Origin of the sequence: Mycolicibacterium novocastrense (assembly GCF_001570485.1) — a bacterium.
In the GTDB taxonomy this organism is placed as follows: domain Bacteria; phylum Actinomycetota; class Actinomycetes; order Mycobacteriales; family Mycobacteriaceae; genus Mycobacterium; species Mycobacterium novocastrense.
In genome coordinates this window covers 112,210-167,214 of record NZ_BCTA01000069.1, presented here as the reverse complement: position 1 = coordinate 167,214, position 55,005 = coordinate 112,210, and the positions used below count along the sequence as shown (strand labels likewise).

General features: G+C 67.4%; 58 protein-coding genes, 1 pseudogene and 1 riboswitch (1 of these 60 only partly in view). Of the genes and pseudogenes, 29 read left to right on the top strand and 30 right to left on the bottom strand.

Translation table 11 applies throughout. The features are described from left to right. Position 1 precedes the first annotated feature (1 nt). Positions 2–787: an alpha/beta fold hydrolase gene (locus tag RMCN_RS23070; RefSeq protein WP_067394313.1), complete on the top strand. Its 786-nt coding sequence runs from the start codon at positions 2–4 to the stop codon at positions 785–787. Here the strand turns inward: RMCN_RS23070 and RMCN_RS23065 are convergent. Then, positions 761–1,015 carry a hypothetical protein gene (locus tag RMCN_RS23065; RefSeq protein ID WP_067394077.1) on the bottom strand — a complete coding sequence of 85 codons (255 nt, stop codon included), beginning with the start codon at positions 1,013–1,015 and terminating at the stop codon, positions 761–763. The genes RMCN_RS23070 and RMCN_RS23065 overlap by 27 nt on opposite strands. Before the next feature lie 71 nt (positions 1,016–1,086). On the opposite strand from RMCN_RS23065, the gene RMCN_RS23060 reads away from it, so the two are divergent. Further along, a complete protein-coding gene (locus tag RMCN_RS23060) occupies positions 1,087–2,082 on the top strand; it encodes a GlxA family transcriptional regulator (protein WP_067394071.1) in 996 nt (331 codons plus the stop codon). An 11-nt stretch (positions 2,083–2,093) separates the two neighbouring features. Here RMCN_RS23060 and RMCN_RS23055 read toward each other — a convergent pair whose 3' ends face one another. Continuing rightward, on the bottom strand, positions 2,094–2,969 hold the full coding sequence (locus tag RMCN_RS23055; RefSeq protein ID WP_067394066.1) for an iron-sulfur binding domain-containing protein: 876 nt from the start codon (positions 2,967–2,969) through the stop codon (positions 2,094–2,096). Here RMCN_RS23055 and RMCN_RS23050 point away from each other — a divergent pair. Both RMCN_RS23050 and RMCN_RS23045 read left to right on the top strand, forming a co-directional pair. Continuing rightward, positions 2,968–3,588, top strand: a complete 621-nt coding sequence (locus RMCN_RS23050; protein WP_064412813.1) for a carbonic anhydrase — start codon at positions 2,968–2,970, stop codon at positions 3,586–3,588. The genes RMCN_RS23055 and RMCN_RS23050 overlap by 2 nt on opposite strands. 58 nt (positions 3,589–3,646) lie before the next feature. Beyond that, positions 3,647–4,408: a hypothetical protein gene (locus RMCN_RS23045; RefSeq protein ID WP_067394060.1), complete on the top strand. Its 762-nt coding sequence runs from the start codon at positions 3,647–3,649 to the stop codon at positions 4,406–4,408. Between the two features lie 14 nt (positions 4,409–4,422). Here RMCN_RS23045 and disA read toward each other — a convergent pair whose 3' ends face one another. The 3 genes from disA to RMCN_RS23030 form a co-directional block, all read right to left on the bottom strand. Next, on the bottom strand, positions 4,423–5,541 hold the full coding sequence (gene disA / locus RMCN_RS23040; RefSeq protein WP_064399275.1) for a DNA integrity scanning diadenylate cyclase DisA: 1,119 nt from the start codon (positions 5,539–5,541) through the stop codon (positions 4,423–4,425). A gap of 30 nt (positions 5,542–5,571) precedes the next feature. Beyond that, a complete protein-coding gene (gene radA / locus RMCN_RS23035) occupies positions 5,572–6,972 on the bottom strand; it encodes a DNA repair protein RadA (RefSeq protein WP_067394055.1) in 1,401 nt (466 codons plus the stop codon). Positions 6,973–7,047: 75 nt separating this feature from the next. After that, the gene (locus RMCN_RS23030) at positions 7,048–7,614 is read right to left on the bottom strand and encodes a copper chaperone PCu(A)C domain-containing protein (protein WP_067394053.1); all 567 of its coding nucleotides are present in this window, start codon (positions 7,612–7,614) and stop codon (positions 7,048–7,050) included. A gap of 341 nt (positions 7,615–7,955) precedes the next feature. Here RMCN_RS23030 and carD point away from each other — a divergent pair, with 341 nt between their 5' ends. The 4 genes from carD (at position 7,956) to rlmB (ending at position 11,378) form a co-directional block, all read left to right on the top strand. Continuing rightward, on the top strand, positions 7,956–8,444 hold the full coding sequence (gene carD, locus RMCN_RS23025) for an RNA polymerase-binding transcription factor CarD (RefSeq protein WP_003888533.1): 489 nt from the start codon (positions 7,956–7,958) through the stop codon (positions 8,442–8,444). Positions 8,445–8,449: 5 nt separating this feature from the next. After that, positions 8,450–8,929, top strand: coding sequence for a 2-C-methyl-D-erythritol 2,4-cyclodiphosphate synthase (ispF, locus tag RMCN_RS23020; RefSeq protein WP_067394050.1), 480 nt, complete (start codon positions 8,450–8,452; stop codon positions 8,927–8,929). Between the two features lie 103 nt (positions 8,930–9,032). Then, positions 9,033–10,433, top strand: a complete 1,401-nt coding sequence (gene cysS / locus RMCN_RS23015; RefSeq protein WP_064412843.1) for a cysteine--tRNA ligase — start codon at positions 9,033–9,035, stop codon at positions 10,431–10,433. Continuing rightward, on the top strand, positions 10,434–11,378 hold the full coding sequence (rlmB, locus tag RMCN_RS23010; protein ID WP_064412807.1) for a 23S rRNA (guanosine(2251)-2'-O)-methyltransferase RlmB: 945 nt from the start codon (positions 10,434–10,436) through the stop codon (positions 11,376–11,378). Here rlmB and RMCN_RS23005 read toward each other — a convergent pair. Together RMCN_RS23005 and RMCN_RS23000 are read right to left on the bottom strand one after the other, a co-directional pair. Next, entirely contained in the window at positions 11,375–12,613 is a 1,239-nt protein-coding gene (locus RMCN_RS23005; protein WP_067394047.1) for an SLC13 family permease, read from the bottom strand. The two genes, rlmB and RMCN_RS23005, sit on opposite strands and share 4 nt — an antisense overlap. Continuing rightward, positions 12,604–13,524, bottom strand: coding sequence for an MBL fold metallo-hydrolase (locus RMCN_RS23000; protein WP_067394043.1), 921 nt, complete (start codon positions 13,522–13,524; stop codon positions 12,604–12,606). Before RMCN_RS23000 ends, RMCN_RS23005 begins: the two co-directional genes overlap by 10 nt. Before the next feature lie 202 nt (positions 13,525–13,726). Between RMCN_RS23000 and RMCN_RS22995 the strand changes: the two are divergent. The 5 genes and pseudogenes from RMCN_RS22995 to RMCN_RS22975 all read left to right on the top strand — a co-directional run. Beyond that, positions 13,727–13,933, top strand: a pseudogene (locus tag RMCN_RS22995) (WhiB family transcriptional regulator); the annotation flags it as partial. Between the two features lie 51 nt (positions 13,934–13,984). Then, positions 13,985–14,144: riboswitch (cobalamin riboswitch) on the top strand. Positions 14,145–14,229: 85 nt separating this feature from the next. Continuing rightward, positions 14,230–15,210, top strand: a complete 981-nt coding sequence (locus RMCN_RS22990) for an ABC transporter substrate-binding protein (protein ID WP_067394040.1) — start codon at positions 14,230–14,232, stop codon at positions 15,208–15,210. Continuing rightward, entirely contained in the window at positions 15,207–16,277 is a 1,071-nt protein-coding gene (locus RMCN_RS22985) for a FecCD family ABC transporter permease (RefSeq protein ID WP_067394038.1), read from the top strand. The genes RMCN_RS22990 and RMCN_RS22985 overlap by 4 nt, the downstream gene beginning before the upstream one ends. After that, positions 16,274–17,056 (top strand): ABC transporter ATP-binding protein, encoded by a 783-nt coding sequence (locus tag RMCN_RS22980; RefSeq protein ID WP_067394033.1) that lies wholly within the window; start codon positions 16,274–16,276, stop codon positions 17,054–17,056. The genes RMCN_RS22985 and RMCN_RS22980 overlap by 4 nt, the downstream gene beginning before the upstream one ends. Then, positions 17,053–17,703, top strand: coding sequence for a (2Fe-2S)-binding protein (locus tag RMCN_RS22975; protein ID WP_067394309.1), 651 nt, complete (start codon positions 17,053–17,055; stop codon positions 17,701–17,703). Before RMCN_RS22980 ends, RMCN_RS22975 begins: the two co-directional genes overlap by 4 nt. Position 17,704: 1 nt before the next feature. Here the strand turns inward: RMCN_RS22975 and RMCN_RS22970 are convergent, their stop codons facing one another. After that, positions 17,705–18,463 carry a LamB/YcsF family protein gene (locus tag RMCN_RS22970; RefSeq protein WP_067394031.1) on the bottom strand — a complete coding sequence of 253 codons (759 nt, stop codon included), beginning with the start codon at positions 18,461–18,463 and terminating at the stop codon, positions 17,705–17,707. Next, positions 18,460–19,131: a 5,6-dimethylbenzimidazole synthase gene (gene bluB, locus RMCN_RS22965; RefSeq protein ID WP_067394028.1), complete on the bottom strand. Its 672-nt coding sequence runs from the start codon at positions 19,129–19,131 to the stop codon at positions 18,460–18,462. Before bluB ends, RMCN_RS22970 begins: the two co-directional genes overlap by 4 nt. A 91-nt stretch (positions 19,132–19,222) precedes the next feature. Between bluB and RMCN_RS22960 the strand changes: the two genes are divergently transcribed. The 4 genes from RMCN_RS22960 to RMCN_RS22945 are packed head-to-tail and all read left to right on the top strand — an operon-like array spanning position 19,223 to position 22,947. Further along, a complete protein-coding gene (locus RMCN_RS22960) occupies positions 19,223–20,158 on the top strand; it encodes a metal ABC transporter solute-binding protein, Zn/Mn family (protein WP_409366068.1) in 936 nt (311 codons plus the stop codon). Continuing rightward, a complete protein-coding gene (locus RMCN_RS22955) occupies positions 20,145–20,948 on the top strand; it encodes a metal ABC transporter ATP-binding protein (protein ID WP_067394022.1) in 804 nt (267 codons plus the stop codon). The genes RMCN_RS22960 and RMCN_RS22955 overlap by 14 nt, the downstream gene beginning before the upstream one ends. Further along, entirely contained in the window at positions 20,948–21,814 is an 867-nt protein-coding gene (locus tag RMCN_RS22950) for a metal ABC transporter permease (RefSeq protein ID WP_064412798.1), read from the top strand. The genes RMCN_RS22955 and RMCN_RS22950 overlap by 1 nt, the downstream gene beginning before the upstream one ends. 32 nt (positions 21,815–21,846) lie before the next feature. Beyond that, entirely contained in the window at positions 21,847–22,947 is a 1,101-nt protein-coding gene (locus RMCN_RS22945; RefSeq protein WP_067394019.1) for an Rv3575c family transcriptional regulator, read from the top strand. Here RMCN_RS22945 and RMCN_RS22940 read toward each other — a convergent pair. From RMCN_RS22940 to kstR, 3 genes are read right to left on the bottom strand one after another with little or no spacing between them, the layout of a single operon-like run. Then, positions 22,944–23,888 carry a phosphotransferase gene (locus RMCN_RS22940; RefSeq protein ID WP_276019200.1) on the bottom strand — a complete coding sequence of 315 codons (945 nt, stop codon included), beginning with the start codon at positions 23,886–23,888 and terminating at the stop codon, positions 22,944–22,946. The genes RMCN_RS22945 and RMCN_RS22940 overlap by 4 nt on opposite strands. Next, the gene (gene otsB / locus RMCN_RS22935) at positions 23,885–24,637 is read right to left on the bottom strand and encodes a trehalose-phosphatase (RefSeq protein ID WP_067394016.1); all 753 of its coding nucleotides are present in this window, start codon (positions 24,635–24,637) and stop codon (positions 23,885–23,887) included. The genes RMCN_RS22940 and otsB overlap by 4 nt, the downstream gene beginning before the upstream one ends. A 2-nt stretch (positions 24,638–24,639) precedes the next feature. Then, on the bottom strand, positions 24,640–25,320 hold the full coding sequence (gene kstR / locus RMCN_RS22930) for a cholesterol catabolism transcriptional regulator KstR (protein ID WP_064412794.1): 681 nt from the start codon (positions 25,318–25,320) through the stop codon (positions 24,640–24,642). A gap of 221 nt (positions 25,321–25,541) precedes the next feature. Between kstR and RMCN_RS22925 the strand changes: the two genes are divergently transcribed. Then, positions 25,542–27,677: an acyl-CoA dehydrogenase family protein gene (locus RMCN_RS22925; protein WP_067394013.1), complete on the top strand. Its 2,136-nt coding sequence runs from the start codon at positions 25,542–25,544 to the stop codon at positions 27,675–27,677. Here RMCN_RS22925 and RMCN_RS22920 read toward each other — a convergent pair. Both RMCN_RS22920 and RMCN_RS22915 read right to left on the bottom strand, forming a co-directional pair. Further along, complete coding sequence (locus RMCN_RS22920; protein ID WP_201028915.1) at positions 27,674–28,222, bottom strand: hypothetical protein; 549 nt, start codon at positions 28,220–28,222, stop codon at positions 27,674–27,676. The two genes, RMCN_RS22925 and RMCN_RS22920, sit on opposite strands and share 4 nt — an antisense overlap. A gap of 40 nt (positions 28,223–28,262) precedes the next feature. Further along, positions 28,263–29,321, bottom strand: coding sequence for a ferredoxin--NADP reductase (locus tag RMCN_RS22915; protein WP_067394298.1), 1,059 nt, complete (start codon positions 29,319–29,321; stop codon positions 28,263–28,265). Positions 29,322–29,557: 236 nt separating this feature from the next. Here RMCN_RS22915 and hsaA point away from each other — a divergent pair, with 236 nt between their 5' ends. From hsaA to hsaB, 4 genes are read left to right on the top strand one after another with little or no spacing between them, the layout of a single operon-like run. After that, positions 29,558–30,742, top strand: a complete 1,185-nt coding sequence (gene hsaA, locus RMCN_RS22910) for a 3-hydroxy-9,10-secoandrosta-1,3,5(10)-triene-9,17-dione monooxygenase oxygenase subunit (RefSeq protein ID WP_064347907.1) — start codon at positions 29,558–29,560, stop codon at positions 30,740–30,742. A 12-nt stretch (positions 30,743–30,754) separates the two neighbouring features. Further along, the gene (hsaD, locus tag RMCN_RS22905) at positions 30,755–31,666 is read left to right on the top strand and encodes a 4,5:9,10-diseco-3-hydroxy-5,9,17-trioxoandrosta-1(10),2-diene-4-oate hydrolase (RefSeq protein ID WP_067394010.1); all 912 of its coding nucleotides are present in this window, start codon (positions 30,755–30,757) and stop codon (positions 31,664–31,666) included. Next, positions 31,663–32,562 (top strand): iron-dependent extradiol dioxygenase HsaC, encoded by a 900-nt coding sequence (gene hsaC / locus RMCN_RS22900; protein ID WP_067394007.1) that lies wholly within the window; start codon positions 31,663–31,665, stop codon positions 32,560–32,562. Before hsaD ends, hsaC begins: the two co-directional genes overlap by 4 nt. A 19-nt stretch (positions 32,563–32,581) precedes the next feature. Further along, positions 32,582–33,148 (top strand): 3-hydroxy-9,10-secoandrosta-1,3,5(10)-triene-9,17-dione monooxygenase reductase subunit, encoded by a 567-nt coding sequence (hsaB, locus tag RMCN_RS22895; protein WP_067394004.1) that lies wholly within the window; start codon positions 32,582–32,584, stop codon positions 33,146–33,148. 5 nt (positions 33,149–33,153) lie between these two features. Here the strand turns inward: hsaB and RMCN_RS22890 are convergent, their stop codons facing one another. After that, the gene (locus RMCN_RS22890; protein ID WP_067394001.1) at positions 33,154–33,921 is read right to left on the bottom strand and encodes an alpha/beta fold hydrolase; all 768 of its coding nucleotides are present in this window, start codon (positions 33,919–33,921) and stop codon (positions 33,154–33,156) included. A 10-nt stretch (positions 33,922–33,931) separates the two neighbouring features. Continuing rightward, complete coding sequence (locus RMCN_RS22885) at positions 33,932–34,888, bottom strand: LysR family transcriptional regulator (RefSeq protein WP_067393988.1); 957 nt, start codon at positions 34,886–34,888, stop codon at positions 33,932–33,934. Positions 34,889–34,958: 70 nt separating this feature from the next. On the opposite strand from RMCN_RS22885, the gene RMCN_RS22880 reads away from it, so the two are divergent. Genes RMCN_RS22880 through RMCN_RS22870 form a run of 3 tightly spaced genes read left to right on the top strand, consistent with a single transcriptional unit; the run spans position 34,959 to position 38,961 of the window. Next, positions 34,959–36,323, top strand: a complete 1,365-nt coding sequence (locus tag RMCN_RS22880) for an MFS transporter (protein ID WP_067393981.1) — start codon at positions 34,959–34,961, stop codon at positions 36,321–36,323. Further along, positions 36,320–37,066 carry a 3-hydroxybutyrate dehydrogenase gene (locus RMCN_RS22875; RefSeq protein WP_067393979.1) on the top strand — a complete coding sequence of 249 codons (747 nt, stop codon included), beginning with the start codon at positions 36,320–36,322 and terminating at the stop codon, positions 37,064–37,066. Before RMCN_RS22880 ends, RMCN_RS22875 begins: the two co-directional genes overlap by 4 nt. Then, positions 37,063–38,961, top strand: coding sequence for an acetoacetate--CoA ligase (locus RMCN_RS22870; RefSeq protein ID WP_067394295.1), 1,899 nt, complete (start codon positions 37,063–37,065; stop codon positions 38,959–38,961). The genes RMCN_RS22875 and RMCN_RS22870 overlap by 4 nt, the downstream gene beginning before the upstream one ends. On the opposite strand, the gene RMCN_RS22865 is transcribed toward RMCN_RS22870, so the two are convergent. The 8 genes from RMCN_RS22865 to fadD3 are packed head-to-tail and all read right to left on the bottom strand — an operon-like array spanning position 38,942 to position 47,928. After that, positions 38,942–40,222, bottom strand: coding sequence for an HNH endonuclease (locus RMCN_RS22865; protein WP_067393977.1), 1,281 nt, complete (start codon positions 40,220–40,222; stop codon positions 38,942–38,944). The two genes, RMCN_RS22870 and RMCN_RS22865, sit on opposite strands and share 20 nt — an antisense overlap. A gap of 45 nt (positions 40,223–40,267) precedes the next feature. Beyond that, positions 40,268–41,434, bottom strand: coding sequence for an MFS transporter (locus RMCN_RS22860; RefSeq protein ID WP_067393974.1), 1,167 nt, complete (start codon positions 41,432–41,434; stop codon positions 40,268–40,270). A 13-nt stretch (positions 41,435–41,447) separates the two neighbouring features. After that, complete coding sequence (locus tag RMCN_RS22855; RefSeq protein WP_067393971.1) at positions 41,448–42,602, bottom strand: pyridoxal phosphate-dependent aminotransferase; 1,155 nt, start codon at positions 42,600–42,602, stop codon at positions 41,448–41,450. Then, positions 42,599–43,324 (bottom strand): PhnD/SsuA/transferrin family substrate-binding protein, encoded by a 726-nt coding sequence (locus RMCN_RS22850; RefSeq protein WP_067393969.1) that lies wholly within the window; start codon positions 43,322–43,324, stop codon positions 42,599–42,601. Before RMCN_RS22850 ends, RMCN_RS22855 begins: the two co-directional genes overlap by 4 nt. Before the next feature lie 36 nt (positions 43,325–43,360). After that, positions 43,361–44,302 carry an acyl-CoA dehydrogenase IpdE2 gene (gene ipdE2, locus RMCN_RS22845; RefSeq protein WP_067393965.1) on the bottom strand — a complete coding sequence of 314 codons (942 nt, stop codon included), beginning with the start codon at positions 44,300–44,302 and terminating at the stop codon, positions 43,361–43,363. Next, entirely contained in the window at positions 44,299–45,255 is a 957-nt protein-coding gene (locus RMCN_RS22840) for an acyl-CoA dehydrogenase family protein (protein WP_067393963.1), read from the bottom strand. The genes ipdE2 and RMCN_RS22840 overlap by 4 nt, the downstream gene beginning before the upstream one ends. A 4-nt stretch (positions 45,256–45,259) precedes the next feature. Then, entirely contained in the window at positions 45,260–46,384 is a 1,125-nt protein-coding gene (locus RMCN_RS22835) for an acyl-CoA dehydrogenase family protein (RefSeq protein ID WP_067393961.1), read from the bottom strand. Then, positions 46,384–47,928, bottom strand: a complete 1,545-nt coding sequence (fadD3, locus tag RMCN_RS22830; RefSeq protein ID WP_067393959.1) for a 3-((3aS,4S,7aS)-7a-methyl-1,5-dioxo-octahydro-1H-inden-4-yl)propanoate--CoA ligase FadD3 — start codon at positions 47,926–47,928, stop codon at positions 46,384–46,386. The genes RMCN_RS22835 and fadD3 overlap by 1 nt, the downstream gene beginning before the upstream one ends. Positions 47,929–47,975: 47 nt before the next feature. Here fadD3 and ipdE1 point away from each other — a divergent pair, with 47 nt between their 5' ends. Beyond that, positions 47,976–49,127: an acyl-CoA dehydrogenase IpdE1 gene (ipdE1, locus tag RMCN_RS22825; protein WP_064412776.1), complete on the top strand. Its 1,152-nt coding sequence runs from the start codon at positions 47,976–47,978 to the stop codon at positions 49,125–49,127. Continuing rightward, positions 49,124–49,912 (top strand): (5R,7aS)-5-hydroxy-7a-methyl-1-oxo-2,3,5,6,7,7a-hexahydro-1H-indene-carboxyl-CoA reductase, encoded by a 789-nt coding sequence (ipdF, locus tag RMCN_RS22820; protein WP_064347925.1) that lies wholly within the window; start codon positions 49,124–49,126, stop codon positions 49,910–49,912. Before ipdE1 ends, ipdF begins: the two co-directional genes overlap by 4 nt. Here ipdF and RMCN_RS22815 read toward each other — a convergent pair. From RMCN_RS22815 to RMCN_RS22800, 4 genes are read right to left on the bottom strand one after another with little or no spacing between them, the layout of a single operon-like run. Next, entirely contained in the window at positions 49,909–50,505 is a 597-nt protein-coding gene (locus RMCN_RS22815; RefSeq protein ID WP_067393950.1) for a hypothetical protein, read from the bottom strand. The genes ipdF and RMCN_RS22815 overlap by 4 nt on opposite strands. Beyond that, the gene (locus tag RMCN_RS22810) at positions 50,505–51,059 is read right to left on the bottom strand and encodes a hypothetical protein (protein ID WP_067393948.1); all 555 of its coding nucleotides are present in this window, start codon (positions 51,057–51,059) and stop codon (positions 50,505–50,507) included. Before RMCN_RS22810 ends, RMCN_RS22815 begins: the two co-directional genes overlap by 1 nt. 17 nt (positions 51,060–51,076) lie before the next feature. Then, the gene (locus tag RMCN_RS22805; protein WP_067393946.1) at positions 51,077–51,388 is read right to left on the bottom strand and encodes a DUF2563 family protein; all 312 of its coding nucleotides are present in this window, start codon (positions 51,386–51,388) and stop codon (positions 51,077–51,079) included. A gap of 49 nt (positions 51,389–51,437) precedes the next feature. Then, the gene (locus RMCN_RS22800) at positions 51,438–51,950 is read right to left on the bottom strand and encodes a hypothetical protein (RefSeq protein ID WP_067393944.1); all 513 of its coding nucleotides are present in this window, start codon (positions 51,948–51,950) and stop codon (positions 51,438–51,440) included. Between the two features lie 106 nt (positions 51,951–52,056). On the opposite strand from RMCN_RS22800, the gene kstR2 reads away from it, so the two are divergent. Both kstR2 and fadA6 read left to right on the top strand, forming a co-directional pair. Further along, positions 52,057–52,641: a TetR family transcriptional regulator KstR2 gene (kstR2, locus tag RMCN_RS22795; protein WP_064348195.1), complete on the top strand. Its 585-nt coding sequence runs from the start codon at positions 52,057–52,059 to the stop codon at positions 52,639–52,641. 7 nt (positions 52,642–52,648) lie between these two features. Then, the gene (gene fadA6, locus RMCN_RS22790) at positions 52,649–53,806 is read left to right on the top strand and encodes a steroid 3-ketoacyl-CoA thiolase FadA6 (RefSeq protein ID WP_067393938.1); all 1,158 of its coding nucleotides are present in this window, start codon (positions 52,649–52,651) and stop codon (positions 53,804–53,806) included. Here fadA6 and RMCN_RS22785 read toward each other — a convergent pair. Together RMCN_RS22785 and RMCN_RS22780 are read right to left on the bottom strand one after the other, a co-directional pair. Further along, positions 53,803–54,690, bottom strand: coding sequence for a hypothetical protein (locus RMCN_RS22785; RefSeq protein WP_067393937.1), 888 nt, complete (start codon positions 54,688–54,690; stop codon positions 53,803–53,805). The genes fadA6 and RMCN_RS22785 overlap by 4 nt on opposite strands. Before the next feature lie 19 nt (positions 54,691–54,709). Next, a protein-coding gene (locus RMCN_RS22780) for an NDMA-dependent alcohol dehydrogenase (RefSeq protein ID WP_067393935.1) crosses the window boundary here: on the bottom strand, positions 54,710–55,005 show its end. Its footprint extends 820 nt past the window's final position; the window shows 296 of its 1,116 coding nt (coding positions 821–1,116); its start codon lies off the right edge, out of view; its stop codon occupies positions 54,710–54,712.

The following is a 55,005-nucleotide window of genomic DNA, read 5'->3' as shown; positions in this document are numbered from 1 at the left end:
GATGCAGTCAGCAGGCGGTACGCGGTCCGCGCTCACCCACCGCGGCGGCAGGGGCCACCCGCTCGTCCTGGTGCACGGCCTGATGGGGCGGGGGAGCACGTGGTCGCGCCAGCTGCCATGGTTGACCCGGCTCGGTGAGGTCTACACCTACGACGCGCCCTGGCACCGCGGCCGCGACGTCGCCGATGTCCGGCCGATCAGCACCGAGCAGTTCGTCGCCGAACTCGGTGACGCGGTGGCGGGCATCGGTGCGCCCGCGATCATGATCGGCCATTCGATGGGCGGACTGCATTCATGGTGCCTGGCCGCTACGCGCCCCGACCTCGTGGCGGCTTTGGTGGTCGAGGACATGGCTCCGGACTTCCGCGGCCGCACCACTGGCCCCTGGGAACCGTGGCTGCACGCGCTGCCGGTCGAATTCGATTCCGCCCAACGCGTTTACGACGAGTTCGGCCCAGTGGCGGGTCAGTATTTCCTCGAGGCGTTCGACCGCATTCCGGGCGGCTGGCGATTGCACGGTCGGCCGGATGTCTGGATCGAGATCGCCGCCGAATGGGGCACCCGCGACTACTGGCGCGAATGGCAGGCCGTCGCTGTGCCTGCGCTGCTGATCGAGGCGGGTAACTCGGTCACCCCCCCGGGGCAGATGGCCCGGATGGCGGAGTCCGGCCCCCACACGACGTACCTCCGGGTGCCCGAGGCAGGTCATCTCGTCCACGACGACGCGCCGAAGGCGTATCGGAAGGCGGTCGAGTCGTTCCTAGCGACGCTCTCCGACCGCGCCTGAGGACGGCCAGACAGGGTGGCGCTCGAAACGGGTGCGGATCGCGTCGAGGTCGTGTTCGAGGCGCAGCAGGTCGCGATCGTCTTCGAATACCCGGCCTGCCATCGGCGCGGCCATGCGGAACTGGTCGCGGTGCAGCCGCAGGTGTCCGGAGCGGCTGGCGGCCCAGGCGAGAGCGGTCGCCGCCGCGACCGGGGAAACGAGAACCAGAAGTGCCAGTAACGTGCTCATGGCAGTAACTATTCGCCTGACAAAATCCCGCCAACAGTGGCAGCAATGACACTTTGGGATAAAATGCTGCCATGCCAATCAAGAGCGTATCGACGCTCGTCCTGGATGGCCTGGCCATCTTCGAATTCGGCGTCATCTGTGAGGTCTTCGGCATCGACCGCTCCGGCGACGGCGTTCCCAACTTCGACTTCAAGGTGTGCGGTCCGGTTCCTGGGAAGCCGCTTCGCACCTCGGTCGGTGCGACGCTGACCCCCGACCACGGCCTCGACGACCTGATCGGCGCCGACCTGGTCGCCATCCCGGCGATCGGTGGATCGCAGTATCTGCCCGAGGCGTTGGCCGCCGTCCGGGCCGCCGCCGAGTCGGGATCGATCATCCTGACCGTCTGCTCGGGTGCGTTCGTCGCGGGCGCCGCCGGCCTCCTCGACGGCAGGCCGTGCACGACGCACTGGATGCACGCCGACGAACTCGCGCGCAGGTATCCGACAGCCAAGGTCGACCGCAACGTACTGTTCGTCGACGACGGAAACCTGATCACCAGCGCGGGGACCGCGGCGGGCATCGACGCGTGCCTGCACCTGGTCCGGCGTGAACTAAGCAGCGAGGTGACCAACAAGATCGCGCGCCGCATGGTGGTGCCGCCCCAACGCGACGGCGGCCAGCGCCAGTACATCGACCAGCCGATCCCCGTGCGGTGTTCGGAACGATTTGCTCCGCATCTGGATTGGATACTGACCAATCTCGACAAACCGCACACGGTCGCCACGCTCGCCGCCCGCGCGCACATGTCGGCGCGTACCTTCGCGCGGCGGTTCGTGGAGGAGACGGGGCGCACCCCGATGCAGTGGGTGACCGACCAACGTGTGTTGTACGCGCGAACCCTGTTGGAGGAGACCGACCTCGACGTCGACCGGATCGCCGAGCGTAGCGGCTTCGGGACGGCAACGCTGTTGCGGCACCACTTCCGCAGGATCATCGGGGTGACACCATCGGACTATCGGCGCCGGTTCGCGTGTGGCACAGGGGAACCCGAGACAGACACCGATACCGAAATGGCATCGGCCTGACGCCCCCGCGCTCAGCCGCCCTCGCCGGCGAGTGCGAACCGGCCGTCGGCGGTCTGCTCGACGAGCCCGTCGACCAGAAGCGAGTCCAACGCGCGGTCGCGCTGCGCGGTGTCCGACAGCCACGCGACGTCCAGCTGCGCCCGGCTCATGGGAGAGTCGTTGTCCCGCAGGACATCGAGCAATCTTCCTCGGACCTGTCGGTCGGTGCCCGCGTAGCGTTGAACGCGCCGCGCCGGTGAGGCCGACGCAGGGAATCCCCGGGAGCGCCACGCGCACTCACTCAGCGGACACAACCCGCATCGGGGCGCACGCGCGGTACAGACCGTCGCACCCAACTCCATCAAGGCAATCGAAAACTTCGGCGCCAGAGCGGCTTCGGGCAGCAGAGCCTCGACATCGGCGAGGTCGCGAGCAGACGACGATGCCGCGGCGTCGGCGCGGCCGTGCACGACCCGGGTCACCACCCGCCGAACGTTGGTGTCGACCACCGGTACCCGGTCGCGGTAGGCGAAGCAGGCGATGGCCCGCGCGGTGTACGCCCCGACGCCCGGCAGCGTCAGCAGGGTCTCGACGTCGGACGGTACGACGTCGTCGTACTGCTCGGCGATCACCGTCGCGCATTCATGTAACCGCTTGGCGCGGCGCGGATAACCGAGCTTCCCCCAGGCCCGCAAGATGTCTGCGGCGCTTGCCGCCGCGGTCGCCGACGGAGTGGGCCACCGCTGTACCCACGTGAGCCACACCGGTTCGACCCGTGCGACGGGCGTCTGCTGCAGCATGAATTCGCTGACCAGGATCTGCCACGGCGTGACCCCCGGCCGGCGCCACGGCAGATCTCGCTGGTCGCGGTCATACCAATCGACCAACTGGGGCACAATGTCGGTCATGCCGAACACCAGCCCAGTGACCGCCTGGAAAGCACTCAAAGAGGGTAACGAGCGCTTCGTCGCCGGCAAGCCCCTGCATCCCAGCCAAGGAATCGAGCACCGCGCGAGCTTGGCCACCTCACAGACGCCCACGGCCGTCGTGTTCGGGTGCGGGGACAGCCGGGTGGCCGCCGAACTGATCTTCGACCAGGGGCTCGGTGACATGTTCGTGGTGCGCACCGCCGGACACGTGATCGATTCGGCGGTGCTCGGTTCCATCGAGTACGCCGTCGCGGTGCTCGACGTGCCGCTGGTCGTCGTGCTCGGCCACGACAGCTGCGGGGCGGTGAAGGCGACGCTGGGCGCGCTCGACGAGGGCGTGGTGCCGGGCGGTTACGTCCGCGACATCGTCGAGCGCGTGATGCCGTCGATCCTGTTGGGCCGACGCGACGGGCTCACCCGGGTCGACGAGTTCGAGGCCCGCCACGTCAGCGAGACCGGCGCCCAATTGTTGGCCCGCTCCACCACGGTGTCCGAACGTGTGGCGTCGGGAGATCTGGCCATCGTCGGCGTGACCTATCACCTGGCCGACGGGCGGGTGGCGTTGCGGGACCATATCGGCGACATCGGCGAAAGCTGAGGGCGACACGCCGAGGGACCTCGGCCGATAAGGCGTGACCTGGCCTTACCGTGGGGTTGTGCTGGATCTGGAACCGCATGGCCCGCTACCGACGCAGATTTACTGGCGTCGCAGGGCATTGGCGTTGGGCATAGCGGTCCTCGTGATCGGCGTGATCGCGGCCATCGTGATCGTTGTCGTGAAGAACACCGGGGGCTCCGACGCGGAGGGCGCCGAGGCGTCCACCCCCGCCGCGGCAGGCGAGCCGACGCCGCTGCCGGGGGAGAACCCCGAGGTCAAAACCCCGGTGATGCCGCCGGCGCAGGACGCGCCGCCGCCCACCCCGACACCCACCGCGGCCGTCGCGCCACCGCCGGTGCTCAACGAGGGCGACGACTGCCCCGACTCGACGCTGGCGGTCAAGGGCATCACAAACCAACCGCAGTACGTCGTCGGTGAGCAGCCGAAGTTCACGATGGTCGTCACCAACATCGGGCTCGTCGGCTGCAAGCGCGACGTCGGCGCCGCGGTGCTGGCCGCCTACGTCTACTCGCTGGACAACGCGCGGCTCTGGTCCAACCTCGACTGTGCACCGTCGAACGAGACCCTGGTCAAGGCGTTCCAGCCCGGCGAGCAGGTGACCACCGAGGTCACCTGGACGGGTATGGGATCGGCTCCGGGTTGCCCGCTGCCGCGTCAACCCATCGGCCCCGGCACCTACAACCTCGTCGTCCAGCTCGGCAATCTGCGCTCGGCCACGGTGCCGTTCATCCTCGCTGCGCCGCAGTCGCCGGAGCACGGTCAGGGCGCCGCCCCGCCACCGGGACCCGTCCCGAACTGAGGTCCGGCGGGGACTCAGGCCAGCCGGTCGGCGATCGTCGACTCGGCCAACTGCGAGAGACCCTCCCGGATGTGGCGCGCCCACATCGAGCCGATGCCCTCGACCGACTGGAGATCGCCGGCGCTGGCCGCCAGCAGGCCCTGTAGCGAGCCGAACGAACGAACCAGCAGGTCGACATGTGCGAACTGCAGACGCGGGATACCGGCCATCGCGCGGTAGCCCCGCGAGCTCATCGCCGAATCCTGCGCCTCGATTGTTGACGGGTAACCAAAGACCCGTGCCAGCGTCGTGAAGTCCAGGAGCTCACTGTCGGAGAGCCCGTCGAGCTCCTCGAGCGTGGCGCTCACCTGCGCCGCCGACGGAGGGTCCGGGTTGGCGTGATAGTCGCGCACGAGGAGCTCGCGGGCGGTGTCGTTGTCGCCGACCAGCTCGTCGAGCTGAAGTTTCAGCTGACGGCCGTCGGTGCCGAGTTCGACGACGTACGAATCGATTTCGAGACTGATCCGGCGGACCATCTCGAGCCGCTGCACCACAGTCATCACGTCGCGCAAAGTGACGAAGTCCTCGATCTCGGCCGTCGACAGCTGCCTGCTGACCTCATCGAGGCGTGTCTTGTAACGCTCGAGGGTGTCGATCGTCTGGTTCGCGCGCGACAGGATGGTCGCCGAGTCGGGGATCACGTGCCGTTCACCGGCCACATACACGGTCACGATGCTCATCGAGTGGCTCACCGAGATCACCGGATAGCCGGTCTGGATCGCGGTGCGCTCGGCGGAGCGGTGACGGGTTCCCGACTCCTCGGTCGGGATCGACGGGTCCGGTACCAGTTGCACGTTGGCCCGCAGGATGTGCGCGCCGTCGCTGGACAGCACCACCGCGCCGTCCATCTTCGAAAGCTCCCGCAGGCGTGTCGGCGCATAGCGGACGTCGAGGGAGAAGCCGCCGTCGCAGATGGCCTCGACGCTCTCGTCGTAGCCGATCACGATCAGTGCGCCTGTGCGGCCCCGCAGGATGCGCTCGAGGCCGTCGCGCAGCGCCGTTCCCGGGGCCAAGCGAGCGATGGTCTCGCGCATGGTGGGCCGCGCCAATGGCACGACCGTACGTCCCGACCTGCCACCCGACTTCACGGCCATCGCCCCTCCCTAGGATCGGCCGCCACTGCTCTATCTTTGCTGATCTTTGCCGACTTTGCTGATATCGCGCAAAACCCGCAACGCCGAACCGATGTCGTGGGCGGTGACCGCCCGCAAACCGGCGGGTACCGATGTCACGCCGGGTGGTACGACCGCCGAGGTGAAGCCGAGCCGCGCCGCTTCGGCCAGGCGGCGGTCCATTCCGGTGACCCGGCGCAGGTCGCCCGCCAGGCCGACCTCCCCGATGGCCACGGCGGCGGCGGGCACGGGGAGGTTCATCTTCGAGGACGCGATGGCCACCGCGATCGCCAGGTCCGCCGACGGATCGGTCAGGCGCATGCCGCCCACCGTCGACAGGTAGATGTCGTGCGCCCCCACCGACAGGCCCGCGTGCTTGTCCAGAACTGCGGTGATCATCGCCGCGCGCGACGAGTCGATTCCGCTGACGGCGCGGCGGGCCGTTCCGTTCGCCGGTGCCCCGATCAGCGCCTGCACCTCCCCGATCAACGGACGCTTACCGTCGAGGGTGACCGTGATCGCGGTTCCCGCAACGGGTTCGGGCCGTTGGTCGCGAAACAGTCCGGATGGGTCGGCGACGCCTTCGATCCCGTTGTCGTGCAACAGGAAACAGCCGACTTCGTCCGCGGCGCCGAAGCGGTTCTTGATGCCGCGGACCATCCGCAGCGATGATGCGCGGTCGCCCTCGAAGTGCAGAACGACGTCGACGAGGTGCTCGAGCGATCGTGGGCCCGCGATGGCACCGTCCTTGGTCACATGGCCGACGAGGATCAGTGCGACGCCAGATGTCTTGGCCGCCATCGTCAAAGCGGTGGTCACCGCGCGCACCTGGGTGACGCCGCCGGTGACACCGTCGGCCTCGGTGGTGGACATGGTTTGCACCGAGTCGACCACCACCAGGCTGGGCTGCACCTCGTCGATGTGTGCGAGCGCCGTGGACAGATCGGACTCCGCGGCCAGGTACACCTCGTCGTGGGTGCAGCCCGTGCGTTCCGCCCGCATCCGGATCTGGCCGGCCGACTCCTCACCCGAGAGGTACAGCGCGCGCTTGCCTGCCGTCGCCCAGCGGTGCGCGACCTCCAACAACAGAGTCGACTTGCCGACGCCGGGGTCGCCGGCGAGCAGCGTCACCGATCCGGGGACCAGACCGCCGCCGAGGACCCGGTCCAGCTCGGCGACACCGGTGTGGCAGTGGCGGGTGCGCCCGGGATCGATCGAGCTGATCGGCACGGCCGACGAGGACGGGGCGATCGAACGTCGCGCTCCGGCTCCTGCCACCGCCGAGAGCACGGCCACCTCGTCGACCGTGCCCCAGGTGCCGCACTCGGGGCAGCGGCCGACCCATTTGAGGGTGACGTGGTGGCACTCCGAGCAGCGGTACTGCGAGCGCGTTTTGACGCTACCTTTGGCCACGTAGTGACGGTAGCCGTCGCCTAAGACAGATCCCGCCAGGAACTCAGTGCCAGGCGGTCGTGTCGCGGACTTCGCTCAGTGTCCGCCGCCGTGCCCGCCGGCTTCGGTGGCTTCGCCGCGCCGCGGCGCCTCCCCGCCGGAGATCGGCACCCGCACGGTGGCCTCGCCCGCCTTCTCGAACTTGAACGTGAAGTCGTAGAGCAGGCCGTTGGTGATCGGCTTGCTCAAGGTGACCTTCGCTTCGGCGGCTTCGGCGGCCTCGACGCTCTCCAACGGGGTGATCTGCCCGTCCGGAGCGCCGACCGTGAGCATGCCGCTGGCGGGAACGGTGGTGTCCCCGGTCAGGGCCACCTCGCCGACCTCGGAGGTGATCGACTCCAGTTTGTCGGCTTGTTCGGCCGAAGTGTTGGCCGCCACGAAGATCAGCTCGACCTCTTTGCCCGGCCGGACGAAGTCGGTCACTTGCTGGGCCCGCAGGTGCACGTTGCGCAGCGCGATATCGCCGAGGTTGGCGCTGGTGCCGTTGACGGCCGGCTCCTGCGTGGTCATCTGCGAGACCTGTCCCGAACTGCAGCCGACGAGCGCCCCGCCCACGACAAAGGCAGCGGCCAGCCCGCAGGCGGCCAGTTTGAAGCGGTCCACTCTTGCCTCCTGCTCGGGCCGTCGATGCGACCGATCCGATCGGTCGCGGGATTCGACTATGCAGAGTAGTAGGTGCGTGCGGACGGCGGTAGCTGAGGTCCGGCACGCCGCCGGGAACCCGCGGGCGGCTACGACGGAAGTCTCGCCGGAAGTGCCACTGCCCCATGATCGATGCCCCACCTCAGCTACCTCATGGACCTCTCGAAGACGCCGCAGCCATGCACGGATTGGTCGGCGTGTCAACCCCTAACGTTCACCCGAGGTGCCCCTGACCTGCACCGTTGATCCACCCCCGTCTGGGCACCGTGCTAGCATTGAGGCGTGAAAGGGGCTCGAAACTGATGATTTTCAAGGTCGGAGACACCGTTGTTTATCCCCACCACGGTGCTGCGTTAATTGAGGCGATCGAAACCCGGACCATCAAAGGCGAACAGAAGGAATATCTCGTCTTGAAGGTCGCCCAGGGCGACCTCACGGTTCGAGTGCCAGCCGAAAACGCAGAGTATGTCGGGGTGCGCGACGTCGTCGGACAGGAGGGCCTGGACAAGGTTTTCCAGGTGCTCCGTGCCCCCCATACCGAGGAACCGACCAACTGGTCGCGGCGGTACAAGGCCAATCTCGAGAAGTTGGCCTCGGGCGATGTGAACAAGGTCGCCGAAGTGGTGCGCGACCTGTGGCGGCGCGATCAGGAGCGTGGCCTGTCGGCTGGTGAGAAGCGGATGCTGGCCAAGGCGCGGCAGATCCTGGTGGGCGAGCTTGCTCTCGCCGAGAACACCGATGACGAGAAGGCCGCGACCATCCTCGACGAGGCACTCGCCGCCGCTTCCTGAAGCCGATGACGAGCCTGCCAAGGGTCGGGCTCGGCACCGACGTACATCCCATCCAGGCGGGGCGGCCGTGTTGGCTGTTGTGCCTGCTGTTCGACGGGGCAGACGGCTGCGCAGGCCACTCCGATGGTGATGTTGCGGCGCACGCGCTGTGCGACGCGCTGCTTTCCGCGGCCGGTCTCGGCGATCTCGGCGAGGTCTTCGGCACCGGTCGCGACGAGTGGCGCGGCGCCGGCGGCGTCGACATGCTCCGGCATGTCCGCGAGCTCGTCTCGACGCAAGGCTTCCGAATCGTCAACGCGGCAGTCCAGGTGATCGGCAACCGGCCGAAGGTCGGTCCACGCCGCGGCGAGGCGCAGAAACTCCTGTCAGAATTGCTCGACGCCCCCGTATCCGTCAGTGCGACCACGACCGACGGCCTGGGTCTGACCGGACGTGGGGAAGGCCTGGCGGCCATCGCGACCGCTCTGGTGGTTGACGGCGATTAGGCCTGTAAGCTGGCCCGTCGTGAGCTGGGCGAACACTCGGCTGTCGTGATTGGGACGAACGATTGGGTGGCGTGAATCAGACGAACGGTTGGGCGGTCATGGCGTGACCGACCTGCGGCTGTACGACACCATGAGCGGTGCCGTACGCGACTTCGTTCCCGTGCGCCCCGGGCACGCCTCGGTCTACCTCTGCGGTGCCACGGTCCAGGGTCTGCCTCACATCGGGCACGTGCGCAGCGGAGTGGCATTCGACGTCCTTCGGCGTTGGCTGATGGCCAAGGGCTACGACGTCGCTTTCATCCGCAACGTCACCGACATCGACGACAAGATCCTCAACAAGGCCGCCGACGCCGGAAGACCGTGGTGGGAGTGGGCCGCCACCTATGAACGCGCCTTCTCGGCCGCCTACGACGCGCTCGGGGTGTTGCCACCGTCGGCCGAACCCCGCGCCACCGGCCACATCACCCAGATGATCGAACTGATCGAGCGGCTGATCGAGCGGGACCACGCCTATGTCGGTAACGGTGACGTCTACTTCGACGTCCTGAGCCTCCCGGGTTACGGCAAGTTGTCCGGCCACAAGATCGACGACGTACACCAGGGCGAGGGCGCTGCGACCGGTAAACGTGACGAACGCGATTTCACCTTGTGGAAGGGCGCCAAACCTGGTGAACCGTCCTGGCCGACGCCATGGGGGCGCGGGCGGCCGGGCTGGCACACCGAATGCGTCGCGATGTGCCAGGCGTATCTGGGCGCGGAGTTCGACATCCACGCGGGCGGCATGGATCTGGTGTTCCCGCACCACGAGAACGAGATCGCGCAGGCCGAGGCGGCCGGCGACCCGTTCGCCCGGTACTGGCTGCACAACGGCTGGGTGACCATGGGCGGCGAGAAGATGAGCAAGTCGCTGGGCAATGTGCTCGCGATTCCGGCTGTGCTGCAGCGCGTTCGGGCAGCAGAGTTGCGGTACTACCTGGGCAGCGCGCACTACCGGTCGATGCTGGAGTTCTCCGAGACGGCGCTGCAGGACGCGGCGAAGGCCTACACCGGTATCGAAGACTTCCTGCACCGCGTCCGAAACCGAGTGGGTGCCGTCGTCCCGGGTGAGTGGACGTCGAAGTTCGCCGCGGCGCTCGATGACGACCTCTCCGTTCCGATCGCGCTGGCCGAGGTGCACGCGGCCCGTGCCGAGGGCAATCGCGCGCTGGACGCCGGTGACCACGAGACGGCCCTGACGCAGGCGATGTCGATCCGCGCGATGATGGGCATCCTCGGCGCGGACCCCCTCGACGAGCGCTGGGAGTCCAAGGACGAGACGTCGGCCGCGCTGGCCGCGGTCGATGTGTTGGTGCGCGCCGAAGTCGAGCGGCGCGAGGATGCGCGGGCTCGGCGGGACTGGGCCGAGGCCGACGCGATCCGGGATCGCCTCAAGGAAGCCGGCATCGAGGTCACCGACACCGCCGATGGTCCGCAGTGGACGCTGCTCGACGGGCACACGAAGTAGATGGCCGGAAACTCGAGGCGCAGAGGCGCGGTCCGCAAGCCGGGAACGAAGAAGGGGCCGACGGTCGGGTCGGGCGGCGTGCGGCGACGGGGCCTTGAGGGCCGCGGCGCCACTCCGCCCGCGCACATGCGTCCCAACCATCCCGCGGCGAAACGTGCTGCCAAGGCGGCGAAATCCCAGCCGCGTCGACAAGGGAAGAAGACCGACGACACGGAGGTGGTGCTCGGACGCAATCCCGTCCTGGAGTGCCTTCGCGCCGGGGTACCGGCGACCGCGCTGTACGTCGCGCTCGGCGCGGACGCCGACGAGCGGTTGACCGAATCCGTGCAGATCGCCGCCGATGCGGGCATCTCGATCCTCGAAGTGCCGCGCCACGACCTCGACCGCATTGCCGTCAACGGTCTGCATCAGGGTGTGGCACTTCAGGTTCCGCCGTACTCGTACGCCCATCCCGACGATCTGCTCGCAGCGGTCACGGCCGACGGTGCCCCGGCGCTGCTGGTCGCGTTGGACAACATCTCCGACCCCCGCAACCTCGGCGCGATCGTGCGGTCTGTCGCCGCGTTCGGCGGCCATGGCGTCCTGATCCCGCAGCGCCGCTCGGCCTCGGTGACCGCGGTCGCGTGGCGCACCAGTGCGGGTGCCGCCGCCCGGGTTCCGGTTGCACGGGCCACGAATCTCACCCGCACACTGAAGAACTGGGCCGACGCGGGCCTGCAGATCGTCGGCTTGGACGCCGACGGAGACACCACGGTTGACGAACTGGACGGCTCAGGACCGATCGTCGTGGTCGTCGGCTCCGAAGGCAAGGGGCTCTCGCGCCTGGTACGGGAGACCTGTGACGCGGTGGTGTCGATTCCGATGGCCGGACCGACCGAATCTTTGAACGCCTCCGTGGCCGCGGGCGTCGTGCTCGCCGAGATCGCGCGTCAGCGCCGAAGTTAGAGGCCGAACAGCCGCAGCCCCACCCACAACCCGGCGACTGCGGCCACCAGTGTGACGGGCACCGTGCACAGACCGATGCGGCTGAACTCGCCTGCAGTGGTCGTGATTTCGCGTCGTACCACGCTGCGCCACAGCAAGTTGGCCAGCGAGCCGACGTAGGTCAGGTTCGGTCCGATGTTCACTCCGATCAACACCGCCAGCACGGGGCCCGGGCCGGATGCCGACACCAGCGGCAGCAGCACCAGCACCGCGGGCAGGTTGTTGACCACGTTCGACAGCAGCGCCGCGACGGCGGCGATCCCGAGCAGAGCGAGCAGGCCGTGACCGCTCGGCAGCAGGCCCCGCATCGCGTTGTCGAGACCGTTGACCATCACGGCGTCGACCACGATGCCGAGGCATAGCACGAACAGCAGAAACGGCACATCGGCTGCGGCTGCCATCCGGGCCACGGTCGTGTGGCGGCGCGCCAGGCTCCGGCCACCGAGCACGACGACTCCGCCGAGTGCCGCCCAGGCCGGTGAGACCCCGAGTGCCGAGGCGACGATGAATCCGGCCAGCGTCAAACCCAATACGACAAGGGGTAACACGGGGACATGCACCGTCTCACCGGGAACGGGATGGGGCGGGACCGCGAGCTGTCGCCTGAAAACCCAACGCAGCACGACGAATTCGACGAGGATGGCCACCACCCACGGCAGGATCATGAGCGCGGCGAAGTGCAGGAAGGTGATGCCGGCCGCGGTGAACGCCAGCAGGTTGGTCAGGTTCGACACCGGCAGCAGCAGCGACGCGCTGTTGGCCAGGTGCGCGGTCGCGTAGGCATGCGGCGTGGGTGGCACCGACAGCATGCGGGTAGTCGCAAGCACGACGGGGGTCAGCAACAGCACCGTGGCGTCCAGGCTCAGGATCGCCGTCGTCGCCGCGGCGATCGCGAAAACGCCTGCGAGCAACCGGTTCTGGCTTCCGTCGGCGGCACGCGCCATCGCCGCCCCCGCGGCGCGGAACACCCCTTCGTCGGCGCACAACCGCGCCAACACCAGAACGACGGCCAAGAAGCCGACCACCGGCAACAGGCGGCTGAGCTCCGCCGCGGCTTCGGGCAGCGAGATGACGTCGGCGCCGATCAGCAGCGCGGCCGCGGGAACAGCCACAACGGCTTCCGGCCATTTGTGCGGGCGGGCCACCGCGAAGACCAGCACGACCGCCAGGGCGGCCACGGCCAGGATCAGATCCACGGATCGGCAGGCTGCCACAGCGTGGGCAGGTGCAGAGCGACGCCGTCGTCGTGGGCCAGTCGCGACAACATCCGCATCGAGACATCGAGGTCGTCGGCTACATAGGGGAGCGCGCGCAATGGTTGGTGTAGGGAACGGAAGAAGTCGTCCCAGTGGATGAGCACCACGCGGCGCGCACCCACGGTCCGCACGGTCTCGCGCCAATACTCATGCAGGTAGTGCTCCGGTTGAAGGCCGAGCTGACCGACCCCGAGGTACACGACGTCGGCGCGTTGTCCGGTCAGCGCGCCCGGAACGTATCCCGCGCTGCCGACGATCAGAAGGCGACGGCCCGACGGGCGGTGGTGAACGATCGTGGACCACGCCTCACCGCACCGGTACGCCGACACCCTGACCGGCGGAACGACCGGCCGCGTGATGACACCCGGAAAGCGGTCGGGCGGACAGTGATTCCCCTCGACGAGGGTGACCTCGTAGGCGCCCAGCGCGACAGGGTCGCCGGGGCTGACGACCTCGATGCGGTCCTCCGGTAAACCGTGGCCGCGGCCGACCTGAGCGGCGGACCGGCCGCCGACGAGACGGGCGCCGGTGCGCTCGGCGACCACCGCGCTGTCCATCGCGTGGTCGTAGTGAGTGTGCACGGGAAGCACGGCTTCGAGCCGGTCGATCCGCAGGCGGGCGAGGCAGCCGTCGATACGCGGTTCCGACGGCGACAGTCGTCGCAGCCCGACTTCGCGCAGGCTCGGCCGGGAGAAGAAGCCGTCGGTCAGCAGCGCCGATTCGCCGTCGTCGATATGCAGCGTCGTGACGCCCGCCCAGGTGACCGTCAATGGGGTAGACGCCGTCGCCCGCGGGGTGTCGAAATAGCGCTCGTAGTCCGCCAGGTTCGGCCTGCCGAGCTTGAGACGCATGGCGTCAACTCTAAGTGGGCCGCTTGACGATGCGCTTGACCCGCGAGCAGCACCCCTCCCCGGTCTTGAAAACGATTTTCATTACCGTTAGCGTACCGAGCCGAGGAGGAACATGTCCGCGCACTGTCAGGTCACCGGCCGAGTACCAGGCTTCGGCAACCCCGTATCGCACTCACATCAGCGCCCAAATGCGCAGGATCTCGACTGGCAGTTGCACGCCAGATGTCGGGGCCTGCCGACGGAGATGTTCTTCCCTTCTGATGGCGAGCGCGGCCAACTCAGAGCGGCGCGCGAGGAACGCGCGAAGAAGGTGTGTCGATCGTGCCCCGTCAAGCGCGAATGTCTCAGGTACGCACTGAGCTCCGTGGAGGCATGGGGGGTATGGGGCGCAACGACGCCCCGAGAACGGCAACTGATCGACCAAGGCCTGTTGACGAAAAGGCCCACCGGCTCGGCCGACAAGGCGCCGCCAGATCGAGGTGTGGCAGGATCACTTGCCATAGGCGATCGCGACCAGAGGAAGCCGGTGTGATTCCGGCGCGGTCCCGCCACTGTGAGCGGCGAGGTCTTTTTCGAGACCGAGCCGGGAGCCAGATACTCACCGCGGCCGCCTCCTCATAAGGCTGGGGCGGATTTCCCCGGTGAGGCTGATCTCGGCGTACCGAGAGCGCTTCCCGTGGTGTCCGCACGACGGAAGGCACGTGGATGGCGGTGCGTCGACACCTTGCGGCGGCGGTGATCTCGGCTCTGCTGTGCACTTCGTGCGGCACGGCGACACCGCCGACCGACACCACCGCTGACGACGGGCTGGCTGGCTTCCCGGTGACCGTCACCAACTGCGGCATCACCACGACTTACGATCGTCCACCGCGCCGGGCCGTGGCCCTCAATCAGCATTCGGTCGAGACGATGCTGGCACTGGGACTGGAGAAGTCGATGGTCGGCACCGCATTCCTCGACGATCGGGTGCTGCCCGAATACCGGGACGCCTACGAGGCCATACCGGTGATCGCCGAGGACTACCCGTCCTACGAGACGCTGCTCGCCGCCGAACCCGACTTCGTCTACGGCGGTTGGGCAAGCGCATTCGACGAGAAGGAAGGGCGCGGGCGGGAACGGCTGAAAAAGGTCGGCATCGACACGCACCTCAACCCGGAGAACTGCTCTGCTGAACCGATGACGCTGTCCGCGGTGGACGACGAAATTCGCACCATCGGACGGATATTCGGCGTCGGTGACCGAGCCGACCGGGAGGTCGAACGCCAGCGGCGGACCCTGCGGGAAACCCGTCACCACGTGCGTGGCGTGGTACCGGTCGACGTCGCCGTCTACGACAGCGGTGAGGCGACCGTGTTCACCTCCGGCGGCCAGGGCATCGGCAATCAGATCATCGAATCCGCGGGCGGGCGCAACGTGTTCGCCGATGTTCCAAAGGTGTGGGCCGACGTCTCGTTCGAACAGTTCGCCGAGCGTGCCCCCGAAGCCATCCTGATTTACGACTACGGTGAGCAATCGGTCGAGCAGAAGAAACGGTTCCTGTTGGGCAATCCGGTGCTGCAACGAGTTCCCGCCATTCGCGATCAACGCTTCGCGGTTTTGCCGCTGTCGGAGATCACCGCCGGCGTCCGCGTCGGGCGTGCGGTGAAATCTCTTGCCGAGCAGCTACATCCGGAGCTGACCGGATGACGGCCGTCGCCCTTGACAAACCGGCGCGGCCCGCGCCCCCGCGTGATCACCGCGTTCCGTACGGCCTGGTGCTGGCGGTGCTCGTGGCGTTGCTTCTTTTGTGCGTGACCGCAGGGGTCACCATCGGATCGGTGGCCCTTCCGCCCGGTCAGGTGTGGCAGATCCTGCTGCATCGACTCAACCCGATGTTGATCGATCCGACATGGCCGCCGGTGCGCGCCTCGATCGTCCTTGACGCACGACTCCCCCGAGTGGTGCTGGCGGCGGTCATCGGGGCCGGCCTGGCAGGCTGCGGGATGGTGTTGCAGGCTGTCGTGCGCAACCCCCTGGCCGATCCGATGCTTCTGGGTGTGTCGTCGGGTGCGTCCGTGGGTGCCGTCGCGGTGTTGGTGGCCGGCGCCGGCCTCGGCTTGTTCATACTGCCGGCGGCGGCGTTTCTCGGGGCGTTGGTCGCGCTGGTGGCCGTCTACTTTCTGGCCCGTACGGGGGGCCGGATGACGACACTACGACTGATACTCGCCGGCGTCGCGGTCGCGGAGGTGCTCTCGGCCGTCGCCAGCCTGTTGATCATCACCTCCGACGACCCGCACAAGGCCCAGTCCGCGGTGCGCTGGATGCTGGGCGGGCTCGGTGGGGCGACCTGGTCGACGGTGTGGATCCCGGCCATCGCTGTGGCCGTCGGTATCGCGGTGCTGCTCGCCGTCACCCGGCCGCTCAATCTGCTGTACAGCGGTGAAGAAGCCGCTGCTGCACTGGGTTTGGACGTGCACCGCTTCCGCGCCGCCATGTTCGTCGTGGTCGCGCTGATGGTGGGCGCCATGGTTGCGGTCAGCGGTGCGATCGGCTTCGTGGGCCTGATCATGCCCCACATCGTGCGGATGCTCGTCGGCGCCGATCACCGTCGCGCCCTGCCGGCGGCCGCGCTGCTGGGAGCCTCGTTCCTCATCGCGTGCGACATCGCCGCACGCACCGTCGCCGCACCGGAGGAACTGCCGGTGGGCGTCCTCACCGCCCTCGTCGGCGGGCCGTACTTCCTGTGGCTCATGCGGCGCAAGGTATCGGCATGACCGACGGCATCCACATCGACGACGTGACGGTGTCGAAGGGGCGAAAGATGTTGATTCGCAACGTCTCCATGCAGGTGCAGCGCGGTGAGATGGTGGCCGTCGTCGGGCCCAACGGTGCCGGCAAGACGACGCTGCTGCGCACTCTCTACCGTGCTCAGCGGCCGACGTCGGGACGTGTGCTGGTCGACGGCGAGGACGTCTGGCAGATGTCGGCCAAGCGCGCGGCGCGCCGGATCGCAGCCGTGTTGCAGGACGCGCCGGGCGATTTCGCGCTGACGGTGTTCGACGTGGTCGCGATGGGCCGAACCCCGTACAAGCGCGCGTTCGATGGCGACAACGCCGACGATCGCCGCATCATCGCCGAGGCACTCGAATCCGTGGCCGTATCCGGCCTGGCCAACGAGCCGTTCGACCGGCTGTCGGGCGGTCAGAAGCAGCGCGTGATGATCGCACGTGCGCTGACTCAGAGGACCGGCACGATCGTGCTGGACGAGCCGACCAACCACCTGGATCTGCGCCACCAGCACGATGCCCTGCACCTGCTACGGACCACCGGCGCCACCGTCGTCGCGGCATTGCACGATCTCAATCTCGCTGCGGCGTACTGCGATCGGATCTGCCTCCTCGATTCCGGCGGCGTCGTGTCGATCGGCACTCCCGCGCAGGTGCTGACCGAGGACATGCTCGCCGAGGTCTACGGCGTCGCGGCCAGGGTCGGACTTGACGCGGGCACCCATCGGATACGGGTCGACGTGACACCCAAGGAGTGGACCCGATGAGGATCGACAGTCAACTCACCGAGATCGCTCGCTTCGGCGGGTTCTTCGCCATCGCCCATGGGCCTGCCGAACCGGGTTGGCGGCCGGTGACCGCGTGTTACGCCGACGGATACCAGGACCTGATCGAGGCGACGGCCGCGCGCTACCGCACCGGCGACCTTCGCATCGGCGCTTCGACGGTGCAGTTGAGCCACGCGTCCAGGCTCTGGTCGCCCGTGCTCGCGTGCGCCCTCGAACACGGCGTCGTGCCCGACCTCACGGGTCTGCAGCGAGCGCCGGACAGTGCGGCACTGAGAATCCCTGTCGCCGAGGGTGATCTGTTGGAGGGGGACCGGGAAGCCACGCTGTACCGCATCGTCGTCGAAGAGCACCTGGAGCGATTGGCCGACGGGCTGCGCGTCAAGGTCGCGCCCGGTCTGCTCTACGGCAACATCGCCTCGGCGTTGGTGGCCGCGACCCGGGCGCTGTACTCGGTTCGGCCTCGGCTGCGCGATTCGGCGACCATGCTGGCACGGTCGCTGCTGGAGACCGGGAAGCTCGCCGGCACCGGAACGGTCAAGCACAACTTGGCGTTTCGCCGCCGCAGCTGCTGCCTGTACTACCGGGTGAGCGACGGGTCCAAATGCGGGGACTGCGCGCTGCGTTGAGTCAGGTGAAGGGCGCGATCTCGACACCTTCGGCGAGCAGTCGCTCGCGGACGGCCGCGGCGATCTGCACGGCACCCGGCGAATCGCCGTGCACGCAGATCGAATCGACGGTGATCGGGATCGTCGAACCGTCGACCGCGTCCACCCGCCCGGCGGACACCATCGACGCGATCCGGTCGGCGATGACGCCCGTGTCGTGCAGGACGGCGCCGCGCTGGCGACGGTCCACCAGCCGACCGTCGGGGCGATAGGCCCTGTCGGCGAACGCCTCAGGGACGGTGCGCAATCCGAGCTGTTCGGCCTCGCGGAAGAACGCCGAGCCGGTGAGCCCGAGCACCGGGAGGGCCGGATCGACGTCGTGTACGGCCTCGGCGACGGCTCGGGCCTGGTCGGTGTTCGTCACGATCGCGAAGTACAGCGCCCCGTGTGGTTTGACGTAGGTGACGGCGGTGCCGGCGGCGCGCGCGATCGCCTGCAGAGCACCGATCTGATAGATCACGTCGGCCTTGAGATCCTCGGGCGTCGCGTCGATGAACCGGCGGCCGAACCCGGCCAGGTCCCGGTAGCTCACCTGGGCGCCGACCCGCACGCCGCGCTCGGCCGCGGCCCGGCAGGCCCGCAAGAGCAGTGCGGGGTCACCGGCGTGGAAGCCGCAGGCGACGTTGGCGCTCGTGACGATGTCGAGCATGGCGTCGTCGTCACCGAGCCGCCAGACCCCGAAACCCTCGCCGAGGTCGGCGTTCATGTCGACGGTTCTCATGTCGGTAACCCTGCGGATGTGGATGACGGCCAGTGGTTTTCGGCGACGAACTCGGTCAGGGGCCGTCCGGTCGTCCATTCGTCGATTTCGAGCTGTGGACGGTCGGGGAATTCGGGGACCGGTCCAAGACACAGGATCGCCACGGGCTCAGCGCCATGCGGCATGCCGAGCAGTTCGGCGAGCTTGTCCGGTTCGAAGATCGAGACCCAACCCATGCCGAGCCCCTCTGCGCGCGCAGCCAGCCACAGGTTCTGTATCGCACAGGAGACCGAGGCCAGGTCCATGTGCGGAAGGGTGCGTCGCCCGAACACATGCTCGTGTCTGCCGTCGCCCAGCGCGACGACGAGCAACTCGGCGCAGTCCAGAATCCCTTCGACCTTGAGGGTCAGAAACTCCTCGCCGCGTGGCCCAAGCGCCTCGGCGGTCCGCACACGCTCCTCGTCGACGAGGTCGCGGATGGCTCGCCGTAGCCGGTCGTCGGTGATCCGGATGAACCGCCACGGCTGCATCAGGCCGACGCTCGGCGCGGCGTGTGCGGCCTGCAGCAGCCGCACCAACACGTCCTCGGGTACCGCCGCGCCGGGCAGGAACCGGCGCATATCGCGGCGTTCGGCGATCACGCGGTAAACCGCGCGGCGTTCTTCGATGTCGAACGCGTGCTGGTTCACGCGGTCAGCTTAGGCGTCCGGGAGCCCGCCGTGACGTCGGCCGCGCGATGCAAGAGGCGCTGCGCTATTGGAAACGGTTATCGTTATCGGTGTGTTGACTGCCCGGGTTGCCCGCACGATCCTCGCCAGCGCGGTGCTGGCCGCTCCGTTCGGGGTGGCGTGCGCCGGCGGTGACGAGCGAGCCCAGGAGACGAGTACCCCTCCGTGTCCGGTCCGGCCGGTCGACGTGGTCGTCAGCGTCGACCAGTGGGCCGACATCGTCTCCCAGCTGGGCGGCGGCTGCGCGCAGGTCGCCACGGTGCTGGCCGGCTCGGCGGCAGACCCGCACGACTTCGAGCCCGCGCCCTCCGATGCGGCGAAGTTCGAAGGCGCTCAGCTCGTGGTTCTCAACGGTGGCCATTACGACGAATGGGCGGTCAAGCTCGCCGCGAGCACGGCGCCCGACGCGCCGGTCGTGGAGGCAGTGGCCGCCGGTCACCAGGACCGCCAAGGCGAGACCAACCCCCACGCCTGGTACGACCCCGCCGCGGTGACGGCCCTCGCCGACGCGGTCACCGCCCGACTGCGTCAACTCGCGCCGGAGGCGGCGGGGTACTTCGACGAACGTCGCGTCGCGTTCGCGGAGGATCTCAAGCCGTACCATGAGCTCATCGATTCCCTGAAGGCCAAAGCGTCAGGCAAGAGCTACGCCGCGACCGAGACGTCATTCGATGACATGGGTGCGGCGCTCGGCCTGACCAACCGCACGCCTCGCGGCTATCAGGTCGCGGCGTCCAACGACTCCGAACCGTCCCCGGCCGACCTCGATGCCTTCCTGCAGCTGCTGTCCGACCGCGGCGTTGACGTCCTGATCTACAACGTCCAGACGGAAGGTTCTGTCCCGCAACAACTTCGGACGGTGGCCGAACAGTCGGGGGTTCCGGTGGTCGAGATCACCGAGACCTTGCCGCCGGACGCGGACTCGTTTGTAAGCTGGCAGGTCGACCAGCTGATCGCACTCGGCGAGGCGCTCGGTGTCGGAAGCTGATTCGGAACCTGATGCCCGATCCGACGTCGAGCAGGCGGCGCTGACCTTCGAGGACGTCAGCGCGGCACGCGGCGGGCGGCTGATCTGGTCGGAAGCGACGTTCGAGGTCCCCGCAGGCGGCATCGTGGCCGTCATCGGGTCGAACGGGGCCGGAAAGACGACGCTGCTGCAGATCGTGCTCGGCCTGGTACCCCCGGCATCCGGACACGTGTGCGTCTTCGGTCAACCGGCCGGTGCGCTCAACAGGTCGATCGGCTACGTCCCGCAGAACTACGCGTCGGGCTCCGGCGAGGCGATCCGTGCGCGCGACGCCGTGATGCTCGGCCTCGTCGGACACCGGTGGGGCTTCGGGTGGCCGAGCCGCGAGGACAACCGTCGCGTGGACGAGGTGCTGGCCGCCGTCGACGCGACCGCGGTGGCACACAAACGGCTGTCGCAACTGTCCGGCGGCCAACGCCAGCGGGTCGCGCTGGCCGAGGCGCTGGTCTCCAAACCCCGCATGTTGATCCTCGACGAGCCGTTGGCCGCGCTCGATCTGCGCAGCCAGCGCGAGATCGTCGCCGTGCTCGACCAGATCAGCAAGGAGTTCGGCGTGACGATCCTGGTCGTCGCGCACGACCTGAACCCATTGCTGGGCGTGTTGACCAGCGCCATCTATCTGCTCGACGGGCATGCGCACTTCGACACCTTCGACGGCGTGGTCGACGAGACGCTGCTGAGCCACCTGTACGGCACCCGAGTCGAGGTCGTGCACACGCCGCAGGGTGATCTGTACATGCGGAGGCCGTGATGAACACGACCATCGTCGCGCTTGGCTACCAAGACAATTGGTGGCAGATCCTCACGTCGGCCTTCATGCGCAACGCCTTGATCGGCGGCACGATCGTCGCCCTGGCCGCCGGCCTGATCGGTTACTTCGTCGTCGTGCGCAACACGGCCTTCGCCGCCCACGCCCTCGCTCACATCGGGCTGCCGGGGGCCACAGGGGCGGTGCTCATCGGCGTCCCGGTCGGGGTGGGGCTCGGAGTCTTCTGCATCGGCGGCGCCCTGGTGATCGGGGCGCTGGGCCGCCGCGCGGCCGACCGCGAGGTGGCCACCGGAACCGTGCTGGCCATGGCGACCGGTCTCGGGTTGTTCTTCAACTCGCTGGCCACCAAGAGTTCGAGCACGCTGACCAACGTCCTGTTCGGCAACCTGCTGGCGATCTCCCGGCAGCAGATCACGACGTTCGCGGTGCTGGTCGCGGTGCTGGCCGTCTGCATCGCGATGATCTACCGGCCGCTGCTGTTCACCTCCGTCAACGCCCAGGTGGCCGACGCCAAGGGGGTGCCCGTGCGCGCTCTTTCGGTGGCGTTCATGGCGCTGCTCGGGCTGGCGGTGACGATGGCGGTGCAGGCGGTGGGCACACTGCTGCTGTTCGCGCTCGTGGTGAGCCCCGCCGCGGCGGCGATCATGCTGACACCGCGACCGGGCAAAGCGATCGCCTTGTCCACGGGCTTCAGCCTGGCTGCGGTATGGGCGGGTCTGGGGCTGTCGGCGATGTTCAACGCGCCGCCCAGCTTCGTGATCGTGACGGTCGCGTGCAGCGTCTGGGCCGTGGTGTGGGCCGGGCAGCGCGGGCTGCGACGAACCGCCGATCGGGTGCTGGTCACCTGAGCCCGAGGCGTGGTCGGCTACCCTCACGGAGCATGCCGAGGAGTCCCACGCCGCGACGGCGTGCCACGCTGGCTTCTCTGGCGGCCGAACTCAAGGTCTCGCGCACCACGATCTCCAACGCCTACAACCGGCCGGACCAGTTGTCGGCCGAACTGCGCGAGCAGGTGCTGGCCACCGCGAAGCGGCTGGGATACCCGGGCCCCGACCCGGTGGCGCGCTCGCTGCGCACCCGCAAGGCCGGCGCGGTGGGCCTGATGATCACCGAACCGCTCAACTACTCGTTCAGCGATCCGGCCGCCCTCGACTTCGTGGCCGGCCTGGCCGAATCGTGTGAGGAGGCCGGGCAGGGACTGCTGCTCGTGGCGATCGGTCCCAACCGCAGCGTCAGCGACGGTACGGCGGCGATCCTCGCTGCCGGCGTGGACGGTTTCGCGGTGTATTCGGCCTCCGACGACGACCCGTATCTCGCGACCGTCCAGCAGCGGCACCTGCCGATGGTGGTGATCGATCAGCCCAAGGACGTACCTGGTGCCTCGCATGTGTGCATCGACGACCGGGGTGCGATGCGCCGACTCGCCGAACACGTTGTGCAGCTGGGCCATCGGGAGATCGGCCTGCTGACCATGCGGCTGGGCCGCGATCGGCCGCAGGGCGGGGCCGGACCCACGGTGGCCGATCCACAACGGCTGCAGACTCCGCACTTTCACGTGCAGCGCGAGCGTATCGCGGGTGTTCGCGACGCGATGAGCGCGGCGGGACTCGACCCGGAATCGCTGACCGTGGTGGAGAGCTACGAGCACCTGCCGACGTCAGGCGGGGCGGCCGCGGAGGTCGCGCTGGCCGCCAATCCCCGGCTGACCGCGTTGATGTGCACCGCGGACGTACTGGCCCTGTCGGCGATGGATTACCTACGGGCGCGGGGTATTTACGTTCCCGGCCAGATGACGGTCACCGGATTCGACGGGGTTCCCGAAGCGCTGCGGCGCGGCCTGGCCACCGTCGCGCAGCCCAGCATCGAGAAGGGCCGCCGGGCGGGGCTGCTGCTGCACCACCCGCCACGATCGGGGCTGCCCGTCGTGGAGGTGCTCGACACCGAAGTCGTCCGCGGCCGCACGGCCGGCCCGCCCGCCTAAATCGCGGTGACCGGTGGGCACGCCCGCCACTGCTCCACCATCGGTGCGACGCTGTCGGCGAGCATCGGCAGCTCAGGCGCCATCGCCGGCGCCGCGATCATCGCGAGCCGGCCGGCGGCCTCGGTGATCCGTAGGACACGTTCGTCGGTCGGCCGCAGGCCCATGGAGACGGCGGCCGCGTCGTAGGCGGCCAGCGCGTCGTCGCCCACCATCGCCAGGTCGGATTCGACCGCACCCACCGTCACGAGTTCGAAGTCCGACCACAGCTCCCCGTCCGGTGTGGTGATCATGTTGTGGTACGGCGCATCACCGTGGATGGGCTGCACGTCGACACCGGGGAACGCGGACTCGAATGCCGTGCGCGACGTCAGAACCGGGGCGATGACATCCCATTCATGTTGTGCCCGTTCAAGATCCGGTGCCGAGACGAGCCCGGGCAGGTTCCGTAACGCCGCCAGCCCCTCGGGTATGTAGGTGCCGAACGGTGCCCAGAAATCCAGGTCACCTTGATAGTCGCGCAGTGCGGCGTGTAGCTGCGCGGTCTGCTCCATGCGCCGCGCCAGGTCCGGGTTCGCATCGGGGATCTGTTCGACGAATTGCCAGAACGTCATCGAGAACCCGTCGCGGCGAACCGGTTCGGCAGGCACCAGCGGGCTCGGTGGGACCACCGGATGCCCGCGTTCGGCGAGCCATCGGGTGACGGCGAGTTCCGCGCGCTGTTGTCTGGTCTGCACATCCGGGTTGTTGGTGTACGACGGCGGCAGCACGGTGGGCACCCGGACGACGACCGGTTCGGGGTGAAGATGCACGATCACGGAGAACACGTCGTAGAGGACGCGGGGATCGTCGCAGCGCAGGCCGAGGTCGGCACCGGCGGCGGTGGCCGCGGCGACTGCGGAAGCGGTCCGCTCGGCGATCTCGGCGTCGGTCAGCACCCTCATCCCGACCGCGAGCGCCGCGCGTCGAGCAGGTGAATCAACGCCGCGGCAACGTCTTCGGGCGCCTCGACCCGATAGGCCGCCAGTGTCTCGCCCGGCCCGACCTTCACCCCGACATCGTCGCCGCGAAGGCGGTGGAACGCCTTCTCATCGGTGACGTCATCGCCGAAGAACACCACCGCGGTCGCGTTCTCCTGCTCTCGGAGGATGTCGATCGCCTCGCCCTTGTCCGTCTGGATCACCGCGAACTCCAGCACCGCTTTGCCTTCGGTCAGCTGCGCATCCCAATCCGTCGCCGCCTCGCGGGCCGCGGAGAGGGCGGCCGCGCCATCGCTCGCCGAGGCGTTGCGCACGTGTAGGGCGACACTGGCCGGTTTCGTCTCGACGGTGACACCCGGCTTGCCGGAGGCGATCTCGCGCAGCGCCGACGTGATGCGTTGCAGGAGAACGTCGTCGACCTCGTGGGCGAAGCCCGTGTTGAACTCGGCGCCGTGGCTGCCGACCAGATGTACCGCGGCCGGCATCCCCGACAACTCGCGTAACACGTCGAGCGCGCGTCCGGAGATCAGCGCGGAAGCCGTGTCCGGAAGGTCGGCGAGCGCAGCCAGGGCCCCTGCGGCGTCGGCGAGTGGCCGGGCGTCGGCAGGATTACTGACGATCGGCGCGAGCGTGCCGTCGAAGTCGGAGGTGATCAGCAGCCGTGGCGCCGCGGCGGCCGAGGTGAGCGCGCGCTGCAGATCCGCGGGAAGCACGCCTAGATCTTAGGGTGCTCTCCGTCGCCGATCAGCAGCCGCACTGCGAGGTCCAGTCGCTTGCTGACGTCGGTTGCCGAGGCTCGTCTGGTCAGCCAGGCGAGCAGGTTGGACAGCCAGACGTCGGAGATGACGCGCGCGATGTGGTACTGGTCCTCGGTCGGCTCACCGTCGCTCATGGCGCGGGCGAACATCGAGTCCATCAGCTTGCCGACGTGGTCGACCTCACCGGCCGCCGACGCGTCGGCGAACACGAACGCCCGCGTCATCGCCTCGGTCAACAGCGGATTGCGCTGCATCGCGCGGTTGAGCTTGCCCACCATGATGTTCAGCCGCTGATACGGCGTGCCACCGGCCAGCGAGGCGCGGTCGGTCTTGGCGTCGATGCGCTCGAACTCGCGTCCCAGCGCGGAGACCAGCAGGTGCACTTTGGACGGGAAGTACCGGTACAGGGTGCCGACCGCGACGTCGGCCCGTTCGGCCACAGCTCGCATTTGGACGGCTTCGTAGCCGCCCTTGGAAGCGATGGCCAGTGTGGCGTCCAGGATGCGCTTGCGGCGCTCGCGCTGGGCTTCCGAGCCGAGCTCTGACTCGGACAGGACCGCCACGTTCATCACCTGACGAGGTCGAGAGTCCGACTGCGCGCCCGGGTTGGCGGCTGCTGGCTGAGACGGGCCGGACATGCGGCGGGTTTCTCCTTCGCTATGCGTTCTCGTCAGAAACGATACGCATGCATATGCACTTTTCTCACTCCGATGTCCCCGACGGCACCGACGTGTCCTGCTGTAATGGCGGTCGACTTGACGGTCGGTCGCTGGCACTATTAGAACACGTTCTAGTGAGGAGCACCGTCTTCTCACCCAATAGCTAGGAGTGGACGGTGTCGCTCGCATCCCCGGGGACCATGGCCGACGACCAGGCTGCCGTCAGGGAGCTGGTGCGCGACTGGGCAAGCGCTTCCGGCGTCGTCGCCGCGGCGCGAGACGTCGAGCAGGGGCAGGCGGACGCCTGGCGCGGAGCCTATTCGGGTCTGGCCGACCTCGGGATCTTCGGGGTGGCGCTGCCGGAGGAGCACGGCGGCGCCGACGGCACGGTCGACGACCTGTGCGCGATGGTCGACGAGGCGGCGGCCGCGCTGGTGCCGGGTCCCGTCGCGACGACCGCACTGGCCACGCTCGTGCTCGAGCCGCCAGAAGTGCTGCAGGCGCTGGCTTCGGGCGAGCGGGTCGCCGGGGTGGCGTTGGCGGCAGACGTGCGGTTTGCCGACGGCCGGGCCTCGGGCACCGCGGACTACGTGCTCGGGGCCGATCCCACCGGGGTGCTGCTGGTGCCGGCCGGCGACGTCTTCGTCATGGTCGACGCCGGTGCGGACGGCGTCTCCGTCGAGCCCCGCAAGGCCACCGACTTCTCCCGGCCGCTGGCGCGCGTCGTACTCGAGTCCGCGCCCGCCGAGGCGGTCAGCGCTCCAGCACAGCGAGTGATCGATGTCGCCGCCGCCGTCATGGCGGCCGAGGCCGCGGGTCTGGCGCGCTGGGCGTTGCAGACCGCGACCGAGTACGCGAAGGTGCGCGAGCAGTTCGGCAAGCCCATCGGCAGTTTCCAGGCCATCAAGCACATGTGCGCCGAGATGCTGCTGCGGTCCGAGCAGGCCTCGGTGGCCGCCATGGATGCGGCAAGAGCTGCGGCGGCCGTCTTATCCGGTGACGGCGACGACAACCAACTCTCGATCGCCGCGGCGGTGGCCGCCGCCGTCGGGATCGAGGCCGCCAAGGCCAACGCCAAGGACTGCATCCAGGTGTTGGGCGGCATCGGGATCACCTGGGAGCACGACGCGCATCTGTATCTGCGTCGCGCCTACGGCATTTCGCACTTCCTCGGCGGAGCGCCGCGCTGGTTGCGTCGAGTTGCGGCGTTGACGCAACAGGGTGTGCGCCGTGACCTGCGCATCGATCTCGAGTCGGTTGCCGACCTGCGCCCCGAGATCGCCTCTGCCGTCGCGGAAGTCGCAGCGTTGCCCGTCGAGAAACAGCAGGCCGCGCTCGCCGATGCGGGTTTGCAGGCACCGCACTGGCCCAAGCCGTACGGCCGCGGGGCCGGCCCCGCCGAGCAGTTGTTGATCGACCAGGAGTTGGCGGCCGCCGGAGTCACCCGGCCGGACCTGGTGATCGGATGGTGGGCTGCGCCAACGATTCTCGAGCACGGCACCCCCGAACAGATCGAGAAGTTCGTACCCGCGACGCTGCGGGGCGAACTGCAGTGGTGCCAGCTGTTCTCCGAGCCGGGCGCCGGATCGGATCTGGCGGCGCTGCGCACGAAGGCGGTTCGCGTGGACGGCGCGACCGCGAGCGGCGCAGACAAACCGGGCTGGAAGTTGACCGGTCAGAAGGTGTGGACCTCGGCGGCGCACAAGGCAGCGTGGGGCGTATGCCTTGCGCGCACCGATCCGGATGCGCCAAAGCACAAGGGGATCACGTACTTCCTCGTCGACATGAAATCTCCGGGCATCGACATCCGCCCGCTGCGCGAGATCACCGGGGACAACCTGTTCAACGAGGTGTTCTTCGACGAGGTGTTCGTGCCCGACGAGATGGTGGTCGGCCAGGTCAACGACGGATGGCGGCTGGCGCGCACCACGCTGGCGAATGAGCGGGTCGCGATGGCTCACGGCACCGCGCTGGGCAATCCGATGGAGGAGTTGCTCAAACAGGTCGCCACGCTGGACTTCGACGTGGCCGGCCAGGACCGGTTGGGTTCGTTGATCGTGGCGGCTCAGGTTGGCTCACTGCTGGATCAGAAGATCGCCGAACTCGCTGTCGGAGGCCAGGATCCCGGCCCGCAGGCCAGCGCGCGCAAGCTGATCGGCGTGCGCTACCGGCAGGCGCTCGCCGAATTGCGGATGGAATTGTCCGAGGGCGGGGGCGTGGTCGAGAACTCGACGGTGTTCGACTTCCTCAACACCCGGTGCCTGACCATCGCGGGCGGGACCGAGCAGATCCTGCTCACCCTCGCAGGCGAACGACTGCTGGGGCTGCCCCGTTAGCTGAACGCGGCCTGCGCGCACGCGTCCGGCGAGGTGATGTTGACCCCGCCGTAGACCACCTGGATGTGCGAGCACACGATCAGTGGAACGTCGGTGCGGGGCGCGCCGGTGCGCTGATCGACCGGCCAGGCGATCCCGCGGAACTGGAACTTCTCGGGCGGTCCGCCCCCGAAGTAGATGGTCGTGAACTCCACGTCGGTCAGCGATTTGAACGACCGGGTGTTGGGCGCATCGAAGTTGAAGTTGATGTACACGCTGCGATCCATGGTGCGCAGCGTCGTGGTCTGGCGGGCCCACAGGTCGCCGGGGAAGCCGAGTACGTCTGGGCCGCGGCGCAGGTTGGCGTTGGCGTCGAACAAGCACTTGGCCTCGGCCGCGATGCAGTTCGCGGTCACGTGCATCTCGAGGTTGGTGCCGGGGTCGACCGGAACCGAGGAGTCCGCGGTGTCGACGGCCGCGGCCGCCGTCGGGGTGGGTGCCATGACCGTCAGCGCCAGCAGGATCACCGAGATCGCCGCAGCGACGCCGGTCAACCGGTTCGTCACGTTGCTCCCCTTCCACGTGCGGCGAATGCTAGCCCGCGCGCTATTCGTCATAGGTGACTTCGACCGAATCCGAGCGGGGCAGGGCTTGGCAGCCCAGGATCAGCCCCTCGTCGAGGTCGGACTGTTCGAGCACGTCGTTGACGTCCATCTCGACGTCGCCGCTCTTCTTCAGCACCGCGCACGCGCCGCAATGGCCCTCGCGGCAGGAGAACGGCGCGTCGAGCCCCTTGTCCAGCAGCACGTCGAGCAGTTTGGCGTTGCGGGGCCACCGCACCTCGTGGGTTTCGCCGTCGAGCGTGACGATCGCGGTGGCCGGACCCTCGTCGCTGTCGTCCTCCTCGATGACCACCGCCGCGAACGGATCGGAGTCCAGAGACTTGAACACCTCGATGTGCACCCGCTCGGCGGGCATGCCCGCGCCCTTGACCGCCTCCTCGGCCGCGGCCATGAACGGCCCCGGACCACAGATGTAGGCGTCGTGACTCGTGTAGGGAGCGGTCAGCGCGGCGAGCGCCGCCGCGCTCGGCAGACCCTGCACCGTTTCCAGCCAGTGCACGACGACCAACCGCTCGGGATACTTCTCGCTCAGCTCACGTAGCGCCGAGCCGAAGATGACGGACGTCTCGTCCCGGTTGGCGTAGATCAGCACGACCTTGCCGCTGCCCTCGGCGAGCGCCGACTTGCAGATCGACATCATCGGCGTGATCCCGGAGCCGGCGGCCAACAGCAGGAAGTCGGTGTCCAGCGTCTTGGGCACGAAGGTGCCCGAAGGCGCGAGGACGTGGATCTTCATGCCGGCGTGCGCGTGATCGCACAGCCAGTTCGAGGCGTACCCGTCGGCGGTGCGCTTGACGGTGACGGTCAGCCGGTCGTCGGTGAAGGGCGAACTGCACAGGGAGTAGCAGCGCGCCACCGAACCCGTCCGGTCGCTGGGCACGCGCAGTGTCAGGAACTGTCCTGGCGCATAGCGCAACCGTTCGGCCGGTATATCGGCGCCGGAGGGCACGCTGAACACCAGCGAGCGCGCGTCGTCGGTCTCGGTGACGACATCGGCAAGTTCCAGCTCGAGCACGTGGCTGCCGAGCGGCTCGTCGGTCACTTTCGCGTCCACCTCTCACGTCCGCCAGCCCTGCGACCCAGGGCGATAACTAGAACAGGTTACAGAAATGCATGTGTGCAGGTCCAGGTCCTACAGGTATGCCCTACTCGACACGAATCGTAACGTGTTCTAATCTGACGGCTAAGCGGTTCGCGCTTCGCGTGAGTGCTCATCGCAGTTGTGGGCTCTTCGCGCGAGCGCTCATCGCAGTCCGTCCTATCCCGGGAGGCACATCAGTGACGTCCATTGAACAGCGTGACGTGCAGTCGGTCCTAGCCGGGATCGACGATCTACTGCCGCTGATCGCCAAACGCGCACAGGCCACCGAAGACCTGCGCCGCCTCCCCGACGACACGGTCAACGAACTCAACGAGGTCGGCTTCTTCAAGCTGCTTCAGCCCGAACAGTGGGGCGGAATGCAGTGCGATCCGACGCTCTTCTACGAGGCGGTGCGCCGCCTTGCCAGCGTCTGCGGCTCGACCGGTTGGGTCAGCTCGATCATCGGCGTGCACAACTGGCACCTGGCGCTGTTCGACCAGAAGGCGCAGGAAGAGGTGTGGGGCGACGATCCCGCCGTGCGGATCTCCTCGTCGTATGCGCCGATGGGGGCGGGCACCGTCGTCGACGGCGGCTACATCGTCAACGGTTCCTGGAACTGGTCGTCGGGTTGTGACCACGCCACGTGGACGTTCGTCGGCGGCCCGGTGATCAAGGACGGCAAGCCGGTGGACTTCGGCAGCTTCCTGATTCCGCGCTCTGAATACGAGATCGACGACGTGTGGCATGTGGTGGGCCTGAAGGGAACCGGGAGCAACACGCTCAAGGTCAAGGACGTGTTCGTGCCACGGCACCGCTTCCTGTCCTACAAGGCGATGAACGACCGCACCGCGGGCGGGCTGGAGACCAACACCGCACCGGTCTACAAGATGCCGTGGGGCACAGTGCATCCCACCACCATCTCCGCGCCCATCGTCGGTATGGCGTACGGCGCGTACGACGCGCACGTCGAACATCAGGGCAAGCGGGTGCGCGCGGCGTTTGCGGGTGAGAAGGCCAAGGACGATCCGTTCGCCAAGATCCGGATCGCCGAGGCCGCCAGCGATATCGACGCGGCCTGGCGTCAGCTGATGGGCAATGTCGGCGACGAGTACGCCTTGCTGAAAGCGGGTGAGGAGATTCCGTTCGAGCTGCGCGCCCGCGCCCGCCGTGACCAGGTGCGCGCGACCGGCCGTGCGATCGCCTCGATCGACCGCCTCTTCGAGGCTTCCGGTGCCACCGCGTTGAGCAACGACGCACCGGTGCAACGGTTCTGGCGGGACGCCCACGCCGGGCGTGTACACGCCGCCAACGATCCCGAACGCGCCTACCTGATCTTCGGCAACAACGAGTTCGGGCTGCCGCCGCAGGACACGATGGTTTAACGGGAAGGCCAGATGACCTCATACATCCAGGAAACCGAGCAGCAGGTCGAGGTCACCTTCGAATCGACGTCCCGGTACGCGCAGGTTCGCGCTGGTGAACGAGACATGCGGCTGCACTACCACGAAGCCGGCGTCGGCCACTCGGAGACGGTCGTGCTGCTGCACGGCGGCGGACCCGGCGCGTCGAGCTGGTCGAACTTCTCCAAAAACATCGCGGTGCTCGCCAGGCACTTTCACGTCATCGCCGTCGACCAGCCCGGTTACGGCCACTCCGACAAACACACCGAGCACGAGCAGTACAACCGCTACAGCGCGAACGCCGTGCTCGGGTTGTTCGACCACCTGGGCATCGAACGCGCTGCGCTGGTGGGCAATTCGCTCGGCGGGGGGACCGCGGTGCGGTTCGCGCTCGACAATCCCAAGCGGGCAGGCCGGCTCGTGCTGATGGGGCCCGGCGGGCTATCGGTCAACCTCTTCGCGCCCGACCCCACCGAGGGCGTCAAACTGCTCGGCAAGTTCACCGCCGAGCCCACGCGCGAGAACATGGAGAAGTTCCTGCGCATCATGGTTCACGACCAGAACCTGATCACCGGTGAGCTGATCGACGAACGGTTCGAGATCGCCAGCCAGCCCGAGTCACTGGCCGCGGCCAAGGCGATGGGAATGTCGTTCGCGGGCGCGGACTTCGAGCTCGGCATGATGTGGCGCGAGGTGTACAAGCTGCGCCAGCCGGTCCTGCTGATCTGGGGCCGCGAGGATCGCGTCAACCCGCTCGACGGCGCGCTGGTGGCGCTCAAACAGATTCCGCGCGTGCAGCTGCACGTCTTCGGACAGTGCGGACACTGGGCGCAGCTGGAGAAGTTCGACGAATTCAACAAGCTCACCATCGATTTCTTGAAACCTTCTCGGGAGGGCGTGCGATGACCATCAAATCGCTTGGCTACCTTCGGATCGAGGCAACGGACATCGCGGCGTGGCGCGAGTACGGCCTGAAGGTGCTCGGCATGGTCGAGGGCTCCGGCCAGACCGACGGCGCGCTCTATCTGCGGATGGACGAGTTCCCGGCCCGATTGGTGATCGTGCCGGGAGAGCACGACCGCCTGCTGCAGTCCGGCTGGGAGACCGCCAATGCCGAGCAATTGCAGGACATCCGGAACCGGCTCGACATCCAAGGTGTGCCGTACAAGGAGGCTTCGGCCGCCGAGCTGGCCGAACGCCGGGTCGACGAGATGATCCGCTTCGACGACCCGTCGGGTAACACGCTCGAGGTCTTCCACGGCGTCGCGCTCGAGCACCGCCGCGTCGTCAGCCCGTACGGCCACAAGTTCGTCACCGAGCAGCAGGGCCTGGGCCACGTCGTGCTGACCACCCGTGACGACGCCGAAACGCTGCACTTCTATCGGGACGTGCTCGGGTTTCATCTGCGTGACTCGATGCGGTTGCCGCCGCAGCTGGTCGGACGGCCCGCCGATGGCGCGCCCGCGTGGCTGCGCTTCCTCGGGGTCAACCCGCGCCACCACAGCCTGGCGTTCATGCCGGGTGAGACGCCGAGCGGCATCGTGCACCTGATGGTCGAGGTGGAAAGTGCCGACGACGTCGGGCTCTGCCTGGACCGCGCGTTGCGCCGCAAGGTGCCGATGTCGGCGACGCTGGGCCGCCACGTCAACGACAAGATGCTGTCGTTCTACATGAAGACGCCGGGTGGTTTCGACGTCGAATTCGGTTGTGAGGGCTTGCAAGTCGAGAGCGAGGACTGGGTCGCGCGGGAAAGCACCGCGGTCAGCCTGTGGGGCCACGACTTCAGCGTCGGCTTCAAGTGACGGTGAAGATCACTCGATAATGGCGGCCGAACCGATCGATCCGCGCACATTCCGTAGCGTGCTCGGGCAGTTCTGCACGGGCATCACGGTGATCACCACGGTCCACGACGGCGTGCCGGTCGGATTCGCGTGCCAGTCGTTCGCCGCGTTGAGCCTGGATCCACCGCTGGTGCTGTTCTGCCCGACGAAGATGTCGCGGTCGTGGCAGGCCATCGAGGCCAGCGGTCATTTCTGCGTGAACGTGCTGCACGAGAACCAGAAGGACGTCTCGGCGCGGTTCGGCTCCAAGGAGCCCGACAAGTTCGCCGAAATCGACTGGTATCAGTCGAAACTGGGTTCACCGGTCATCGAGGGCACGCTCGCTCACATCGACTGCTCGGTGCATTCGGTGCACGACGGGGGCGACCACTTCGTCGTGTTCGGCGCGGTGTATTCGCTGTCGGACGTCCCGCACCGCAAGCCGCGGCCGCTGCTGTTCTACCGCGGGCAGTACACCGGTATCGAGCCGGAGAAGAACACGCCCGCGCAATGGCGCGACGACCTCGAGGCCTTCCTCACCGCCACCACCGACGACACCTGGCTCTAGCCCGGCTACACCAACTCGTCGATGAAGCCGACGATCGTCGCCGCGACCTCCCGATGCACGGTCTCATTGAGAACGTCGTGACGTGCGCCCTCGAATTCGGCGAGGCGCAACGAGTCGATCTGCTCGGAGTAGGCCCGCACCGCCCCGACCGCAGCGATCGGATCATTCGAACCGTGCACGGCCAGGGTCGGCACCGCCAGCTTCGGCAGGACGGCGCCGAACCGGTCCCAGGCCCGGTCGAGTTCCCGCGTCAGCGCCACACCGTCGGCATCGACGAATGCCAGCGGGTCGGTCGCCAGCAGGTCGAGGTAGAACGGGTCTTCGGACAGCCAACTGGGCTCGAGGCGCAGTGCGGTGTCGTTGTCGAGCATCGCCGGGATCGGCACCAGCGGAGCGCCCGAGACAACCCCGCCGGCATAACGGTCGGGCTGGTCGAGCAGCCGGAACAGCGTGACGATCGAGCCGAACGAATGCCCTTGTGCAATCAACGGTACTGCGGGCGTGGCACTTTCGACGAGCGAGATCAGGGCGTCGGCAAGCGAGGAGCTGTCCTCGGTTGATCCGAAGTCCCCGCGGGTGCCCGGGCTCAAACCGTGGCCGAACTGGTCGACGGCCCACAGGTCGATGCCCGCGGCGTTGAGCGCAAAGCCGTATCGGTGGTAGAGCCCGGTGTGCTCGCCGAAGCCGTGCAGGAAGATCACCGCCGCGCGCGGCTGCGCCGACGCCCAGTGGCGGTAGTAGGCCCGGCCCTTCGGGTGGTCGATGAACGGCATACCGACGACGTTAACCCTTGCCCAGCAACACGTCGTGCTGGTCGTGCATCCTGTCGCGGATCGCGTCCACGACGGCCGCCACCTCGGGCCGGCGCAGTGTTTCACCACGGGTGACGAGCCAGTACGTCAGCCGCACCGACGCCTCGCTGCGCAGGACGCGCACGAGATCGGCGTGGCGGTCGGCCATGAAGCAGGGCAGCAGCCCGAGTCCCGCGGCGGCGCGGGTCGCCTCAACGTGGACGAAAACGTTCGTCGACGTGACGGACTCCCGCATCGCGGGTGCGAAACTCGTCGCCGCATCGAGGTCGTCGACCTGCAACATCGAGTCGATGAAATAGACCAGCGGATGACGGTTCAGGTCGGCGACGGTGATCGGCGTACCGTGCTCGGCCAGGTAGTCACGGGAGCCGTAGAGGCCGAGGCAGTAATCACCGAGCCTGATCGCCCTGGCCCGATGCACTCGCGGTTCGCCGACGACGACCTCGACGTCCAGCCCGGACCTCTGCTGGGTCGCGCGGCGGGTGGCGGCGACGATCTCGACGGCCACATTGGGATGTTGCCGTTGCACACGCGCGGCGGCGGGCGCCGCGATGTAGGCGGAGAAGCCGTCGGTGGCCGAGATCCGGACGACGCCCTCGAGCGCACGTTCGCCGGCGGGGTCGACGGCCAGCGAGCGCACGGCCGAGTCGATGACCTCCGCTGCGGCCAGCGCTTCGCGTCCGAGTTCGGTGAGTTCCCATCCGCCCGCGCCGCGGGCCAGCACGCGTCCACCCACCGACTCCTCGAGTGCGGCGATACGCCTGGAGATCGTGGTGTGGTTGAGGCCCAGCTCCTCCGCGGCCGCGTTGTACCGGCCCGACCGGCCGACCGCCAGCAGCACCAGGAGGTCATCGGCGCTCGGTCGTCGCCGACCCGACGGCTGGGTCATATGTGCATTTTTGCAGATACTCCCTGCACCTTTCGCCATTGCCCGGTGACCTATCTGCGGGAATACTCACAGGCGACTTGTCTGCCATCACAACCCGAAGGAGTCTGCGATGGGCGTCACCAACCCCGACAGCGGCGCCGCGCCGGTCCCCACCGGACTCAAACGCGTCGTGGTCGCCTCGATGGCAGGCACCGTCGTCGAGTGGTACGAATTCTTCCTCTACGCCACCGCCGCCACTCTCGTCTTCAACAAGGTGTTCTTCGCAGAAAGCACCAGTGAGGCCAGCGGCCTGATCGCCGCACTCCTGACCTACGCCGTCGGATTCGTGGCACGGCCGCTGGGCGGCATCGTCTTCGGTCACTTCGGTGACAAGTACGGGCGCAAGAAGCTGTTGCAGTTCGCGATTCTGCTCGTCGGCGCCGTCACCTTCCTCATGGGGTGCTTGCCGACCTACGCGCAGATCGGCGTGTGGGCGCCGATCCTGTTGGTGGTCCTGCGGTTCATGCAGGGCTTCGCGGTCGGAGGTGAATGGGGTGGCGCGGTCCTGCTGGTCGCCGAGCACAGCCCCAACGACCGGCGCGGCTTCTGGGCCAGCTGGCCGCAAGCGGCGGTGCCGGTGGGCAATATGCTCGCCACCGTCGTCTTGCTGGTGTTGACCGCCGCGCTGCCGGAGACGGCGTTCCTGTCCTGGGGATGGCGGGTCGCGTTCTGGCTGTCGGCGGTGGTCGTGCTGATCGGGTACTACATCCGGACCAAAGTCACCGATGCTCCGATCTTCGTGGCCGCACAAGAAGAGGTCGAGCGCGTCAAGGCCGTCTCGTACGGCGTGGTCGAGGTGCTGAAGCGTTATCCCCGTGGCGTTTTCACCGCGATGGGCCTGCGGTTCGCCGAGAACATCATGTACTACCTGGTGGTCACCTTCTCGATCGTCTACCTCAAGACACACGTCGGCGCGGACACCAGCGACATCCTGTGGTGGTTGCTGGTCGCGCACGCGGTGCACTTTGTGGTGATCCCGCAAGTGGGGCGGTTGTCCGATCGGTTCGGCAGACGGCCGGTGTACATCGTCGGGGCGATCCTCGGAGGCACGTGGGGCTTCTTCGCGTTTCCGATGATGAACAGTGGTTCCTACGCGCTGATCATGGCCGCCATCATCCTCGGGCTCGTCATCCACGCGCTGATGTACTCACCGCAGCCCGCGATCATGGCCGAGATGTTCCCGACCCGCATGCGGTATTCCGGTGTCTCCCTCGGGTATCAGGTGACATCGATCGTCGCCGGATCGCTCGCGCCGGCCATCGCCACCTGGCTGCTCGACAAATTCGACTCGGCGGTGCCGATCGCTCTCTATCTCGCGGGCGCTTCGCTGATCACCCTGGTGGCCGCGTTGTTCAACCGTGAGACCAAGGGCCTCGATCTCGCGACACTGGACGCAGCCGATCGTGAGCAACTCGCCAAAGCGGGTGTCGTATGAGCGATCTCGACGGGCGCACCGCTTTGGTCACCGGCGGCGCCAGTGGGATCGGCGCGGCTTGTGCGCGTGCCTTGGCCCAGCGTGGGGCGACGGTCACCGTCGCGGACCTCGACGAGGGCGGCGCTAACAAAGTCGCCGACGAAATCGATGGAAAAGCCTGGGCGATAGACCTTTCCGATGTGTCAGCGCTCGAGGAGCTTCGGCTGCAGACCGATATCCTGGTCAACAACGCCGGGGTACAGCATGTCAGCCCAATCCACGAGTTTCCGCCCGAGCGCTTCCGCTTCATCCTCGCGTTGATGCTCGAAGCGCCGTTTTTGTTGATCCGTGCGGCGTTGCCGCACATGTACGAGCGCAAGTTCGGGCGCGTCATCAACATCTCATCTGTGCACGGTCTGCGCGCCTCGGAGTACAAGAGCGGCTACGTCACCGCCAAGCACGGGTTGGAGGGGTTGTCGAAGGTGACGGCTCTGGAAGGCGGTCCGCACGGCGTCACGAGCAACTGCGTCGACCCCGGTTATGTGCGGACCCCGCTGGTGACCAAGCAGATCGCCGATCAGGCCCGCACCCACGGCATCGACGAGGATAAGGTGGTCGCCGACATTCTGTTGAAGGAGAGCGCGATCAAGCGACTTGTCGAACCCGAAGAAGTTGCCTCCCTGGTGACCTGGCTCGCCTCGCCGGACGCGGTGATGGTGACCGGAGCGTCGTACACGATGGACGGCGGGTGGAGCGCCCGATGACCGCCACCCCGCAATGGACACCCACCGAAGCCGATGTCGCCGGAGCGCGGGTCACCGACTTCGCACAGTTCGTGCAGCGCCGCACCGGCCGAAACCACCCCGACTACGAGTCGCTGTGGCAGTGGTCGACCGACGAGCCGGATGCGTTCTGGGCCGCGTTGTGGGACTACTTCGACCTCGGTGACCGACCGGAAAAGGTGCTCGCATCCGCTGAAATGCCTGGGGCGCAGTGGTTCCCGGGGGTACAGCTCAACTATGTCGACCAGGTGATTCGCAATGCCCGGTCGGACCGGCCCGCCATCGTGTACCTGCGCGAGGGCGGGGATCCGGTCGATGTGTCGTGGAGCGAGTTGTTGGGACGTACGGCGGCGTTCGCACAGACGCTGCGTGACCTCGGTGTGAGCGCCGGCGACCGGGTCGTGGGCTATCTGCCTAATATTCCCGAGGCCGTGATCGCATTCCTCGCCACCGCCAGCCTCGGTGCGATCTGGAGTGCCTGCGGCCAGGACTATTCGGCGAAGGCCGCGCTCGACCGCCTGGGTCAGCTCGAACCGACGGTGCTGGTGACCACCGACGGCTATACCTACGGCGGGAAGTTCCACGACAAGGGCGCCGACATCGCCGCGCTGCAGAAGGGATTGCCGACGCTGCGTGCGACGGTGATGGCACCCGACCTCGCGGGCAGCAGCAGCAAGGAGCTGACCACGACACCGGTCGACTTCGCCCACCCGCTGTGGATCCTGTTCTCCTCGGGCACCACCGGGCTGCCCAAGGGCATCATGCACGGGCACGGCGGTGTGCTGGTCGAACACCTCAAAGCCGTGAGCCTGCAGTCGGACATCGGAGCTGACGACACCTTCTTCTGGTACACCAGCCCCAGCTGGATGATGTGGAACTTTCAGGTGGCCGGCCTGCTGGTCGGGGCGACGATCGTCTGCTACGACGGCAGTCCCAACGCACCGCGTCCGGATGCGCTCTGGGAGATCGCGGCGCGGGTCAAGGCGACCGTGCTGGGGACGAGCCCGGGCTACGTGCTGGGCTGCGCGAAGGCCGGCGCGGTGCCACGCAAGGAGCACGACCTGTCGGCGTTGCGCACGGTCGGCATCACCGGCTCGTCGCTGCCTCCGTCATCGTCACTGTGGTTGCGCGACAACGTCGGTGAGCATGTCCAGGTGTCGTCGATCAGCGGCGGTACTGACGTGGTGTCCGCTTTCATCGGCGGGGTCCGCACGGTCCCGGTGTGGCCGGGTGAGTTGTCGGCCCCGTACCTCGGATGCGCGCTGGACTCGTGGGACGAGTCCGGCAACCCGGTGCGCAACGAGGTCGGCGAGCTGGTGGTGACCCAGCCTTTGCCGTCGATGCCGGTCGGGTTTTGGAACGATCCCGACGGGTCGCGTTACCGCGCAGCGTATTTCGAGATGTTCCCCGGTGTGTGGCGACACGGCGACTGGATCACCATCACCGACCACGGCAGCATCATCGTGCACGGCCGCTCGGACTCGACCTTGAATCGGCACGGCATCCGGATGGGCAGCGCCGACATCTACCAGGCGGTCGAACGCCTGCCCGAGGTGGCGGAAGCCTTGATCATCGGCGTCGACGAACCCGACGGCGGATACTGGATGCCCCTCTTCGTGGTCCTCGCCGAGGGTGCCGAACTGACCGACGAGGTTCGCGACCGCATCAAAAACACCGTTCGCGAGGAAGTCTCGCCGCGGCATGTGCCCGACGAGATCATCGCCGCACCAGGTGTGCCGCACACCCGCACAGGCAAGAAGCTCGAGGTGCCGATCAAGAAGCTGTTCCAGGGAGCCGACGCCGCGAAGGTGGTCGAGCGCAGCGCCGTCGACGACCCGGATCTGCTCGACTGGTACGTCACGCAGCGTCGAACGTGACCAGGTCGATGCTGAGCCGGCCTTCGATCATGCTGACGTATCGCACGGGTGGACCGGGCAGCGGCGGTGCGGTCGATCGATACGTTGCGCCGGTGGGCGTGGTGAACTCGGCGCTGTGTAGGCCGTCGCGATCACTGGTCACCACCGACCAGCCGGGCGCTTCCTTGGCGTAGTTGCAGGCCTCGCATTCGCCTAGCCCGTTCAACGCACTCGTAGGCCCGGCTCGGTGCCGCGGCACCGCATGGTCGCGGTGGCGTATCGGTGCGTTGCAGTAAGGAGTGCGGCACGTCTGGTCTCGAATTCCGATGAATGCCGCCAAACCCTTTGGGAAGGTGCGGGCTTGGGATTCCATTGCGACGAGCTGACCGCTGACCGGATGGCGGTACAGACGCCGCAGCATCGCCTTGGCGGCGGCGGCGGTGGCCGCATCAACGGTCAGTGCTCTCGCGATCGAACTCGGTAGCGGACCGTATCCGTCGAGCCACGCGGGTGAATCGTCCTCACCCCACAGTGTGGTGTCGGCCATCACGAGGTTCAGCGTCACCGGCACGGGCTGCTCGACCGGACACCCCGTGACCCGTTCCACCAAGGTATCGGCCATCACTTGCCCGCGAGACCTGTCATCGAACGTGGTGTCGGCGGCGCGTTTCAACGCCGCGTAGACACTGACACCCTGCGCGACGGGCAGCAGGGCGGTAACCCACGTCATCGTGTCGGGGGCCGGACGGATGGTGACGCATCGGTCGGCAGCGGCTTTGGCGCTGCGATCCACGACCGCTTCGACGTCGAGCGCACAGGCAATCTTCTTGGCTTCCGCGGCGATCCGCTTGTCACCCCACCCCTCGAGACGCGCGGTGTCGCGGCACATCTCCGCATCCAGTCGGCGACGATGCTCGACACTCAAGCAAGCTGACTCGCGCACGATCAGGGTGGCGCGCCATTCCGAGAGCACTCCGGACTCCAAAGCCGCCAGGGTGCAGGGCATCTCGTCAACCAGAGCCGTGGCGAAGCCCAGGTGACGGCCTCCCTGCACCGGCGCATCGCGTCGTGCGAGTGCGACTTCTGTCGCCAAGCCGCGGCCCCGACGGTTCGCGGGCACACCCGCGGCCTCTTCGGCGGCGCGGCGTTTCTCCTTCCACAGCACGGTCGCGCGGGCTTGTGCCGCGGCGGCGCAGGACTTCAACCGCTCGAATCGCTCGACTGCGTCCCGTAAGTCCGCCTCGGAAGCACCCGGGTCCACATCGAACTGATATTCGAACATGCCCGAGACGCTACACACGGGCACCGACAAGTGACTGCGGCCTGGTCAGCGCGGCATCGTACGCCCGCGGCGTCGCTCAGAACCGGCCGCGGCCGCGCCTGCCGCGGTGACGATAACGGCCAGCCCAACGAATCCGAGTGGTACCGAGGAAGCCGCCGCGATCGATGCGACGATGAGGGGACCCGCGGCGTCACCGCTCTCCCGCCCGATCTCCGCGGCGCCCATCGTCTGGCCGAGGCGCTCCGCGGGCGTCGTCTGCGCCAGCATCGTGAAGGCCAGTGGTGTGATGACGCCGCAGCCCACACCGATCACAACGGCGGCACACAGCAGTCCGGTGAGGCCGGGCAACATCGCGCTGGCCACACCGGCAGTGGTGAGCACGAATCCGCACGCGATGCCGGCCCCCAGGGTGATCCTTCCGGCGTCGAACAAGCGCCCGGCTACGGGCTGTGCAACGGCGGTGGCCAGCGCGAGCACAGAGACGACGGCGCCGGTCACGACCGGGCTCAGGCCGGCCTGCGTACCGAGAACCGGAAGGAAACCGACACCAGCCGACAGGGCCGCTGTGGCTGCGGCCAGCGCGAGTGTCGGAGTGACAAAGGAGCTTTCGGTGAATCTGCGCAGGGTGTCGAGCAGAGTCTGACGTCGCCGCGGCTGCGGAGTGACGGCCGGTACCGCGGAAGCGGCCCACAGTGCGACGCCGGCGCCGAGGACGGTCAGCACTGCGAAAAGCAGTTGCAAACCGCCGAGTGTCACGATCAATCCGCCCAGTAGCGGCCCGAGCGTGTAACCGACGGACTTGTAGGACCCGTAGGTGCCGAAGGCGCGGCCGTGGGAGCCCGCCGGGGTCAGCAGCGCGACGAGGGCGGAGGCGGCAGGGGAGAAGGCGGCCGCGCCGATGCCCTGGCCGAATCGCGCCACCCACAGCCACGCCGGATCGTCGGCCACCACGTACGTCGCCGACGCCGCGGCGAAGATGAGCAACCCGGCGATGAGCACGGTGCGCGCGCCGATGCGGTCGGCCAGTGTCCCGAAAACAGGCTTCAGCACCACCTCCGCCCCGTCGTAGATCGCGAGCAGCGCACCGAGCGTCAGCAGTGAGGCGGCGGTGCCGGTGGTGGTCGTGCCGAGCATGCCGGCCACGGCATGTGCCCCGAAGGCCGTGGTGAAGCCGGCCGCCAACAGCGGTGCGCGCGCAGCGGTGCCGCTCATACCGCGCGCAACCTCAGGCCAACCACGCGCCGATGCGTCGCACGGCCTCGTCGATGTCCGACGAGGGACCCGCGAACGACAGCCGGACAAAGGATCCGCCGCGGGTCGGGTCGAAGTCGATACCCGGTGCGATCGCGACTCCTGTGTCGGCGAGCAACTTCGAACAGAACGACAGCGAATCCGAGGTCAGATGCGAGACGTCGGCGTAGACGTAGAACGCCCCATCGGTCGGCGCCAGGCGGTCGATACCGAGGCCCCGGAGCCCGTCGAGCAGCATCCCGCGGTTGGCAGCGTAGTGGTGCAGCAGCGCGTCGGACTCCGAGATGGACTCCGGGGTGAACGCCGCGACGGCGGCGTACTGCGGCAGAGTCGGCGGGCAGATGGTGAAGTTTCCGGTGAGACGGTCGACTGCCCGCTGCAGCTCCTTCGGCACCAACAGCCAGCCGAGCCGCCAGCCGGTCATCGCGAAGTATTTCGAGAAGCTGTTCACCACAATCGAATCCCGCGATGTCGCCCAGGCGCAGCTGACGGCGGGAGCACCCTCGTAGACCAGACCGTGGTACACCTCGTCGCTGATCAGGCGCACCCCGCGCGACGCGCACCAGGAAGCGATCGCGGAGAGCTCGTCCGGCGGGATCACCGTGCCGGTCGGGTTGGCGGGACTGGCGACGATGACGCCGTGTAGGGGCGGATCGAGTTCCTCGAGCATCTGCACCGTCGGCTGGAAGCGGGTTGCGGCGCCGCAGGGTATCTCCACGACCTCGCAACCCAGCGCGGAGAGGATGTTTCGGTAACAGGGGTAGCCCGGGCTGGCGATCGCCACCCGGTCGCCGACGTCGAAGCTGGCCAGGAACGCCAGCAGGAAGCCACCCGACGAGCCCGTGGTGATGACCACGTCATCCGGATCCACCTGCAGCCCATGGCGATCCAGGTATGAATGCGCGATGGCCGCGCGCAGTTCCGGGATTCCGAGCGCGACGGTATAGCCCAGTACGGTGGTCTCCAGCGCCTCCTTGGCCGCAGCCCGCACGGCTGCAGGAGCGCCCGCGCTGGGTTGGCCCGCCGACAGGTTGACGAGGTCGCCGTGGGTGCGCTGCCGTTCGGCGGCGGCCAGCCACACGTCCATGACGTAGAAGGGCGGAATCCCCGCGCGTAGAGCGACGCTCATCGGGAGCACTCCGTCACCTGGTCGAGATCGTGGAAGAACCCGTGCACGTCGGCGTAGTAAAACGGCTTGAAGGCGCCGTACACGCCCTTCCAGTCGGGCGCCCAGGTGATCAGAGCTTCGAGAAGCGTTGCACAGGAGGCTTTGTCGAGTGATTCGCTGACGAGGACGACCGGCGGCCTGCAGTTGTCGTATCGAGCGACGATCCTGGTCGTCGACGCGTTCTCGGGTGTGGTTTTCCATACATCCTCGAGGACCATCGTCGCCCGGACCCGGCCGGCGACAACGGCGTCGATCTGTCCCTGCCAGGGGGGAACCGCAACGAAATGCATCGGGGGCTGCCCGGTGAACAGAATGGCGGGAGCGAAGTAGCTCGATGTGCACGACGTGTTGATGTAACCGCATTGCGCGCCGGCCAGGTTGTCCAGTCCGGTAGCCGGGTCGTCGCGGCGGACCACGAGCACGCTGGTCTGGCGGGGCTCGCCGGTGAACTTCGACGTTGCGATCGCCAGGCCGCGGTAATGGTCATCACCGCTTCGGAGCAAGCGGTGCAGGCTGGGTGCCGGGACATACGCGATGTCCGGCTGATGGTGCGCCAGCGCCCGGTCGATGCCCGCGAGGTCGGTGCTCTCGGTCGCGGTGATCCCGGCTGCCGCGAGAAGTGTGGTCCACGGCTCGTCGCAGGCGGGCAGGCCGAGGTTTCGATCCACGACGAAGCTCAACATTGCCGCGAGCCTACGTCGCAAGCCCACCGGCCAACGCTAGAACACCTCGGATTCGAGGCGGCGCAGGTGATCGCGCGGCGGCCCGAGCAACTGTGCACTGCCGTGTGCGCGCTTGAAATAGAGCTGGATGTCGTGCTCCCAGGTGATCGCGATACCGCCGTGCATCTGCACGGCTTCGGCGGCAACCTTGGTGAATGCCTCGCTCGCCGAGAACCGGGCCAGGGCGGCCGAGGTCGGTGACGGCGCGGCGATCGCCTCGTCGACCACCGCACGCGCGGACTGAACCGCGACGTACAGGTCGGCCATCCGGTGCTTGAGTGCTTGGAAACTGCCGATGGGCCTGCCGAACTGCACCCGGTCCTTGGTGTACTGCACCGTGAGATCGAGGCAACGCGATGCGGCACCGATCTGCTCGGCGGCCAGCAGCAGCGCGGCGGTGTCGGCCAGTCCCGGGTCCGCGGCGATATCGGTGCTCTGTTGAACCTCGAGGCCGGCCAGCCGGCGGGTCAGGTCCATCGCGTCCAGTCGTGTCGCGGTGAACTCGGTCCACCGGGTCAACCGGTCACCGTCCGCACCGACCACCACGTCGGCGATGTCGCCGTTGATCACATAGTCGGGGTCGAAGACCACCGTGCCGACCCGGGTCCCCTCGGCCATACCCTCGAGCGCTTCGGTGTCCGGCTCATCTGCGGCCAGCAATGCCAACTCCGCGAGAGTGGTTCCCAACAACGGAGTCGGAACCAGCGCCTTGCCGAGTTCCTCGAGCACGACCGCCGCATCCGCGAGCTCACCGCCCGCGCCGCCCAGCTCCTCGGGCACCACCAGCGCTGCCGCGCCGACCTGCTCGCACAGCAGCGTCCACAACGATTCGTCGTATCCCCGTTCGGATTCCATCGCCGCACGTACCGCAGCGGGTGAGGCGTGCTTGTCGACCAGAGCAGCGACGGTCTCGCGCAGCAATTGGCGTTCTTCACTCATGAGAGGGCCTCCAGTACGCGCCGACGGTGGACGGCGGGATCTCCCCACGCCGAGCGCAGCGCCTGCGCACGCAGCAGCCACAACGACAGGTCATGCTCCTGGGTGAATCCGATCGCGCCATGTGTCTGCAGCGCGGAGCGAGCCGCCAGCAGCGCCGCCTCGCCGGCCGCGGCCTTGGCGGCGCTCACATCACGCGCCGTGTCGGCCGAGTTCTCGGCGAGCGACAGGGCCGCGCCGTACACCAGCGGCCGGGCCAGCTCCACCGCGATGTGCACGTCGGCGAGTTTGTGCTTGATCGCCTGGTAGGTGCCGATGATCTTGCCGAACTGGCTGCGCTGCTTGGCGTATTCGACCGACATGTCCAGCATCGCCTGGCCGGCGCCCACCAGTTGGGCCGCCGTGGCAAGCACACCGAACTCATAGGCACGCGCCACGTCGGCCGCCCTGCCGTCACCTGAAGCGTTGACGTCGAACAGCTTTCGGCTCGGGTCGACCGATTCGTGCTGGGTCCCTGCGGTGCCGTCACGTACCTCGCCGTCCGCCGCCACCAAGATCAGGCCCGCGGTGTCGGCGTCGACGGCCCTGGGTACCTGTGGCGGCAGGGCGACGGTCGCGATCAGCTCACCGGACGCCAAGCCGGCACAACGCTCGTCGTCGGCGAGCAGAATCGGCGCGACCGCAATGGATTCGGCCACCGGGCCGGGAACGCACCACCGGCCGAGCCGCTCGGCGGCGACCACCAGGTCGACCGGATGAGCCTCGATGCCGTCGTACTTCTCCGGCACGAGGAGCGCCGTGACGCCGAGATCGGTCAGCTGCGCCCACACCTTGCGGCCCGGCGACGTGTCCCCGGCGGCCCAGGCCCGAACCGCACCGGGCAGGTCGGCGGCGCCGAGCGCGGCGTCGATGCTGGCGGCGAAATCGCGCTGCTGTTGGTCCAATTCGAAGTTCATGTGGTTACTTTCGCGGCAGGCCCAGCAGGCGCTCGGCGATGATGTTGCGCTGAATCTCGTTGGTTCCCGCGTAGATCGGTCCGCCGAGCGAGAACAACAACCCCTCGGTCCAGCCGTCGGCGAGCTCGGCGTCGGGACCGCGCATATCCAGCGCGGTCTGGTGGATGGCAACGTCGAGGTCCGACCAGAACACCTTGGTCACACTGGACTCGGCACCCAGTTCACCGCCCGCGGCAACGCGCGTCACCGTGCCGAACGTGTGCAGCCGGTAGGCCTGCGCCTTGATCCACGCGTCGGCCACCCGCTCGGCATAGGCCGGGTCCGGGTTCTCTTTCCACTGCGCCACAAGCCGTTCAGCGGGGGCCAGGAAGCGGGCCGGGCTTCGCAGTGACATACCGCGCTCATTGCTCGATGTGCTCATCGCTGCGCGCCAGCCCTCGTGTACGTCGCCGATGACGTCGTTGTCGGGCACGAACACGTCGTCGAGGAAGATCTCACCGAAACCGGTGTCACCGCCGAGTTGCGCGATGGGTCGGACCGTGACGCCGTCGGCCTTGAGGTCGAACATGAAGTACGTCAGGCCGCGATGGCGTTCGGCTTCGGGGTCGGAACGGAACAGCCCAAAGGCGCGCTCCCCGAACGGCGCGCGGGAACTCCAGATCTTCTGCCCGTTGAGCAGCCAGCCGCCGTCGGTCCTGGTGGCCGTCGACCGAAGCGACGCCAGGTCACTGCCCGACTCGGGCTCCGACCAGGCTTGCGCCCAGATCTCCTCGCCGCTGGCCATTTTCGGCAGAACGCGGTCGAGTTGCTCCTCGGTGCCGTGGGCGAACAGAGTCGGCGCCAGCATCGACGTGCCGTTGGCGCTGGCGCGGCCGGGGGCACCGGCACGGAAGTACTCCTCCTCGTACACCACCCACTGCAGCAGGCTCGCGTCGCGGCCGCCGTACTTCTCCGGCCACGTGATCACGGACAGCCCGGCGTCGTAGAGCACCTTGTCCCAACGCCTGTGCTGTTCGAAACCCTCTGCGGTGTCGTAGGACTTCGTGGGGAACTTGTCTCTGTTCTTGGCCAGGAACTCGCGCACCTCGGCCTGGAACTCGAGGGTCGCGTCGTCGAAATTCAGGTCCATCAGGAAGATCCAGCCCTCTCACGCAGCAGCGGTTTGACTACCTTGCCCCCGGGGTTTCGCGGCAGCGCATCGAGAAACTCGACCGAGCGGGGAGCTTTGAAGTTCGCCAGATGCTGCCGGGTGTAGGCGATTACGGCGTCCTCGTCGAGTTGGGCGCCGGGCTTGGCCACGACGTAGGCCTTGCCGACCTCACCGAGCCGGTCGTCGGGCACGCCGATCACCGCGGCTTCGGCCACCCCGTCGAGCCGCGCCAGCATCTGCTCGATCTCGGCGGGGTAGACGTTGAACCCGCCGCAGATGTACATGTCCTTGAGGCGGTCGGTGATGCGCAGGTTGCCGTTCTCGTCGACGGTGCCGACATCACCGGTGTGCAGCCAACCGTCGGAATCGATGGCCGCCGCGGTGGCTTCGGGGTCGTCGAGGTAGCCCAGCATCACGTTCGGTCCCCGCAGCAACACCTCGCCGGCGTCGTCCTCGCCGGGGTTGTCAATGCGCAGTTCGAAATCCGCGATCGGCCGGCCCGACGTGGTGGCCACGGTGACAGCGTCGTCGTCGGGACGGCACATCGTCCCGAAACCGCTCGCCTCGGTGAGGCCGTAGGCGGTCAGCACGATGTCGATGTCGAGTTCGGTTTGCATCCGCTCGATCAGCACGACCGGGATGGTCGCCGCGCCGGTGACGGCGAACCGCAGCGACGTCAGGTCGTAATCGGCGCGCTTGGGATGGTCGAGCAGCGTCTGGTAGATCGTCGGCGGCCCCGGCAGCACGGTGATTCGGTGTTCCTGAACGGCCGACATCGTCTTCTCGGGGTCGAACGTCAACTGGGGAATCAGCGTGGCGCCGGTCTGCAGGCAGGCAAGGATTCCCGCTTTGTAGCCGAAGTTGTGGAAGAACGGGTTGATGCACAGGTAGCGGTCATCGCTTGCCAGCCGGCCGCACTCGGCCCACGCCGCCGGTGCGTCGAGCGACTGGCGGTGTGCACACAGCACGCCCTTGCTGCGGCCGGTGGTTCCGGAGGTGAACAAGATGTCGGACACGTCGTCGGATTGCACCGCGTCGGCGCGCGCATCCACGGCGTCCAGGTCGGTGCCCCGCGCGACGAACTCGTCCCAGGTGCCGTCGTCCTTGTCGACCGGCACCCGGACCACGTGGCGTAGCTGCGGCAGTGCGGAGCGGTCGATGGAGGCGGCCTTGTCGGCACCGAGGAACTCACCCGATGCGAACAGCAACGGGGCGCCCGTGCGCGAGAGGATGTCGGTGGCCTCGCTGTCGGTGTAGCGGGTGTTGAGAGGGACGACGACGCCGCCCGCGTAGTGGGTGGCCAGGCAGGCGACCACCCAGTGCCAGGTGTTGGGGGACCAGATCGCGACGCGGTCACCGGGGTTGATGCCGTGGTCGATCATGGCCGCGGCCGCTCTGCGGACCTCGTCGCGTAGCTGGGCGAACGTGACGGTGCGATGTTCCGTGACCAGTGCATTGTGGTCGGAAAACCGGTCGGCAATACGGTCCAAGACCTGGGGAATGGTCCTTGGATCCGAACTCATCGCTGCTCCTCTAACAAAGCAAGTGCTTGGTAGGTTAGCCTACAAGGGTGATTGAGGTCGAGGAGTTCCGGGCCGAGGTCCGCGACTGGCTCGCCGACAACCTGGTCGGGGAGTACGCCGCACTCAAGGGCCTCGGCGGGCCGGGCCGGGAGCACGAGGCTTTCGAGGAACGCCGAGCGTGGAACCAGCACCTGGCGGCGGCCGGATTGACGTGTCTGGGGTGGCCAGAAGAGCACGGCGGTCGCGGGCTGTCGGTTGCGCACCGGGTGGCGTTCTACGAGGAGTACGCGATCGCGAACGCTCCTGCGAAGGTCAACCACTTCGGTGAGGAGTTGCTCGGGCCGACGTTGATCGCGTACGGCACCCCCGAACAGCAGAAGCGATTCCTGCCGAAGATCCTCGACGTCACCGAGCTGTGGTGTCAGGGCTATTCCGAGCCGGGTGCCGGCAGCGACCTCGCCAACGTGTCGACCACCGCCGAACTCGACGGCGACCAGTGGGTGGTCAACGGGCAGAAGGTGTGGACATCGCTTGCGCACTGGGCGCAGTGGTGCTTCGTCGTCGCCCGCACCGAGAAGGGCTCCAAACGACACGCGGGCCTGTCGTACCTGCTGGTGCCGCTGGATCAGCCGGGTGTGGAGATCCGGCCCATCGTCCAGCTGACCGGTGACTCGGAGTTCAACGAGGTCTTCTTCGACGACGCCCGCACAGACGCGTCCCTGGTGGTCGGTGAACCGGGCGACGGCTGGCGCGTGGCGATGGGCACGCTGACCTTCGAGCGCGGCGTGTCGACGCTGGGCCAGCAGATCGAGTACGCACGTGAGCTGTCCGGTGTCGCGGAGTTGGCGAAACGAACTGGCGCGGCGGACGATCCACTGATCCGCGAGAGGTTGACCCGGTCCTGGGTGGGACTACGGACGATGCGCTCGTATGCGCTGGCGACGATGGACGTGGAACAAGCGGGTCAAGATAATGTGTCGAAGTTGTTGTGGGCCAACTGGCATCGCGAACTCGGCGAGATCGCGATGGACGTGCTCGGTCGTGAAGGTCTGACGCTGACCGACGGCGACTTCGACGAATGGCAACGGCTGTACCTGTTCTCGCGCGCTGACACGATCTACGGCGGGTCCAACGAGGTGCAGCGCAACATCATCGCCGAGCGGGTGCTCGGCCTACCCCGAGAGGTCAGGCCTTCGTGAACCTGTCAGAAGCCCCGAAAGAGATTGAGGGACACGGCCTGCTGACCGGCAAGGTCGTCGTCGTGACGGCCGCCGCGGGCACCGGAATCGGGTCCGCGGTGGCGCGCCGGGCGCTGCTCGAGGGTGCCGACGTGGTCGTCTCCGACCATCATGAGCGGCGGCTCGGCGAGGCTCGCGATCAGTTGCTCGAACTCGGGTTGGGGCGGGTCGAAAGTGTCGTCTGCGACGTCACCTCCACCGCGCAGGTGGATGCGCTGGTCGCCTCGACGACGGCGCGGATGGGTCGGCTCGACGTGTTGGTCAACAATGCCGGCCTCGGCGGGCAGACACCCGTCGTCGACATGACGGACGAAGAATGGGATCGCGTCCTCAATGTCACGCTCACGTCGGTGATGCGCGCGACGCGGGCGGCGCTGCGGTACTTCCGCGAAGCCGACCACGGCGGCGTGATCGTGAACAACGCCAGCGTATTGGGTTGGCGCGCACAGCATTCACAATCGCATTACGCCGCGGCCAAGGCCGGCGTGATGGCGCTGACCCGGTGCAGTGCGATCGAGGCCGTCGAGTACGGCGTGCGCATCAATGCTGTCTCGCCGAGCATCGCGCGGCATAAGTTCCTGGAGAAAACCAGCTCGGCAGACCTGCTCGATCGGTTGTCGGAGGGGGAGGCGTTCGGACGCGCCGCCGAACCGTGGGAGGTCGCCGCCACCATCGCGTTCCTGGCCAGCGACTACTCGAGTTACCTGACTGGAGAAGTGATTTCGGTGTCGAGCCAGCGGGCCTAGCCGGTGATCCGCCTGTCGGCGGTCCGCCGTGTACCAGCCTTGTAGGCGATCAGATAAAGGATTGGGAAGGCGCCGAGGGTCAGCACCGTCAAGAGCCCGAGTTGTATCTTCTGTCCAGCGGCGATGACCCTGCGGGCCAACGCATCGCGGTATCCGAGCGAGACGGCGATGAACACGGCGATGGCGCCCATGCCAACCGGGAGCCAGGCCGCAGCGCCGTCGGCGACATAAGACACACCGCTTGTAACGAGTATCGCCACCCCCAACACTGTCAGCCACCACGTCTTCGAGGGGGTCAATCCGAGTCCGTAGTCGTCGATCGTGTTCGGGTCGGCGAACAGCGAGAAGGTTTTGCCGCGAATAGAGATGAACTCGGTGTGGACGTATGCCACGCCGGTGATAGCACATGCGGCGAAGAGCGACATCATCAGTCCCGGCCCCCAGTCGTGGGGATAGGCCATGAAGAACACCGACACAGTCGTTATGACGGCGCCGGACCAGTAGACGATGCGCCCGATATGCAGGGGCAGCCATCCCGCGACAATCGCGATGGCGAGTCCGCCGAAAGCGACAAACATGAAGAAGTCGTTCATCAATTACCAGCCATTTTCTGATGAATCGTTTCGCCGATCTGCTCGCCGCCGAGGGACCCGATGGAACCCAAAATGAACGCGCCCGCGAAAACACCTACTGGACCTGCAGGGGCCCCGAGCCATGCGCCGACGGCAGCCATTCCTGAGGCACCCACCATGCCACCACCGGTCTTGGCAGCAACCTCGCCGAGTGGTGTTCCCGTTCGCCATTCGTAGATTCCGACGCCGAAGTCGACGAGGTTCCCTGCCACCCCTAGGTTGCCTCCGACCTTCTTGAGCACTTCGACATCGCTTGGCGAGAAAGTCGTCACATCGGGCTTCCAGTGCTCGCCGGTGGGCAGCGATTGAGCGAGATAGTCAAAAGCCTTCGCCCCACCCGCGATTGGTTTGTTTGCAGCAGATGCCGCGTCCGCGAGATCTTGCGGGACGATGCCCCGCGCCATGCTGTCGGTTGCAGCGGCGGCACCTTCGGACGACATACCGGCCCGCATCAACTGCTCCTGTACGCGGGATATCACCAACTCCCGTGTCAGAGCTTCAGTTTGATTGACCATCGCCGTGGCCTTATCAGTCAGGTGATGGCTTCGCCGGCCGAACGCACCGCCGCCGCGCCGGACTCGTCTCGTTGATCGAAAGTGGTGGCTCCGTCGCTGGCCTTGGTGGCGAAACCGTCGAAGGTGGCGTGGTGCCAACGCATGGTCGCGGCTTGTGCTTCGTGCGCTCGGCCCAAGGCGTTGTGGAACTCGTGCGCGGCGTCGAAGTTACCGAAGATCCCAGCGGGCAGCGACGTGGCCGCGAACTCCTCTGCACCCCGTTTCACGATCTCACCGGCGCTTTTGGCGAAGTCGGCTCCCATCCGCAGCATCTCGGTATCGACGAACATGATTCGAGCCTAAGCGGATGCCACGAGGGTTCCGCGCACAGATTCCGGGTCAACCAATGCGGAAGCCGTAGCGTCTCAGGGGCTCCAGGGGCACGTCGCTGTCGCCCTCGACGACCACGAGCCAATGCTTGCCGTTGTCGTCTACATGAGTGGCATGGCGGTGCGCTGTGCGCATCCCGGCGAGGTCACCGTCGAGGGTGTCCTCGTCGTCGTACGCCCCGATGACGATCGTGTCGATGGTTCCGGGCGCAATGCACGCGACGTAATCGATCGCTTGGGGTAGCGGCGACTGAGGCGAATCCTCCAACACCATACGACTGCCGCAGGCTGCCGTGATCCAAGCAAGGCCGTAGCGAGTGCGCAACGGCGATTGAGGCGCGGCTGTGGTTGTGTCCGACGTGGCGATGGTTTCCGATGAAGAATCGGACCATGGATCCGTGACGTACAGCACGGCCGCTACCAGCAATGTCGCCAATACGATGACGTCGACGAGGACGAGGATCTTCGTGCGCCGGGTCAGTCGGTTCCAGAATCCAGAGGGCTGGCGGGGCGCGTCGGTCACCGCTCATGTGTACCGACCCTCGGGTTTGAGAACGCACACGGCAGTAGCCGAGCAAGCGCTTGGTTGATACGCTGTGTCGGTGGATCAGGTGCCACAGAAGCAGCCGGTGAGCCAGCCCCCGACGCGTCGGGACGAGCTACTCGAACTCGCCGCGACGATGTTCGCCGAACGGGGCCTGCGCGCGACCACGGTGCGCGACATCGCCGACTCCGCAGGCATCCTCTCGGGCAGCCTGTATCACCACTTCTCGTCGAAGGAGGAGATGGTCGACGAGGTCCTGCGCGGCTTCCTCGACTGGCTGTTCACCCGCTACCAGGAGATCGTCGACACCGAACCCAACCCGCTGGAGCGACTCAAGGGCCTGTTCATGACCTCGTTCGAGGCGATCGAGCACCGGCACGCGCAGGTCGTCATCTATCAGGACGAGGCCAAGCGGTTGTCCGGGCAGGAGCGGTTCTCCTACGTGGATCAGCGCAACAAAGAGCAACGCAAGATGTGGCTGGACCTGCTCAACCAGGGCGTCGAAGAGGGTTACTTCCGGCCCGACATCGACGTCGATCTGGTGTACCGGTTCATCCGCGACACCACCTGGGTTTCAGTCCGCTGGTATCAGCCGGGCGGACCGCTCACGGCCGAAGAGGTCGGCCGTCAGTATCTCGCTATCGTTCTTGGTGGCATCACGAAAAAATGAGGAAACAATGACCCCAACATCGCAGGCTTACGTCATCGACGCCGTTCGCACCGCAGTCGGCAAGCGCAACGGATCGCTGGCCGGTGTGCATCCCGTGGATCTGGGCGCTGCCGCATGGCGCGGCCTGTTCGACCGAGTCGACGTGGATCCCGGCGCGGTCGACGACGTCATCGCCGGTTGTGTCGATGCGATCGGTCCGCAGGCCGGCAACATCGCCCGGCTGTCGTGGCTGGCGGCGGGTTACCCCGAAGAGGTTCCGGGCGTCACCGTCGACCGCCAGTGCGGGTCCAGTCAGCAGGCGGTTTCCTTTGGCGCACAAGCGATCATGTCCGGTACGGCCGATCTCATTGTCGCCGGCGGTATGCAGAACATGAGTCAGATCCCGATCTCGTCGGCGATGACCGTCGCCGAGCAGTTCGGCTTCACCTCGCCGACCAACGAATCCAAGAGCTGGCTGCACCGCTACGGCGACCAGGAGATCTCACAGTTCCGCGGCGCCGAGCTGATCGCGGAGAAGTGGGACATCTCCCGCGAGGAGATGGAGCAGTACTCGCTGACCAGCCACCAGCGTGCACAGGAGGCGATCCGCTCCGGTCACTTCGAGAACGAGATCATTCCGGTCGACGGGTTCGCCACCGACGAGGGCCCGCGCGACACCTCGCTGGAGAAGATGGCCGGGCTCAAGACCCTGGTCGACGGCGGCCGGCTGACCGCCGCGATGGCCAGCCAGATCTCCGACGGCGCCAGCGCAGTGCTGCTGGCTTCCGAGCAGGCCGTCAAGGACCACGGACTCAAGCCCCGCGCCCGCATCCACCACATCAGCGCCCGCGGCGCCGACCCGGTGTTCATGTTGACCGGGCCGATCCCGGCGACGGAGTACGCGTTGAAGAAGACCGGCCTGTCGATCGACGATATCGACACCGTCGAGATCAACGAAGCCTTCGCGCCGGTCGTGATGTCCTGGCTCAAGGAGACCGGCGCCGACCCCGCGAAGGTGAACCCCAGCGGCGGCGCGATCGCGCTCGGCCATCCGCTGGGCGCCACGGGCGCGAAGTTGTTCGCGACGATGCTGAACACGTTGGAGCGCAGAGGCGGTCGCTACGGTCTGCAGACGATGTGCGAAGGCGGCGGCACCGCCAACGTCACGATCATCGAGCGTCTCTAGGCCTCCTGCGGCCTGTCGGCCTTGCCCGCGAGGAGCTCTCGCATCGCCGCGAATCCGTCGTGGCGGTGCGCGCCGAGCGCCCACACCACGGTGATCACGGGCAGCAGCGCGAAGGCCGCCCACCAGTTCGCACCCGCTGGAAGCAGATCGGCGATCACTTCCGTTCGCGGAGTCCCGTTCACGGCGGCCGGCAGCCACTCGTTGAGCAGGACCGCCAGCATGCGGGAGGTCTGGAACGGCCCGACGCTGGTCGCGATAATCCAACTGGCACAGGAGATCCCAAGCGACCACGGCCACGCCAGCAGCAGTGATTGCCTGTCCACCAGCTCGGCGGCGCAGCGCACGGTCTCGGCGAGGTAGGCGACGCCGAGCGCGGCCAAGAGAACCCCGATCTGCGCGGTGAGCAGGTCGTTGACCACCGGATGCGCCAGTTCGTCGTCGGGCCGGGTCGGCAGCCCGATGGCCAGGGCGACGAGACCGGCTACAAGCGCGAGGGTCGCCAGTCGCGCGGCCGTGTCGCTGACGCGGTCGAACGAGTCGACGACGGTGCGAATCACCAGCCGTGACGCCGTAGCCGGCGCGGTTCGATAGACGACCACCAGCACCAGACCGGACACCACGATGGCGATCAACCACGTCATCACCGCCGTGCCCACGGCGGTCAGGGCCAGCGATCCCAGCAGCGGGACCAGCACGTCATCGGTGCTGACGCTGCTGCGGATGACGATCAGTGGCACGGCGCCGAACGCCACGACACCGGCCAGTCCCAACACCAACGGGAACGTGAACCGGGTGAGATCGGCGGGATTGAGGTCCAGCTTGCGATTGCGGACGGCGTGGATCTCGGTGCTCAGCACCGACCGCACGTGCGACAGCCAGCGCACCTATGCCTCCGGCATCGCGTCAGTGGTCGTGGATGATCACGCCGCGGATGTTGCGCCCCGCCAGCATGTCGTCGTAACCCTCGTTGATGTCGTTGAGTTTGTATTCGGCAGTGACGGTTTCGTCGAGCAGGAGCTTGCCGTCGCGGTAGAGGTTGAGAAGCCGCGGGATGTCGGCGCGCGGATTGGCCTCACCGTAGAGGCTGCCCAGCAGCCGCTTCTGGAACAGCGTCATCATCGCCATCGACAGCGTCGGCGTGACATCGGCCATCGACGCGATCGCGGTCATCACGACCGCACCGCCCTTGCGGATGATGT

Coding starts and splice junctions, on each gene's coding strand:
- RMCN_RS23070 (WP_067394313.1), top strand. CDS start 2: ATGCAGTCAGCAGGCGGTACGCGGTCCGCGCTCACCCACCGCGGCGGC.
- RMCN_RS23065 (WP_067394077.1), bottom strand. CDS start 1,015: ATGAGCACGTTACTGGCACTTCTGGTTCTCGTTTCCCCGGTCGCGGCG.
- RMCN_RS23060 (WP_067394071.1), top strand. CDS start 1,087: ATGCCAATCAAGAGCGTATCGACGCTCGTCCTGGATGGCCTGGCCATC.
- RMCN_RS23050 (WP_064412813.1), top strand. CDS start 2,968: ATGCCGAACACCAGCCCAGTGACCGCCTGGAAAGCACTCAAAGAGGGT.
- RMCN_RS23055 (WP_067394066.1), bottom strand. CDS start 2,969: ATGACCGACATTGTGCCCCAGTTGGTCGATTGGTATGACCGCGACCAG.
- disA (WP_064399275.1), bottom strand. CDS start 5,541: ATGGCCGTGAAGTCGGGTGGCAGGTCGGGACGTACGGTCGTGCCATTG.
- carD (WP_003888533.1), top strand. CDS start 7,956: ATGATTTTCAAGGTCGGAGACACCGTTGTTTATCCCCACCACGGTGCT.
- ispF (WP_067394050.1), top strand. CDS start 8,450: ATGACGAGCCTGCCAAGGGTCGGGCTCGGCACCGACGTACATCCCATC.
- rlmB (WP_064412807.1), top strand. CDS start 10,434: ATGGCCGGAAACTCGAGGCGCAGAGGCGCGGTCCGCAAGCCGGGAACG.
- RMCN_RS23000 (WP_067394043.1), bottom strand. CDS start 13,524: ATGCGTCTCAAGCTCGGCAGGCCGAACCTGGCGGACTACGAGCGCTAT.
- RMCN_RS22990 (WP_067394040.1), top strand. CDS start 14,230: ATGGCGGTGCGTCGACACCTTGCGGCGGCGGTGATCTCGGCTCTGCTG.
- RMCN_RS22985 (WP_067394038.1), top strand. CDS start 15,207: ATGACGGCCGTCGCCCTTGACAAACCGGCGCGGCCCGCGCCCCCGCGT.
- RMCN_RS22980 (WP_067394033.1), top strand. CDS start 16,274: ATGACCGACGGCATCCACATCGACGACGTGACGGTGTCGAAGGGGCGA.
- RMCN_RS22975 (WP_067394309.1), top strand. CDS start 17,053: ATGAGGATCGACAGTCAACTCACCGAGATCGCTCGCTTCGGCGGGTTC.
- RMCN_RS22970 (WP_067394031.1), bottom strand. CDS start 18,463: ATGAGAACCGTCGACATGAACGCCGACCTCGGCGAGGGTTTCGGGGTC.
- RMCN_RS22950 (WP_064412798.1), top strand. CDS start 20,948: ATGAACACGACCATCGTCGCGCTTGGCTACCAAGACAATTGGTGGCAG.
- RMCN_RS22945 (WP_067394019.1), top strand. CDS start 21,847: ATGCCGAGGAGTCCCACGCCGCGACGGCGTGCCACGCTGGCTTCTCTG.
- RMCN_RS22940 (WP_276019200.1), bottom strand. CDS start 23,888: ATGAGGGTGCTGACCGACGCCGAGATCGCCGAGCGGACCGCTTCCGCA.
- kstR (WP_064412794.1), bottom strand. CDS start 25,320: ATGTCCGGCCCGTCTCAGCCAGCAGCCGCCAACCCGGGCGCGCAGTCG.
- RMCN_RS22925 (WP_067394013.1), top strand. CDS start 25,542: ATGGCCGACGACCAGGCTGCCGTCAGGGAGCTGGTGCGCGACTGGGCA.
- hsaD (WP_067394010.1), top strand. CDS start 30,755: ATGACCTCATACATCCAGGAAACCGAGCAGCAGGTCGAGGTCACCTTC.
- hsaC (WP_067394007.1), top strand. CDS start 31,663: ATGACCATCAAATCGCTTGGCTACCTTCGGATCGAGGCAACGGACATC.
- hsaB (WP_067394004.1), top strand. CDS start 32,582: ATGGCGGCCGAACCGATCGATCCGCGCACATTCCGTAGCGTGCTCGGG.
- RMCN_RS22890 (WP_067394001.1), bottom strand. CDS start 33,921: ATGCCGTTCATCGACCACCCGAAGGGCCGGGCCTACTACCGCCACTGG.
- RMCN_RS22885 (WP_067393988.1), bottom strand. CDS start 34,888: ATGGCGAAAGGTGCAGGGAGTATCTGCAAAAATGCACATATGACCCAG.
- RMCN_RS22880 (WP_067393981.1), top strand. CDS start 34,959: ATGGGCGTCACCAACCCCGACAGCGGCGCCGCGCCGGTCCCCACCGGA.
- RMCN_RS22875 (WP_067393979.1), top strand. CDS start 36,320: ATGAGCGATCTCGACGGGCGCACCGCTTTGGTCACCGGCGGCGCCAGT.
- RMCN_RS22870 (WP_067394295.1), top strand. CDS start 37,063: ATGACCGCCACCCCGCAATGGACACCCACCGAAGCCGATGTCGCCGGA.
- RMCN_RS22865 (WP_067393977.1), bottom strand. CDS start 40,222: ATGTTCGAATATCAGTTCGATGTGGACCCGGGTGCTTCCGAGGCGGAC.
- RMCN_RS22860 (WP_067393974.1), bottom strand. CDS start 41,434: ATGAGCGGCACCGCTGCGCGCGCACCGCTGTTGGCGGCCGGCTTCACC.
- RMCN_RS22855 (WP_067393971.1), bottom strand. CDS start 42,602: ATGAGCGTCGCTCTACGCGCGGGGATTCCGCCCTTCTACGTCATGGAC.
- RMCN_RS22850 (WP_067393969.1), bottom strand. CDS start 43,324: ATGTTGAGCTTCGTCGTGGATCGAAACCTCGGCCTGCCCGCCTGCGAC.
- ipdE2 (WP_067393965.1), bottom strand. CDS start 44,302: ATGAGTGAAGAACGCCAATTGCTGCGCGAGACCGTCGCTGCTCTGGTC.
- RMCN_RS22840 (WP_067393963.1), bottom strand. CDS start 45,255: ATGAACTTCGAATTGGACCAACAGCAGCGCGATTTCGCCGCCAGCATC.
- RMCN_RS22835 (WP_067393961.1), bottom strand. CDS start 46,384: ATGGACCTGAATTTCGACGACGCGACCCTCGAGTTCCAGGCCGAGGTG.
- fadD3 (WP_067393959.1), bottom strand. CDS start 47,928: ATGAGTTCGGATCCAAGGACCATTCCCCAGGTCTTGGACCGTATTGCC.
- RMCN_RS22815 (WP_067393950.1), bottom strand. CDS start 50,505: ATGAACGACTTCTTCATGTTTGTCGCTTTCGGCGGACTCGCCATCGCG.
- RMCN_RS22810 (WP_067393948.1), bottom strand. CDS start 51,059: ATGGTCAATCAAACTGAAGCTCTGACACGGGAGTTGGTGATATCCCGC.
- RMCN_RS22805 (WP_067393946.1), bottom strand. CDS start 51,388: ATGTTCGTCGATACCGAGATGCTGCGGATGGGAGCCGACTTCGCCAAA.
- fadA6 (WP_067393938.1), top strand. CDS start 52,649: ATGACCCCAACATCGCAGGCTTACGTCATCGACGCCGTTCGCACCGCA.